Raw genomic sequence first — 43981 nt, forward strand, 5'->3', positions numbered from 1 at the left:
CCGACCCCCGACCCCCGACCTGACCTCGGACTCGGACTCGGACTCGGACTCGGACTCGGACTCGGACTCGGACCCACCCAACCGCACGCCCACACGCCCCACCCACCCCGACAGGCACTCGCGGGACCCCTCACGTGCGCGCTCACTCCAGTAGCGTCGGGACCATGGAATTCAGGTACCTGGGCAACTCCGGACTCAAGATCTCCGAGATCACCTACGGCAACTGGCTGACGCACGGCTCGCAGGTCGAGAACGACGTCGCCACCCAGTGCGTGCGGGCAGCGCTCGACGCCGGCATCACCACGTTCGACACCGCGGACACGTACGCCAACACCGCCGCCGAGACCGTCCTCGGCGAGGCGCTCAAGGGCGAGCGGCGCCAGTCCCTCGAGGTCTTCACGAAGGTCTACTGGCCGACCGGCCCGAAGGGGCACAACGACGTCGGCCTCAGCCGCAAGCACATCATGGAGTCGATCGACGGCTCGCTCGAGCGACTGCAGACCGACTACGTCGACCTCTACCAGGCACACCGCTACGACTACGAGACCCCCCTCGAAGAGACGATGCAGGCCTTCGCCGACGTCGTCCGCCAGGGCAAGGCGCTCTACATCGGCGTCAGCGAGTGGTCCGCCGAGCAGATCCGCGCCGGTGCCGCACTCGCCAAGGAGCTCGGCTTCCAGCTCATCTCGAACCAGCCGCAGTACTCGATGCTGTGGCGGGTCATCGAGGGCGAGGTCGTCCCCGCCTCGAAGCAGCTCGGCCTGTCGCAGATCGTCTGGTCGCCCATCGCGCAGGGCGTCCTGACCGGCAAGTACAAGCCGGGTCAGCCCCTGCCCGAGGGTTCGCGTGCCACGGACGAGAAGGGCGGCGCGGACATGATCAAGCGGTTCATGCGCGACGAGGTCCTCGAAGCCGTGCAGCGCCTGCAGCCCGTCGCCGACCAGGCCGGCCTCACGCTCGCGCAGCTCGCGATCGCGTGGACCCTGCAGAACGAGAACGTCGCGAGCGCCATCGTCGGCGCCTCGCGTCCGCAGCAGGTCACCGACAACGTCAAGGCCGCCGGCGTCAAGCTCGACGCGGACGCCCTCGCGGCGATCGACGAGGCACTCGGCGACATCCCGGAACGGGACGCGTCCAAGAACGTGTCCCCGTCGTCGCGCCCCGCGTAGACGCAACCGACCGACGGACGGGAGGCCCGGTGCCAGCTGGCACCGGGCCTCCCGTCCGTCGTCCGTGCGCCCCGACCACCGCAGCTGACGGATCGTCAAGATGAACGGCATGTGTCGCGCATCTGGCAGAGGCCTGGCAAGTCGCGTACCCCGCCCAAACCACCCAGCCACGCCCCCCGAATCGGGGGCATGACCCGAACTCGTACCCCCGTTCTGGTGTCACCCGACACCGGTGCGGTGCGGACCGTGCGCCCTGGCACGGTCCCGCGCCTGCTCGCCACCGCGAGGCAACTCGCGTCGTTCGGCACCATCGGTGCCGTCTGCTTCGTCATCGACCTGGGTGTCTACAACCTGCTCCGCGCCACCGTCATGTCGGACGGTCCCATCGCCGCGAAGATCGTGTCGGCCATCGTGGCAACCTCGGTCGCGTGGCTCGGCAACCGCTTCATCACCTTCCGTTCCCAGCGCCAGACCGGCCGCCGCGAGACCGTCCGCGAGGGGTTGCTCTTCGCTGCCACGAACCTCGTCGGTCTCGGCATCGCCGCTGCCTGCCTGTTCGTCTCGCACTACGTCCTCGGCTTCACGTCCACCCTCGCCGACAACGTCGCCGGCAACGGCATCGGCCTCGTCCTCGGCACCGCGTTCCGGTTCGCCGCGTACAAGGCCCTCGTCTTCCGGTCCACCGACACACGTCCGAAGGGGTTCCCCGAATGACCATCTCAGCCGTGTTGCTGACGGCCGCAGGGCCGCTGCTCCAGCCCGACGAACGCCCCGGCACGACCGGGGACGTCCCGAACCGCGGGACCACGGACGTGCCGACGGGAGGCTCGGGGCAGCTCCCACAGGCCGCCTGGTCGCTGGGCGAGTGGCTCGGCTACTCGACCCTCATCGCCCTCTCCGTGCTGCTCACGATCATCGCGTTGACCACCCTCTGGTGGATGCTGCACGCCTGGCGGTCCCGGGACGCGCTGAAGTCCACCAGCTTCAGCCAGACCCCGCGGCCGGCGGCACACCGGTTCACGCTCCTGGTGCCCGGTCGGCACGAGCAGGACGTGATGGGGCAGACGCTCGACATGCTCGCGACCCAGGACCACCCCGACTTCGAGATCATCGCGATCGTCGGGGAGGACGACCCGGAGACCGACGCCGTCGTGCGTGCTGCGGCGGCTCGGCACCCCTCCCTGATCAGGGTCGTGGTGGACGACACCCTGCCGAAGAACAAGCCGAAGGCGATGAACCTGGCGCTCCAGCACGCGACGGGCGACATCGTCGGGGTGTTCGACGCCGAGGACGAGGTCTACCCGCGGCTGCTCTCCCTCGTCGACTCGCGGTTCCAGGAGACCGACGCCGACGTGGTGCAGGGCGGCGTCCAGCTGATGAACTTCACGTCGAGCTGGTGGTCGCTCCGGAACGTCCTGGAGTACTACTTCTGGTTCCGCTCGCGCCTGCACTTCCACGCCGGGTCCAAGTTCATCCCGCTCGGGGGCAACACCGTCTTCGTGACGCGCTCCCGCCTGGAGTGGTCGAACGGCTGGGACGCGCACTGCCTCGCCGAGGACTGCGAGCTCGGCGTGCGGCTCTCCGCCGACGGCGCGAAGGTCGTCGTCGCCTACAGCCCCGAGGCCGTCACCCGCGAGGAGACCCCGCCGACCTTCGCCTCGCTGCTCAAGCAGCGCACGCGGTGGAACCAGGGCTTCCTGCAGGTGCTGGGCAAGGGGGAGTGGAAGAAGCTGCCGTCCTTCCGGCAGCGGTTCTTCGCCCGCTACATGCTCACGATGCCGTTCATCCAGGCGGCCACCGGGCTGCTCATCCCGCTGAGCGTCCTGATGATCCTGTTCGTCAAGGTGCCGACGGCGATCGCCCTGGTGTCGTTCATCCCGGTCGCTCCGACGCTCATGCTGCTGGCCGTCGAGATCGTCGGGCTGAACGAGTTCGGCCGACTGTACGGCGAGAAGGTCCGGCTCCGCGACTACGTGCGGCTCGTGCTCGGCCTGGTGCCCTACCAGGTGTTCCTCGCCGCCGCGGCGGTCCGGGCAGTCGTCCGGCACGCCAAGGGCCAGAACGGGTGGGAGAAGACCGAGCACACCGGCCAGCACCGCAACGGACAGGTGGTCGGCTTCGCCTCGGACCTCGACGGATCGGGCGCAGCGTCGTCCGCGGGCGCAGCGTCGTCCGATCATGCGTTCGCCGGCACCACCACGGGAGGCACCCGATGACCGCCAGCATCACCGACACCACGGGCATCCCGATCCGTGGTGGCTCCACCGCCCACCGCACCGGCATCGGGGCGTGGTTCCGCCGGCACGCAGCCAGCCTGACGTGGTTGCTGCCCGTCGTCGCGGTGACCGTGCTCGTCCAGGCCTGGAACATGTCGGGCACACCGCAGCGCATCGACGACGAGGGGACGTACACCGCCCAAGCGTGGGCGATCACGAACCTCGGCGAGCTCACCCACTACACGTACTGGTACGACCACCCGCCGCTCGGATGGATCCAGATCGCCGGGTACACCGGGCTGACCGGGGCGTTCGCGCGGTACCCCTTCGCGGTGGAGGCCGGGCGCGAGGCCATGGTGTTCTTCTCCGCCGTCTCGAGCATCCTGCTGTTCGTCCTGGCCCGGCGGCTCGGTGCCGGACGGATCACGGCGGCCGTGGCCGGACTCGTCTTCGCGCTGTCACCGCTCGCGCTCCAGTACCACCGCACCGTGTACATCGACAACGTCGCGACGCCCTGGCTGCTCGCCGCGTTCGTCCTCGTGCTGAGCCGTCGCCAGCAGCTCGCCGGGTTCGCCGGTGCCGCTGCCTGCCTCGGCATCGCCGTGCTGTCCAAGGAGACCTACCTGCTCGCGCTGCCGTTCCTCATCTGGATGGCCGTGCGTCGCGCCGACAAGAGCACCCGCCGGTACACGCTCAGCGTCGCCGGGGCCGTGCTCGTGCTGATCGGCGGCGGGTACCTGCTGCTCGCCGCGGTGAAGGGCGAACTCGTGCCGGGTGCCGGGCGGGTCAGCCTGTGGGAGGGCGTCACCTACCAGCTCGGTTCGCGGACCGCTTCCGGATCGGTGTTCGACGGGGGCAGCCTGGCGAACGAGGCCGCCGCGCAGTGGTGGGCCCTCGACCCGGTGTTCATCGTGCTCGGCTCGGTCGCCGCAGTCGTCGGGCTGTTCCTGCGCCGGGTCCGACCGATCGCCGCGATGCTCGTGTTCCTGCTCGCGGTGATGTTCCGGCCGAACGGGTACCTGCCGGTGCCGTACGTCATCATGCTCATCCCGTTCGCGGCGCTCCTCGTCGCGTACACCGCCGAGCGTGCCGTCCTGACGATCGCCGGTCGGGTCCACACCCGGAGCCGGTTCGGCCCGAGAGCACGGCGCGGCCTCGGCATCACCTGGGCCGTCGTCACGGCTGCGGCGCTCGTCGTCGCGGTGCCGCTGTGGGGGACCCAGCTGCGCGGGTTCCTGCTCGGCAACCTCGACCTGCCCATGCAGCAGGCCGAGCAGTGGGTGGGCGACAACGTGCCGAAGTCCTCGCGTCTGCTGGTCGACGACGCCATGTGGGTCGACCTGGTGGACGACGGCTTCGCCCGGAACAACGTCGTCTGGTACTACAAGCTCGACACCGACGGAGCGGTGGAACGGCAGTCCCCGAACGGCTGGAAGGACTCGGACTACGTCATCACGACGGACTCCATGCGCACCGGCGGCAACTCGTCCACCGACGTGCGGCAGGCGATCGAGAACTCCACGGCCGTCGCGACCTTCGGCACCGGTGACCAGCAGGTCGAGGTCCGCCGGATCCACGCCGAGGGAGCCGGTGCCGCCGAGACCGCGATCACCCGGGCCACCGACGTCCGGAAGACGCTGGGGACCGAGCTCGCCTCGAACCCGGCCCTGCGTGCGGACGACGGCACGAAGTCGCAGTTCCGCGCCGGACAGGTCGACTCGCGGGCGATGATCGCGCTCGGTCAGGTGCTCGCCGACCAGGATGTGCGGGTCGACCGGTTCACCCCGCGCACCGGGGAGACCGGCCAGCCGTTCCGCACCGTCGTCCTGCACACGAGCGACGACGCCTCGGCCGCCCGGGTCCTCCGGACCTTCGACGCCATGTCCCAGGCGTTCCGGCCGGACTCGGTCGAGCGTGAGGGAGCACGGCTCACGGTGACGTACGCCCCGGCCGACCCGACGACGACCGCGACGAGCGCCTCGTGACCCCCGATCGCTCGGCCGAGCGGGAGCTTGCCGAGCTGGCGTCCCGCGAGCGGGCGTTCCGCGAGCTGGCGTCCCGCGAGCGGGCGAAATGCCCGGAGGGCTCCGGCGCGGACCCCGGCATTCCGCCCGCTCGCCGGGGCGGCCGCGGAACCGTTCCCCGCGAACACGTCGGGGCGGAACGCCCGCTGGACGAGCGGGCGAATTGCCCGGAGGGCTCCGGCGCGGACCCCGGCATTCCGCCCGCTCGCTCGGGGGCCCACACGAACCGCACGGCCCGCACCTCGACACGACACCCGCACGCCAACCGCACCTCGACCCGAAGGAGCACCATCATGACCGCACGCACCACGAACCGCCGCCGCACCGTCGTCGTCGGAGCGCTCGCCGCCACCGTCGTCGCCGCGACGGTCGGGCTCGCCGCCCCGCAGACCGCCTCCGCCGCGACGGCCGACCAGGGCTGGCTCCGCGTCGGACACCTGTCGCCGGACACGAAGGGCGTCGACGTCGAACTGTCCAGCCTCGCCGGGGGCAAGACCGTCTTCGAACTCGACGACGTCACCTACGGCCAGGTCAGCCCGTACGAGAAGCTGCCGGTCGGCACCTACGTCCTGTCGATGCGCGCCGCCGACGCCCCGCGTTCCACCCCCGTCATCTCCACCGACGTCACCGTGCAGAAGGGCGACGCCAGCACCGTCGTCGCCTACGGCAAGAACGACGGGCTGAAGACGACCGCGTTCACCGACGACCTGCAGCAGCCCGGCGACGGCAAGGCGAAGCTCCGGCTCGTCCAGGCCGCCACCACCGCGAAGCGCGTCGACGTGCAGACCTCCGACGGCACCCCCATCGCCGAGGACGCCACCTTCGGCAGCGCCACCAAGTACGCAACGGTCGACGCCGGCAAGTGGTCGCTCGACGTCTCCGGCAGCGGCCAGCGGGGCACCGCCGAGGTCGACCTCGCCGGCAACACGGTCTCGACCCTGTTCGTCCTCGACGACAGCAAGGGCAACCTGACGGTCGTGCCCGTGACGGACGCCGCGGCGACCGCCGCCACCCCGTCCGGCGGTGTGCAGACCGGCGGTGGCGGCGCAGCCGCCGACCGACCGGTGACCGAGGCGGTCCACGCGGCCGTCGCGATGCTCCGTTCGCTGTTCCGCTGACGCCCCGGACTGGAGGCGCGGATCACGTGCGCTGAACGACCCACGTGATCCGCGCCTCCCCTTCGACCCCCCACCATCCCCGGAGAGGCAGGCCAGCATGACCCGCAGGACCTGGATACCGGTCGTCGCAGTGGCGGCGGTCCTCGTCGCCGTCGTCGTCGCGATCGTCGCCGTCCGCCCCTGGTCGTCGAGCACCACGACCGCCGCACGCGGCACGGCGACCCCGACCTCGACCACCGCGCCCGACGGGGCGCGCTCACCGCAGCAGCTGCGGTCGGCGTTCCTGGACCGCTACGTCGAGGGCGGTCGCGTCGTCCGCACCGACCAGGGCGGTGACACCGTCAGCGAGGGGCAGGCGTACGGCTTGCTCATCGCCTACGCGAACGACGACCGTGCACGCTTCGACGCGATCTGGGAGTGGACGAAGGACCACCTGCTCACCGGCGACGACCTGCTGGCGTGGCGGTGGACGTCCGACGAGGGCGTCGCCGACGAGCAGTCCGCGAGCGACGCCGACCTCGACGCAGCCCGGGCGCTCGTGCTCGCGGGGAAGGCCTGGGACGACGACCGGTACACCGCCGCCGGCGAGCGCATCGCGGCGGCGATCCTCCAGCACGAGACGGCCCGGACGGACCTCGGCACGATCCTGCTGCCCGGACCGTGGGCGGATCGGGAGCCCTACAGCTACAACACGTCGTACGCGTCGCCCGCGGCCTTCTCGGTGCTGGCGGACGCCACCGGGGACGACCGCTGGAACGCGCTGAACCGGGGTTCCCGCGCCGTGACGGCCGCCGTGCTGGATGCCTCCGACCTGCCCAGCGACTGGTCCCAGGTGCACGCCGACGGATCGGTGGACCCGATGCCGGCCGCCGGTGGCGACGGGCGCGTGCTCTACGGCTACGACGCGATGCGGACGCCGCTCCGGTACGCCGAGGCGTGTTCGGCACCCGACCGGGAGCTCGCGGCGGCGCTCGCGCCCACGCTCGGACAGACGACGCGGCTCGCCTCGCAGCTCGACCTCGGCGGCACCCCGGTGACGCAGGACACGAACGCGCTGGCCTACACCGCGCGGGCCGCGGCCGAGCAGGCCGCCGGTTCCTCCCGTGCGGCTGCCGCCGACCTCGAGCGGGCCGACCGCACGGCGGCGAACACACCGACCTACTACGGAGACGCCTGGTTGGCCATCGGTTCGACCATGCTGACCTCCGACGTGCTCGGGGGATGCGCCAGCGACGTGGGAGGCGGCTCGTGAGCGGCCGTCGGAGCGCCGGGCGCGTCTCGGCCGTCCGGCGCCGAGGCGTGGTGATCGGTGCCGTGGTCGCCGCCGTCGTGGTGGTCGGGGGCGTGGCCGGGGTGGCGGTCGCGTCGACCGTCGGCGGTGGCGCGTCGTCCCCGCCGCAGTCCTCGTCGTCTCCGTCGCAGTCGCAGTCGTCGTCCTCGTCGTCGTCTTCGTCCTCGGGCTCCGGCACCGACGGGTTCCAGGACCCGGCCGCACCCGAGGCCCGCTCGACGGCCACCCCGGTCAGCGTGTCGATCCCGGCCATCGGCGTGCGGTCCTCGCTCGAGGACCTGCACCGCGGTGCTGCCGGAGAACTCGACCCGCCCGTCGACTGGGACAGCGCGGGCTGGTTCAGCGACGGGATCGTCCCCGGCGAGGTCGGCCCCGCCGTCATCGCCGGTCACGTCGACAGCCCGACGAGCGCCGCGGTGTTCTTCCGGCTCGACGAACTGGTCGCCGGCGACGAGGTCCACGTCCGGATGTCCGACGGCACCACCCGCACCTTCACCGTCGACCGTTCCGAACGCGCCGCCAAGTCGGCGTTCCCGACGAGCGACGTCTACGGCCCCACCCCCACCCCGCAACTCCGACTCATCACCTGCGACGGCACGTTCGACACCGCCACCGGGCACTACACGGACAATCTGATCGTGTTCGCAGACCTCTCGTCGGATTGACCCACCAAGCCAGCGATACATTCGACTGCGAGCACGAGGAGCACCATGAGCGAGACCCTGGTCATCATCCCGACCTACGACGAAGCCGAGAACGTCCGGCCGATCGTCGAGCGCACGTTGGCCGCGACCGACGACTCCGTGCACGTGCTCGTCGTCGACGACAACTCACCGGACGGCACCGGCGACATCGCGGACGCCATCGCCCGCGAGACCGATCGGGTGCACGTCATGCACCGCACCGTCAAGGACGGCCTGGGCGGCGCGTACCTGTCCGGCTTCGCGTGGGGCCTGGAACACGGCTACGCCAAGCTCGTCGAGATGGACGCCGACGGCTCTCACCACCCCGAGTACCTGCCCTGGATGCTCGAGCTCGCCGACTCGAACGACCTGGTGCTCGGCTCCCGGTGGATCAAGGGCGGCAAGGTCGAGAACTGGCCCTGGTACCGGCTCCTGCTCTCCCGCGGGGGCAACCTGTACACCCGCCTCGCCCTGGGCATCGCGGTGCGCGATGCGACCGGCGGGTTCCGGGTGTTCACCTCGCGGGCGTTCGAGCGGATCGACCTCGCCGGTGTGGCGTCGAAGGGGTACTGCTTCCAGGTGGACCTGTGCTGGCGTGCCCTCGAGGCGGGTCTGCGGGTCGTGGAGACCCCGATCACGTTCACCGAGCGGGAGTTCGGCGTCTCGAAGATGAGCGGCAACATCGTGCGCGAGAGCCTGGCACTCGTGACGAAGTGGGGCATCGACCGCCGGATCCGCGAGACCCGCTCCCTGGTGAAGGACCACCGCAAGCTGCCGTCCGTGCGGAAGAACGCGCACGCGGTGGCCGACCACGCGGGCTGACGCCGGGGACACGCGAGCGCCTGAACGCACGAACGGCGACGGACCCAGGGGGTTCGTCGCCGTTCGTGTGTGCAGCCAGCGGGTGGCTCGCGCAGCCAGCGGGTGGCTCGCGCAGCCCGCGGGTGGCTCGCGCAGCCCGCGGTCGGCTAGCGCAGCACGACCACGCCGCGGCCGCGGAACCGGACGACGCCGGCATCGACCTCGGTCGCGCCGAAGCCGTAGAGCTCCTCGCCCACGGCGTCGGGCACCGGGACCTCGGCTGCGTCGTCCGCGAAGTTCACCACGACGTGCACCGGTGCCACGTCGGGGCCGAGCAGCCCGCGGGTGAGCACCAGCCAGCGGCGGTCCTCGCTGAAGCGGACGGCGTTCGCCTCGTAGCGGTGGTCGACGAACGCCTGGTCGGTGCGCCGCAGGGCGATGAGCACCCGGTAGGCACGCAGGATCGCCGCGCCGCGCTCCGAGCTGACGTCGGCCCAGTCGAGCTTGGAGTTGGTGAACGTCGTCGGGTCCTGCGGGTCCGGCACCGCTGACTCGTCCCACCCGTGCTCGGCGAACTCCGCGATGCGCCCCTCGGCGGTGGCCTTGCCGAGCTCGGGCTCCGGGTGCGAGGTGAAGAACTGCCACGGCGTCGAGGCCGCGAACTCCTCGCCCATGAACAGCATCGGCGTGAACGGCCCGAGCAGCGTCAGGGCCGCGGCGATCACGAGCCCCTCGTCGTCGAGCGTCGCGGCGAGCCGGTCGCCGGCTGCGCGGTTGCCGATCTGGTCGTGGTTCTGGTTCGCGACGACCAGGGCCGTCACGGGGGAGGTCCCGCGGTCGATCGGCCGGCCGTGCCGCTTGCCGCGGAACGACGACCACGTGCCGTCGTGGAAGAAGCCGTCCTCGAGCACCTTCGCCAGCGCCGACAGCGGAGCGAAGTCGGCGTAGTAGCCGTTCGTCTCGCCGGTGAGCGCCACGTGCACGGCGTGGTGGAAGTCGTCCGACCACTGCCCGGCGAGGCCGTACCCGGCGGCCTCGCGCGGCCGGAACATCACCGGGTCGTTGAGGTCGGACTCCGCGATGAGCGACAGCGGACGACCGATGAAGGACGAGTAGGCGTCGGTCTCGTCGGCCATCGACGCCAACACGTGCGGGCGGGTGGTGTCGCGGATCGCGTGCACGGCGTCGAGCCGGAGCCCGTCGACGTGGTGGTCGCGGAACCACATGCGCACGTTGTCGAGCACGTACCGGCGGACCTCGGGGTGCTCGACGTTCACCGAGTCACCCCAGGTGTTGCCGAGCCCGGCCAGCAGGTACGGGCCGTACAGCGGCAGGTAGTTGCCGCTCGGTCCGAGGTGGTTGTAGACGACGTCCTGGATGACCCCGAGCCCCAGCGCGTGCGCCGTGTCGACGAACCGGTCGTAGGCGTCCGGGCCGCCGTACGGGGCGTGCACGGAGAACCAGCCGACACCGTCGTAGCCCCAGTTCCACTCGCCGTTGACGGCGTTGACGGGGAGCAGCTCGACGAACTCGACCCCGAGCTCGACCAGGTGGTCCAGCTTCTGCGCGGCGGCGTCGAGCGTGCCCTCGGGCGTGTAGGTGCCGATGTGCATTTCGTAGATCACGGCGCCGCGGGCCGGACGTCCGGTCCACGACTCGTCGGTCCACGCGAACCGTGCGGGGTCGACGACCTCGGACGGGCCGTGCACGCCCTCGGGCTGGTAGCGGCTGCGCGGGTCCGGTCGGACCGCGTCGTCGTCGCCGATGCGGAACCCGTAGCGTGCGCCGACGACCGGCATCACCTCGTCGGTGGACCACCAGTCGTCGTCGCCCTTGGTGAGCGGGAACTCGGCGTCGTCGACGACGAGCCGGACCCGGTCCGGCTCGGGTGCCCAGACGGCGTAACGGTCAGGTGCGGTCATGCGTGACCCTCCAGGATGTCGATCTCGGCCTGCGCGTCGGTCTCGGTGGCGTCCGTCGTGCGGTCGGCGGCGGGCCGGGAGGCACCGCTCGCGTCGGACACGGCGGTCACCGCGTCGGCGTGGCCGGCTGCACCGACCGCGTCGGCGGGCACGAGCAGCGCGACCGGGTAGGTGGTGAGCAGGTCGGCCAGCGGGATCCCGCGGTCGGCGGGGACGTGTCGGCCGGTGAGCAGGTCGATGCGCTCGACGGGGACGGCGTGCACCAGCGTGTCGCCCCAGCCGCCGACCCGGTCGAGGCCGATCGGCAGACGCGTCGCGATCGTCACGGCACCGCCGCGGTCGAACGCGATGACGTGGTCGGCCGCGCTGCCGGTGGCCTCGAGCTCCAGGTACCGGGTGAACAGCTCCGGGTGGTCCCGACGGATGCGCAGTGCACGGGTCGTGACCAGGAGCTTCGCGGCACCGTCGATGCCGATGGCCGGCAGGTCCTCGGGGCCGTCGTCGTCCGGGCCGTCGAGCTCGGCGAGCACGTGACGCCGCTCCGCGTAGTCGACCGGACGACGGTTGTCGGGGTCGACGAGCGAGCGGTCCCAGAACTCGGTGCCCTGGTAGACGTCGGGGACACCCGGGGCGGTGAGCTGGACGAGTTTCTGGGCGAGACCGTTCGACCACCCGGCGGCGTCGATCTGCTCGTCGAGGGCGTCGAGCACGGCGACCACGTCCGGGTTGTCGAACGCGGCGTCGACGATCGCGTGCATCTGCTGCTCGAACGCCTCGTCGGGCTCGGTCCAGGTGGTGCTGTCACCGGCTTCGCGGGAGGCCTTCTCGGCGTACGCGTGCAGACGCTCCCGGCTGGCGGGCCGGGCGCCGACGATCGCCTGCCAGAGCAGGTCGGCGAACACGCGGTCCTGCAACGGCACGAGCGACTGTAGACGCTCGAGGGTGGCGGCCCACTCGTCGCCGAGCTCGGCCAGCACGGCGATGCGGGCGCGGGTGTCCTCGCTGCGCTTCGTGTCGTGCGTGGTGAGCGTCGTCATGGTGTGCGGCCAGCTGCCGAGCCGTTCGCGCTGGGCCCGGTGGAAGTCCGCCACCGAGACGGCGAAGACGCTCGGGTCGCCGCCGACCTCGCTCAGGGACGACAGGCGCGAGGTGCGGTAGAACGCCGTGTCCTCGACGCCCTTCGCCATCACCATGCCGCTGGTCTGCTGCAGTCGGACCGCCGCGGCGTTCGTCGGGTCGACGAGTGCCGGTGCGATCCGGTCGATGACGTCGTCGAGGTCCGGGCGGGCCTCGGCGGCGCGCTCGAGCGCGGTGATGAGGTGGTGGGCGCCCTCGGGCAGGTACGTGCGGTACACGTCGAACGAGGCCACGATCTCGGCGACCGCGTCGACGATCCGCTCGTGCGTGATCGTCTCCGTCGCGGCGCCCGGAGCGAGCAGGCGTGCGAGCCGCTCGACCTCGCTGCCGAGGATGCCGTCCGCGATGCCCCGTCGGGTGTCGTGCGTGAGCTGCTGCCAGTCGGTCGGCTCGGCGCCCGACGCCGCGGTCAGCGCCTGCTCGCCCGCGGGGTCGACGAACACGCGGTCGAGCACCCCGAGGGCATCGTAGCCGGTGGTGCCGTCGACCGGCCACGAGCTCGGCAGCTGCTCGCCGGGCTCGAGGATCTTCTCGACGAGGGTGTAGGCCCCGCCGGTCAGCTCCGTCAGGTCCTGCAGGTAGCCCGCCGGGTCGTACAGCCCGTCCGGGTGGTCGATGCGCAGGCCGTCGACGAGTCCGTCGCGGAACCAGCCGCCGATGACCCCGTGCGAGGCCGCGAAGACCTCGGGCTCCTCGACGCGGATCGCCGCGAGGGTGTTCACCGCGAAGAACCGGCGGTAGTTCAGGTCGTGGTCGGCGCGCTTCCAGTGCACGAATGCGTAGTACTGGCGGTCGTGGACGGTCTCGACGGTGTCGCCGTCGTGCACCGTTCCGGGTGCGGTGGGGTAGGCCGTCTCGCCGACGCGGAGCACCGGACGCTCGGCGTCGGACGTGTCGAGCGTGACCGCCTCGAGCAGCCGGTCGTCGAGCACGGGGACGCGGAGCTTGCCGTCGCCGGCTTCCCAGTCCACGTCGAAGGCCCACGCCACGGGGGAGCCCTGCCCGAGTTCGAGCAGGGACCACCACCACGGGTTCGACTCGGGGGTCGCGACGCCCACGTGGTTCGGCACCACGTCGACGATGACCCCGAGGCCGACGGCGTGCGCGGCCTCGGCCAACGCCCGCATCGCCTGGTCGCCACCACGGTCGGTGTCGACCCGCGTGTGGTCGACCACGTCGTAGCCGTGGTTCGACCCGGACTCGGCCTGCAGCACCGGCGACAGGTACAGCCAATCGGCGCCGAGGTCGTGCACGTAGTCGACCAGGTCGCGTGCAGCGTCGAGGTCGAAGTCGGCCGAGACCTGCAGCCGGTACGTCGACGCGGGGACGCGGTTCGCGGCGCCGGGCGTTCCGGCGGTCATCGGGCGGTTCCGCTCGGTGCGGTGGAACCGGCCGGGTTCACCGGGGTGACGGCGTCCTGCGGGGCGTCCGGTTCGGGGGCGCCGTCCTGCTCGGCGTCGACCGGGGTGCTCGTGACCTCGTGGTCGGGCTCGGCACGCAGCACGATCATCGACCGGGCGGGGACGTCGAGCGGGGTACCCGCGTCGAGCACCTCGTCGCGGGCACCGGGGTCGGCGGTGTCGATCCGGACGGTCCAGCCGGGGGAGTACTCCTCGGGTGGGAGCGTGAAGGTCACGACGTCGTCGTGGGCGTTGAAGTACGTGATGAAGCCGACGTCGGTGACGCGCTCACCACGGGCATCGCGTCCGCGGATGCCCTCGCCGTTCAGGTACATGCCGACGCTCTTGCCGAAGCCGGAGTCCCAGTCCTCGGGGTCCATGGCGTCACCCGAGGGGGTCAGCCACACCACGTCGGGCAGCGGCTCGCCCTCTCCACGACGGACGGGACGGCCGTTGAAGTACCGGGTCCGGCGGAACGTGGGGTGGTCGTGCCGCAGCTTCACCACGTCGGCGGTGAACTGGATGAGGTCTTCGTCCGCGCTGTCCCAGTCGATCCAGCTGAGCTCGGAGTCCTGCGCGTAGACGTTGTTGTTGCCGGACTGCGACCGGCCGAGCTCGTCGCCGTGCGCGATCATCGGGACACCCTGGCTCAGGAGCAGGGTCGCCAGGAAGTTCCGGCGACGCTGCAGCCGCAGGGCGTTCACGGCCTCGTCGTCGGTCGGGCCCTCGGCCCCGGAGTTCCACGACCGGTTGTGGCTCTCGCCGTCGTTGTTGTCCTCGCCGTTGGCCTCGTTGTGCTTCTCGTTGTAGGCCACCAGGTCGTACAGCGTGAAGCCGTCGTGCGCGGTGATGAAGTTGATGCTCGCCTTGGGCGTGCGGCCGTCGTGCTCGTACAGGTCGGCCGAGCCGGAGATCCGCGAGGCGAACTCACCGAGCGTCGACGACTCACCACGCCAGAAGTCACGGACGGTGTCGCGGTACTTGCCGTTCCACTCGGACCACTGGGGCGGGAAGTTGCCGACCTGGTAGCCACCGGGGCCGACGTCCCACGGCTCGGCGATCAGCTTGACCTGCGACACGATCGGGTCCTGCTGCACCAGTTCGAAGAAGGCCGACAGCCGGTCGACCTCGTAGAACTCGCGGGCCAGTGCCGAGGCGAGGTCGAAGCGGAACCCGTCGACGTGCATCTCGGTCACCCAGTAGCGGAGCGAGTCGAGGATGAGCTGCAGCGAGTGCGGGTGCCCGACGTTGAGCGAGTTCCCCGTGCCCGTGTAGTCCATGTAGAACTTCTTGTCGTCATCGACCAGGCGGTAGTAGGCCGCGTTGTCGATGCCGCGGAACGACAGCGTCGGGCCGAGGTGGTTGCCCTCGGCGGTGTGGTTGTAGACGACGTCGAGGACGACCTCGATGCCGGCGCGGTGCAGCTCGCGCACCATCGTCTTGAACTCCTGGACCTGCTGGCCCTGGTCGCCCGACGACGAGTACGCCGAGTGCGGCGCGAAGAAACCGATGGTGTTGTAGCCCCAGTAGTTCGACAGCCCCTTGTCCTGCAGGGTCGAGTCATTCACGAACTGGTGCACCGGCATGAGCTCGAGCGTGGTGATGCCGAGGCGCTGCAGGTGCTCGATGACCGCGGGGTGGGCGACGCCGGCGTAGGTGCCGCGCTGCTCTTCCGGCACGTCCGGGTGGGTCTCCGTGAGCCCCTTGACGTGCGCTTCGTAGATGACGGTCTCGCCGTACGGCGTGCGCGGCGGGCGATCACCCTGCCAGTCGAAGAAGGGGTTGATCACGACGCCCTTCATCATGTGCGACGCGGAGTCCTCGTCGTTGGTCGAGTCCGGGTCGCCGAACGTGTACGAGAAGAGCGACTGGTCCCAGTCGATCTCGCCGCTCGTCGCCTTGGCGTACGGGTCGAGCAGGAGCTTCGACGGGTTGCAGCGCGCGCCGGAGTCCGGGTCGTACGGGCCGTGCACGCGGAAGCCGTACTCCTGCCCGGGGCCGATGTTGGGGAGGTACGCGTGCCAGACGTAGGCGTCCACCTCGAGCAGGCGGACGCATTCTTCGTTGCCGTCGGAATCGAACAGACAGAGTTCGACGCGCTCGGCGACCTCGGAGAACAGCGCGAAGTTCGTGCCGCTCCCGTCGTAGGTCGCCCCGAGCGGGTACGGGTTTCCGGGCCAGGTGTGCAAACGGTCCTCCAGGTGTGGGTGCGGCCAACATATCGGCGGCGCTCGTCCGCGTCCGCAGACAAGCCCCAGCTGTGGATGCGTGATGCGCCCCGCGGCCTGTGGAGGAACGGACGAGTAGCGTCGCGCGCATGGCCAACATCGTCTCGAAGATCGCAGACCAGGTCCGCCCGCTCGGGGTCTCCACGAACTACGGAGAACCCGTCGAGGTCGGCGACCAGACCCTCATCCCCGTGTCCGTCAGCTGGTTCGGCTTCGGCGGCGGCGGAGACGACGAGAACGGTGGCGGCGGTGGCGGCGGCCTGTCGGCCCCCGTCGGCGCCTACGTCCGCCGCCCGGGCAAGGACCTGGAGTTCGAGCCGAACCTGATCTCCCTGATGGTCGTGAGCATCCCACTGGTCTGGGTGACCGGGCGTGTCGTCCGCAAGCTGGTGCGCGCGCTCAAGAAGTGACCACCTGACGGACGGGAGGCCCGTGGCGACGCCGCCACGGGCCTCCCGTCCGTTCTGCCGTCACGCGGTCCCGACCGCGTCTAGACTGCTGGCACACACACGGGAGTCCGGGACCGCCGGGCTGAGAGGGAGCGATCGGCGCTCCGACCGTCGAACCTGATCCGGATCATGCCGGCGCAGGGAGGAGTCAGCAGCATGCCTTCAGGCACGTCCACAACCGTCACCACCGCTCCGCGGCGATCGCTGCGTTGGCGGGTCGTCGACATCGTCGTCGCGAGTGTCCTCGCGGTGGCCCTCGGAGTCGTCTTCCGGCTCTGGGAGTTCGGCTACGAACCCATCAGCGCCGTCATGGACCTCGTGCTTCCCGGCACCAAGGCCCTGTTCGGCGGGGTCTGGCTGCTCGCCGGCCCGATCGTCGCGATCGTCGTCCGCAAGCCCGGCGCCGCGCTCTACGGCGAGATGGTCGCTGCCTCGGTCGAGGCGTTGTTCGGTACCCAGTGGGGATGGCTCACGCTCGAGGCCGGACTCGTCCAGGGCCTCGGCGCGGAGATCGTCCTCGCGCTGTTCCTGTACCGCGTCTACCGCTTGCCGGTCGTCGTGCTCGCCGGTGCCGCGGCCGGACTCGCGCTCGGCATCAACGACACCGTCCTCTGGTACCCGGGGCTCGACGTCGCCTTCAAGGTCGTGTACGTGATCTGTGCGGTCATCTCCGGTGCCGTGATCGCGGGGGCGGGCTCGTGGCTCATCGTCCGGGCACTCGCCCGCACCGGGGTGCTGTCGTCCTTCGCGGCCGGCCGCGAGCACAGCCGTCGCGAACCCCGCGCCCTGGTGTGACCGTGCCCGCTCCGTCGGCGACGTCCCCTTCCGCCGGCGGCGACGCCGGCGCAGGTGCCGGCGTCCGCGGGGCGCGCATCGTGTTCCGTGGCTGGGGCTGGCGGTACCCGGAGCGCGACGCCTGGGCCGTCCGTGACGTCGACCTGACCGTCGAGCCGGGGGAGCGGGTCGCCGTCGTCGGGCCGTCCGGTGCCGGCAAGTCGACGCTCCTGCGGGCGGTCGCCGGCGTGCTGCCCGACGAGCCCGACGCCACCGACGACACCGCTGCTTCGGTGCAGGGGACACTCCTGGTCGACGAGGCCGACCCCCGCGCGGTCCGCGGGCGTGTCGGTCTCGTCATGCAGGACCCCGAGGCACACACGGTGATGTCCCGAGTCGGCGACGACGTGGCCTTCGGCTGCGAGAACGCCGGCGTCCCCCGCGACGAGACCTGGGACCGGGTGCGGACGGCGCTCGACGTCGTCGGCCTCGATCTGCCGCTCGACCGCTCCACCGCGCAGCTGTCCGGTGGGCAGCGGCAGCGGTTGGCGCTCGCGGGCGTGCTCGCGATGCGGCCGGGTGCGCTCGTGCTCGACGAACCCTGCGCGAACCTCGACCCGGACGGCGTGGCGCAGGTGCACGACGCCGTCCGGGCGCTGCTCGACGAGACCGGGGCGACGCTGCTCGTGGTCGAGCACCGGATCGGCACCTGGCTGGACCTGGTCGATCGGCTCGTGCTGCTCGAACCGGGCGGCGGCGTGGTGGCGGACGGTCCGCCGGCCCGGGTGCTGGCGGACCACGGCGAGGCGCTCACGGCGGCCGGGGTCTGGGTGCCCGGTGTCGCGCCGGCGCGTGGTTCTGCCCGGCGGCTGCGGCGTGCGCGCGGACGAGCGGGCGAAATGCCCGGGGCGTCCGGCGGAGCGACCGCGGCATTCTGCCCGCTCGGCGAGGGGGTGCTCGGCGAGCAGGCGCGTGAAGGAACGTCGGCGGGACGAGCGGGCGAAATGCCCGGGGCGTCCGGTGGGGCGACCGCGGCATTCCGCCCGCTCGGCGACGGGGAACCTGGCGAGGAGGGCAGCGCGGGGGAGCGTGACCAGGGGGCAGCGGTACTGCTCGACGCCCGGGGGCTCGGCACGGCACGGGGGAAGCAACCGGTCGGGAACGGCATCGACCTCGGGCTCCGGGCCGGGCAGGTCCTCGCCGTCACCGGACCGAACGGCGTCGGCAAGTCGACGCTCGGGCTGACCCTCGCGGGCTTGCTCCCACCGGCCGCCGGCGAGCTCGACGCCACGGACGCCCTCGCCGACGGCATCGGCACAGCGCCGCATGCCTGGACGAGCCGGGAACTCGCCGCCCGGATCGGCACGGTGTTCCAGGACCCCGAGCACCAGTTCGTCGCCCGCTCCGTCCGCGAGGAGATCGAGGCCGGACCCCGAGCACTCGACGCGCCGGACGCCGCCGAACGAGCCACCGCGCTGCTCGACGAGTTCGGGCTCGCACACTTGGCCGACGCCAACCCCTTCACCCTGTCCGGGGGCGAACAACGACGACTCGCGATCGCCTCGGTCATCGCGGCCAGGCCGCCGGTCGTCGTGCTCGACGAGCCGACCTCCGGGCAGGACCGTGCCACGTGGCAGTCCGTCGTCGGTCGGCTCGGGGCCCTGGCCGACGCCGGCACCGCGGTGGTGGCGGTCACCCACGACCGCGATCTCGTCCGGGCACTCGACGCCGACGAGGTCGTGCTCGGGCCGGACGGTGCCCGGTCCGTCGGGCGCGACCAGGGGCCTTCGGTCGCAACCGCCCCGGAGACGGGGCCGACAGTCGGACGCCACCCCGGGCCTCCAGACCGGACCGGCACGGCCGACCACACGGCTGACCGGACGGACACGGCGGACACGGCGGACGCGGCGGACGCGGTGGACGGAACCGACGCGACGAACCCCGTGCGACGACCGCTGCCGGCCCGCGCGACCGGCATCCCCGGCGTCCAGCCGGTCGCCTCGCTGATCGGTGTGCTCGCCCTCGGCGTCTGCCTCGTGCTCAGCCTCGACGTCGTCTCCGCCGCCGTCGCCCTGGCGCTCGAACTCGCACTCCTGCCGCTCCTGCGCCTGCCGGTCCGGACCCTGCTGCTCCGACTCGCACCGGTGCTCCTCGCGGTCCCGCTGACGGCGGTGAGCATCGCGCTGTACGGCAGACCCTCGGGTCGGGAGTGGTTCGACCTCGGGTTCGCGCACGTCACCGACGGGTCACTGACGCTCGCGTTGGCGACGGCGCTCCGGGTCCTCGCGGTGGGGGTGCCGGCCATCGCGCTCTTCGTGCGGGTCGACCCGACCGACCTGGCCGACGGGCTCTCGCAGGTGCTCCGGCTGCCCGCGCGCTTCGTGCTCGGCGCGCTCGCCGCCGTCCGGATGATGACCTTGCTCGTCGACGACTGGCGACAGCTCGCGATGGCGCGACGCGCGCGAGGACTGGCCGACTCCGGACGGCTGCGACGCGGGGCGACGATGGCGTTCGCGCTGCTCGTGCTCGCGCTGCGGCGGGCGACGACGTTGGCGGTGGCGATGGAGTCGCGGGGGTTCGGTGCTCCCAGACGGCGGACCTGGGCGCGGGTCGCACGGTTCGCCGGGCCGGAGTGGGCGATGGTGGCGGTGCTGGTCGGCATCGGCGTGGTGTCGATCGCGGTCGCGGTGAGCGTGGGGACGTGGCGTGCCTGACGCGGAGCGCGCAGCCGGCACGACCTCCACTGACCGGCAGACGCAGACGCCTGCCGGCGACGGCGCGACGGCCGGCGACGGCGCGACGGCCGCGACGGCCGCGACGGGCGCGACGGGCGCGACGGGCACCGCCGCCGGTGACCTCGCCCCCGGCCTGGCCGCTGCTGCTGCCGGTGTCGCCGCTGCCACGGGCCGGCGCGCCGTCGTGCTCATCGACGGCCGGTCCGGCACGGGCAAGACCACCCTCGGAGCACAGGTCGCGGAGCAGCTCGGCGCGCAGCTCGTGCACCTGGACGACCTGTACCCGGGGTGGGACGGCCTGCGTGCGGCTGCCGATGCCGTGGTGACGGACGTCCTCGGAGCGCCGAGCGGGTACCGACGCTGGGACTGGGCGGCCGATGCGCCCGCGGGCTGGGCGTCGGTGGACCCCGACCAGCCGATCGTGGTCGAGGGGTGCGGTGCGTTGTCGCGGGCGTCGGCACCGCTGGCGTCGTTGCGGGTGTGGCTCGACGCCGACGACGCCGTGCGCTGGGACCGGGCGATCGGACGCGACGGCGAGGTCTTCGCGCGCGAGTGGGACCGCTGGGCCGCGCAGGAACAGGCCTTCATCGCCGCCGAGGACCCGGCCGCCCTGGCCGACGTGGTCCTGCGGACGTAGCGCGCCGCTGGCCCGCGGCGCTACGCGGCGGCACGTGGCGGCACCGAGGATTCGCGCTGAGCGACACCTCACGGCCTCGGGAAGGCGAGAATTGTCGCCCAGCGCGAAACCTCAGCCCGCCGCGCCCGCGCCCGCGCCCGCCGCGCCCGCGCCCGCCCCCGCGCCCGCCCGCGCCTCCCGCCGCGCCACCGCCCGCGGATCCACCGCGAACACCGCCGCCACGATCGTCAGCACCGCGTACACCCCGAGGTACCCGCACAGGATCCACGGCGAGCCACCCCCGAGCTGCACGAACACCGCGGCCAGCAGCGGCGTCAGCCCCACCGAGAAGATCGACCCGATCTGGTACCCGAGCGACATCCCCGAGTACCGCCGCCCGGTCGGGAACTGCTCCGCGAACCACGCCGCCTGCGGCCCGTAGATGCTGTCGTGGAACACGCACATCCCGATCAGCGCCACGAGCGGCAGGAGCACGAGCGGCCCGGCGTCGAGGAACGCGAAGAACGGCCAGATGAGCACCGCGATGCCCACCGCCGACCAGATCGTCAGCACCCGCCGCCCGACCCGGTCGGACAGCCACCCCCAGAACGGCGTCGACACGAGCGACACCGCCGAGATCACGAGCACGGCCTGCAGCCCCGCGTCCGACCCCGATGGCCCCCGGACGTTGCCGAGGTAGGTCAGCGAGTACGTCGTCAGGATCGAGTACAGCGCCGGCTGCACGAGGCGCAGGCCCGCCGTCACCAGGATCGACCGCGGGTGCTGCCGGATCGCCTGCCACACCGGGAACCGTTCGACCCCACCGGAGGCGCGCAGCTCCTGGAACACCGGGGCGTCCTGCACACCGAGCCGGATGACGAGCCCGACCGCCACGATCACCGCCGAGAACAGGAACGGCAGCCGCCATCCCCAGGCCAGGAACGCCTCGGTGCCGAGCAGCGACCGCACGAGCGTGAAGACCCCGGTCGCCAGGAGCATCCCACCGGCCGACCCCATCTGCGTGAACGCCCCGAACAGCCCCCGGTGCCGCTCCGGCGCGTGCTCGACGGACAGCAGCGCCGAGCCGCCCCACTCCGCACCGGCCGCGACGCCCTGCAGCAGCCGCAGGAACACGAGCGCCACGACGGCGCCGACCCCGATTGTCGCGGCCGACGGGATCACCCCGATCAACGTGGACGCGATGCCCATCAGCACCAGCGACGCGACGAGCAGCTTCTTCCGCCCGATCCGGTCACCCAGGTGGCCGGCGATCACCCCGCCGAGCGGCCGCGCCACGAACCCGACGCCGTAGGTCGCGAACGACGCGATGACCCCGACGGCCGGCGTCACGGACGGGAAGAACGTCGGTGCGAACACCAGCGCCGAGGCCGTCGCGTAGAGGTAGAAGTCGTAGTACTCGACGGTCGTCCCGACGAACGACGCGAGGGCGACCCGACGACGGGTCGCGGTGGTCGACGGTGCAGCGGGACGGCCTGGAGGCGCGGTGACGGTGGTCTGGCTCGGCATGCCTCAGGAGCATGGTCGCGTCCAGGGCCGCGGGGAACACCGCGCGTAACGGGAGGTCACGTCGCTGTCGTCGGGCGGTGCCCGCCGACCACCATGGGACGCATGAGCGATGCACCGAACCGCCCGCTGCGCTTCGCGGCCTTCGTCATGAACACGACCTCGCACATCCAGCACGGCCTGTGGCGGCACCCCGACGCCCGGCAGGCGGACTTCGACGACGTGACGCTGTGGACCGACCTGGCGAGGACCCTCGAGCGCGGCAAGTTCGACGCGATGTTCTTCGCCGACGTCGTCGGGACCTACGGCCCCGGGCGCGGCGACTACTCGACCAACCTGCGCGAGGGGCTGCAGATCCCCTCGAACGACCCCTCCGTGCTGCTCTCCGCGCTCGCCGTGTCGACCGAGCACCTCGGGCTCGCGTTCACCTCGAGCGTCATCCAGGCGCACCCGTTCGACTTCGCCCGCAAGGTCTCCACGCTCGACCACATCACCCGGGGCCGCATCGGCTGGAACGTCGTCACGAGCGCCCTCGACAGCGCCGCCCGGAACTTCGGCGCCGACCGGCTCGAGGAGCACGACGAGCGCTACGTCTGGGCCGAGGAGTACCTGGAGGTCTGCGCGAAGCTCTGGGAGGGCTCGTGGGAGGACGGCGCCGTCCTGAAGGACCCCGTCCGTGGCTACGCCGACCCCGACAAGGTGCACCGCATCGACCACCACGGCAAGCGCTACGACGTGCAGGGCCCGCACCTGTCGGCACCGTCGCCGCAGCGGACCCCGGTGCTGTTCCAGGCCGGGTCGTCGCCGGCCGGCCGTGCCTTCGCCGCGCGGAACGCCGAGGCACAGTTCATCCTGACCTCGAACCGGGACGCCACCGAACAGCTCATCCGCGAGACCCGCGACCTGGCCGAGGCCGCCGGCCGCCAGCGGGACGACATCGCGTTCTTCCTCGGCCTGACCTTCGTCACCGGCTCCACCGAGGCCGAGGCGAAGGCCAAGGAAGCGGAGATCGACGAGTACCTGGCCGCCGACGGGTTCCTGGTGCACTCGAACCTCGGCTTCGACCCCGACACCGGCGAGCCCCTCGACCCGGACACCCCGCTGTCCGAGGTCCGCACCCACGCCGGACAGTCGCACCTGCAGTGGCTCCGCGAGGCCGCCGGGGACCGCGAACCGACCATCGCCGACCTCGCCCGGCTGTCCGCGAAGCTCCGCGCCCGGGTCGTCGGCACGCCGGAGCAGATCGCCGACGAGCTCGCCGACTGGCAGCGGGTGGGCGTCGACGGCGTGAACGTCATCAACTGGACGCTGCCCGGCTCGTACGAGGAGTTCGTCGACCACATCGCGCCGACCCTGCAGGAACGCGGACTGATGCAGTCCGAGTACCGCGAGGGGACCCTGCGCGAGAAGCTCTTCGGGCACGCACAGTTGCCGGACTCGCACCCCGCCCGGCAGTGGCGCGGGGCGTTCTCGGGCGGTGCCGGCGCGACCGAGGCGCGCGACGCGGTGGAGGTGCCCGCATGACGGACGCGACGACGATCGACGGACGCGTGACGGGCCTCCCGGCCGACCGTCTGGCGACCCTGCGCGAACGCTTCGCGCCCGTGTTCGCGACCATCCGCGACGGCGCGGTCGAGCGTGAGCTCGCGTCCGGGAGGCCCGGCGACCGGCCGCTGCCGCACGCCGAGGTCCGGGCGCTCGCCGACGCGGGGTTCGGGCGGCTGCGCGTGCCGGAGGACCGCGGCGGCTTCGGCGTGACGCTGGTCGAACTCGCGCACCTGGTGGCGGACCTGGCGGCGGCGGACTCGAACATCGCGCACCTGTGGCGGGGGCACTTCGGGTACACCGAGCTGGTGCTGCTGCGGCCGTCGTCCGCCGGCCGGGACGAGTGGCTCCAGCGCATCGTCGACGGAGCGATCATCGGGAACGCGACCTCGGAGCGGACCGGGACGACCCTGGCCGACATCTCGACGACGGTGACGCCGGCTGGTGATTCCCTCCGCCTCGACGGGCGGAAGTTCTACTCGACCGGCACGCTCTACGCGGACTGGATCTACCTGGCGGCCGACCGTGACGGGGAGCGCGTGACGTTCGCCGTCGACGCCTCCGCGCCGGGCGTGACGAGCATCGACGACTGGGATGGCTTCGGGCAGCGGTTGACCGCGTCCGGCACCACCGTGTTCGACGGGGTGTCGGTCGACCCGTCGGTGGTGTCGGCGTACCGGGACGCCCCGCTGTCGCACATCCAGGCCTTCTACCAGCTGTACCTGCTGGCGGTCCTCGCCGGGATCGGGCAGGCCGTGTCGGACGATGCCGTGGCCTTCGTGCGACCCCGGACCCGCACGTACATCCACGCCAACGCGGCCGTGCCGGGGGAGGACCCGCAGGTGCTCTCGGTGCTCGGGCGACTGTCGGCCGGGGCGTTCACCGCCCGATCGCTCGTCGCCGCCGCCGCGGGGCTGCTCGACGGGGTCGTCGCGACGAACGAGCCCGGGGTCGGCGTCGACCGCGTGCTGCTCGACGCGGCCGAGAACGCCGTGTACCAGGCGCAGGTCGAGATCGGGCCGCGGGTGCTGCGGTCGGCGTCCGAGTTGTTCGAGGTCGGTGGGGCGTCCGCGGCCGACCGGACGCGTGGGCTGGACCGGCACTGGCGGAACGCCCGGGTGGTGGCGTCGCACAACCCGGCCGTCTACAAGGAGCGGCTGGTGGGGGAGTACGCGCTGCACGGGCGGGGGCCGGTGGGGGCGTGGGAGAAGTACCACGAGGTGGGGCCGACGCGGTTCTGAGGTGCGTGGGCTGCCGGGGCTGCGGGGCGACTTTTCGCGGTGAGCGACAGTTCTCGCGCTCGTGGGCCCGAGGAATGTCGCTGAGCCCGAAACCCGAAACCCGGGCGCCGGGCGCCGGGGCCGCGGCGCGCCGGCTGGCCGCTACGCCCAGCCGAGCTCGTGCAGCCGCTCGTCGTCGATGCCGTAGAAGTGGCCGATCTCGTGCACGAGGGTGGTGTGCACCTCGTCCTTGAGCTCCTCGACGGTGTCGCACTCGGCCAGGTGCTGCTTCCGGAACACCACGATGCGGTCGGGCAGCTCGCCGAAGCCGTACTGCCCGCGCTCGGTGGCTGCGATGCCGTCGTACACGCCGAAGAGCTCTTCGCCGTTCTCCGGTTCGTCCTCGACGACGAACACCACGTTGTCGAGCCCGTCGACCATCTCGTCGGGCAGCAGGTCGAGTTCGTCGGTCACGAGGTGCTCGAACGCGTCGGCGGACATCTCCATCACGGGGTCGATGGTCGCACACCGGGCAGGATGTCCTCCTTCCGGAGCAGGTCGAGCAGTGCCGGCGCGGACGCCTGCGAAGCCTCCGGTGTGACGTGCACCGGATCGAAGCGGGTGAGGACGTTCCCGATGAGCAGCGGGCAGGTACCGAACGAGCACCAGAGCGGGGTCGTGTCGAGCACCGTGGTCGCCTCGACGTCATCGAGCAGGGCGCTCAGGGAACGCATCTGGGCGCGGGCTGTCGCATCGCCTTCTCGGCAGTCCTGCGGCCCCCGGGTCCCGGCGACACAGCCCGTTGGCGCGTACCCCGGCGGAGTAGCGGGGGCGATGACGACGCGGCCGACGTGGGGTCGGGCAGCCTCGATGATCCCCTTGACACCGGACTCGTAGGACTCTCGGGTGATCCCGTCGAGGCTCGGGTCCTCCTTGTCCCAGAACCGGTTCGTCACGACCAGGACGTCCGGGGTCGTCCGTTCGAGTTCGGCCAGCACCTCCGCGTTGTGGGCGGCGCAGGTGTCGACGTCCGAGGTGAGCGCCGTCGTGGAGAAGGGGCAGCCGATCTGCGCGCCGTTGCGGACCTGCACACCGGCGTCGGGGTCTTCTGCGAGCGCTCGCCACCCCGGCGCCGAGAACGCACCGGTGGAGTCGCCAGTGAGCATGACTGACGTCCCCGAGGCGGCGCCCCACGTGCACGAGTCCGCGCGCCAATCGGCACCGATCACCGAGCACCCGAGTGTGGGCGCCCAACTCGAGGTCTTCGTCAGGGAGTCTGCGTAGCCAGGGGCGCTGATCGCCTCGGCACTCGGCGACAGGTCGTCCGGCCACGATCGTGCGCTCAGGCCTGCTGCGATGTCGTCGGCGCGGGCCTGCAGAGCCGGGAACGAGCTGTCGTCGGTGGGGTCGGCGTCCTCAGCGGTGGCGGGTGCGGCAGCGGGAACAGGTGGGAGCGGCCGGAGTCGCTCGGCGGTTCCGGACACGGTGACGAGGGTGAGCACGGTCAGTGCGGCCAGCGCGCCGACCTGCAGGCGCAACCGGTTCTCGTGCAGCGTCGCGCGGAGGCCGCGCTGCCGGAACGCGGTCTCCACCGTTGCGTAGCTCGCGATCGACGTCAGCAGTGCGAGGACGACCACGACACCCACGGGGAGTGACGTGAAGAGTGGCAGCAGGACGATGAACGGCCAGTGCCAGAGGTAGAGCGAGTAGCTCACCGTTCCCAGCCCGACCAGGGGACGCCAGCGGAGCGGCGCGGCCGCCCAGGTCGTGCGGGTCGAGCGGGAGCCGGAGCCGGCTCCGGCTCCGGCCACCAGGATGAGCGCGGTACCGAGCGTCGGGACGAGTCCGAGCGGAGCTGGCATGCCGAACGTCTCCCGCCCGATCAGGACGGACGCGGCGATCGCGCCGAGTCCGATGACGACCATGCACTCCGCGACCCACGGGCGGAGCGACGTGGCGCGGTGCACCGCGATCGCGGCGAGGACACCCACGCCGAGCTCCCACGCACGCGTCGCCGTCGAGAAGTACGCCGATGCAGGGTCGACCGCGGCAGCGGCGAAGGCCCACGCGAGAGAGCACACCGTGAGGCCACCGATGACGATGGCTGCACGTGCCGAGCGCCCGACTGTTCGATCGTCTCGGCGGGTGCGACGCCCGAGCAGGAGCAGCAGGAGGACCGGGAGCACCAGGTAGAACTGTTCCTCGACCGCGAGTGACCAGAAGTGCTGGAACGGCGAGGCGGCTGCCGTCGCCGCGAAGTAGTCGGTGCCCGCTGCTGCCAACCGCCAGTTCTGCACCGCGAGCACGGAGGCAACGGCATCGGCGGCGACCGAAGCGAACCGGCTCGTGGGCAGGAGGACCCAGGCCGCTGCGGTGGTCACGAGGATGACGAGGAATGAAGCCGGGGCGAGCCTGCGCACGCGGCGGCCGGCGAAGGCTCGGAGGCGGATCCGCCCGGTTCGTCCGTGCTCACGCAACAGCCCAGCAGTGATGACGAACCCGGAGATCACGAAGAACACGTCGACGCCGAGGAATCCACCACTCGGCCAACGGAAAGCGTGGTCGAGCACGACCACGGCGACGGCGATCCCGCGGAGGCCCTGGATGTCTGGTCGGAAGGATCGGGTCTGCACTGATCCACGATATACAGAAGTACATATTTTACACAAGACCCGGAAGTGTTCGCCAGCACGACGAAGGCCCCGGTCCAACGGACCGGGGCCTTCCTTGTTCTTCAGTACTGGGGTGAATAACGGGTCTCGAACCCGCGACCTCCTAGACCACAACCAGGCGCTCTACCAACTGAGCTATATCCACCATGTTCGAACCGGCGGACCGGCGCGACCACTCAATAGTAGTACATGCGGGACGGGGTGCGGACCACCCGTGTCGCTACTCGGCCGCGGGCTGCGCCAGCCGTGACTCCCACTTCGCCACGACGTCGGCCTGCACGGCACGCACGTCGTCCGTGCTCGGGCCGGGCTCGGCGACGAAGCCGGCGCGGCGGTAGTACTCGAGCTCGCGGATCGACTCGAGGATGTCCGCGAGGGCCCGGTGCCCACCGTGCTTCTCCGGCGCGTTGAAGTACACGCGGGGGAACCAGCGGCGGCAGAGCTCCTTGATGCTCGACACGTCGACGCTGCGGTAATGCAGGTGCCCGTCGACCCGCGGCATGTACTTCGACAGGAACGCACGGTCGGTGCCGATGGTGTTGCCGGCCAGGGGTGCGGAGCCCTCGGCGGGAACGTGCTGGAGGATGTACTCGAGCACCTGGTACTCGGCGTCCGCCAGGCTCACGCCGTTCGGGATCTCGTCGATGAGCCCCGAGGTGACGTGCATGTTCGTCACGAACTCGTTCATGTTGTCGAGCGCCGACTGGTCCGGCTTGATGACGATGTCGAACCCGGGGTGCACGGGCTCGAGGTCGAAGTCGGTGATGACCACGGCCACCTCGACGAGTTCGTCGACCTCGAGGTCGAGGCCGGTCATCTCGCAGTCGATCCAGACGAGGCGGTCATTCGCGGTTGCCATGTCCTCGATCCTATTCCCGCCCTGCGTGCCTCCCGTACGTGGTGCTGCGCCCGTTCCGCGAGCGGGCGAAATGCCGCGGTCGCCCTGCAGACGCACCCGGATGTTTCGCCCGCTCGTCCGCGACGCGAGCCGCGAGCATTGCAGGTGACCGCTTGGAGGCCCGTGGCGACCCCGGCAGGCCGCCCCGCGCCTCCAGGCGGTCGCCCTCCACCCCGCCTGCCGCACGGTTCAGGCCAGCCCCGCGCGAACGGGCGAAATGCCGGAGTCGCTCTGCGGTCGAGGCCGGGCATTTCGCCCGCTCGCGGGTGGAGCGTGCAACAGGGGGCGAGCGAGCCCCCGCGCGGACGCACGAACGGGCGAAATGCCGGGGTGCCCACGGGGGACACTCCGGCATTTCGCCCGTTCGTGGAGAAGTGGGGAAGGGGGGGAAGGGGGAAGGGGGGAAGGCCCCCACCGCGCGCCTCGGCGACTAGGCCATGTCGCCGGCGGTGATGGCCTCGGCCTCGATGCGCTCCGGCTCGGGACCGTCGTCGACGCGGCGCAGGACCCTGGTGGTGCAGAGGATCACGACGAAGGCGACCGCGACGGATGCACCCGCGAAGACGTAGGCGGCCGAGGGGGAGTACGCGTCGGCGAGCAGGGTCGCGACGGGCGGGGCGATGGCGCCGCCGATGAAGCGGACGGCGGAGTAGGCGCTCGAGGCGACGGAGCGGGGGAGGTCGGTGGCCTCCATGACGCACTCGGTGAGCACGGTGTTCAGGACACCGAGCACGAGGCCGCCGATGACGACGCAGATGATCAGGCCGACCTGGGACCGCACGACGAGGGCCGCGGCGAACAGGTCGAGCGCGAGCAGGGGCAGTGCGATCTTCAACACCGTCGTCCTCCGCATCCGGGCGGTGAGCATCGGGGCGACCCACACGGACGTGATCGCGAGACCGACACCCCAGCCGAAGAAGGTGAACCCGATGCCGAGCGCGCCGAAGCCGAGCGGGAACGGCGTGTACGCCAGCAGGACGAAGAAGCCGATGTTGTAGAACAGCGCGGTCGCGGCGAGGGCGGCGAGTGCCGGACGGGTCAGGGCGCGGAAGGGTGCGGAGAGCTTCGTCGGCGTGGGCTTCTCGAGGCTGCCGGTCTTCAGCAGGGCGACGATGGCGATGAACGCGACGGCCATCAGGGTCGTGACGCCGAAGAACGGGCCGCGCCAGCTCACCGAGCCGAGCAGACCTCCGACGAGGGGACCGACGGCGATGCCGAGGCCGAGCGCTGCCTCGTACAGGATGATCGCCGAGGCGGTGCCGCCGGACGCTGCCCCGACGATGGTCGCGAGCGCGGTGGAGATGAAGAGCGCGTTGCCGAGGCCCCAGCCGGCACGGAAGTCGATGATGCTCCACACGCTGTTCGACGTCGCGGCGAGCACCGAGAAGAGCACGATCAGGGCGAGTCCGATGAGCAGGGTGCGCTTCGCGCCGATGCGGCTGGAGACCCAGCTGGTGAAGAACATCGCGACGCCAGTGACGGCGAGGTAGCTCGTGAAGAGCAGCTCGGTCTGCGCGGGGGTCGCCTTGAGGGACGCCGCGATCGCCGGGAGGATCGGGTCGACGAGGCCGATGCCCATGAACGCGACGACGCAGGCGAAGGCGATCGCCCAGACCGCGGACGACTGCTTGAGGATGGAGCCGGACTGGCCGGCGGGTGCGTGGGCGTTCACGCGAGGATCTCCGTTCCGTTGGGGGTTGTCCGGGTGCGCTGGGCGATCAGGTTCGCCGCGTGGTGCAGGACGTCCCAGTCGTCGTCGGTCAGGTCGGCGAACAACGGACCGACCGTGCTGGTGAGGCTGGAGCGCCAGGAGGCGAGCCGTTCGCGTCCGGCCTCGGTGAGTTCGATGAGCTGCCCGCGGGAGTCGTCCGGGTCGACGCTGCGGCTGACCAGGCCGGCGGCGAGCATGCCGGCGACGAGTCGGGTCATCGTGGGCTGCGCCACGCGGGAGGCGGTGGCCAGTTCTCCGAGTCGCAGGGGTTCGTCGGTCTCGAGGATGCCGAGCGTGCGCCAGACCGCGGTGGACGTGGTGTTGCCCGTCGACTGGACGGCGCTGCGGATCAGGCGGTTGACGGAGACGAGGAGGGTCTCGATCGTCTGCTCACGCGGTGTTTCCATAGCTGAACTATATAGCCATGCTATGCATAGCGCAACGACGGGCTGGACAGACTGCACCAGCCGCCGCCTGGTAGAAGGGAGGCATGAGCGACATCACCATCCACGAAGGCGACGAGTACACCGCGATCTTCCACGGCGGCCCCTTCGACGGCACGACCGACACCCGCACCGCCACGAGCGACGCGCTGGACGACGAGGTCACGGTGTTCGCCGACGTCGAGGGCCTGCAAACGGCCTTCACCTACCGCGCCACCAAGTCCCGCCAGGTCCTCGACCAGATCTCGGTGGAGTTCACCTACGAGCCCGGCGAGTCCGACCCGGTCGACGACCTGCAGGACCGCGGCGACCGCAGCGGCGAGTTCGACCGGGAGTAGAACCCCCACCCGCCGCGTTGCAGGACCACATGCAGCTCGACCTCTGGACGTCCGCCTTCTGTGCGCCGTGTGCCGCCGCCCGCCGGGTGTCGGCCGAGGCGTCGGCGCTCGTCCCCGGGCTCACCGTGACAGAACGCGACGTGGCGGCGCACCCCGACGACGCGGAAGACCTCGGTATCCGGTCCACGCCCACGATCATCGTGCGGCAGGACGACGGCACCGAGGTCTTCCGTTCACCCGGCGTCCCGACCCGCGACCAACTCCTGCTCGCGGTGGCCAAGGCGCTCTGAACGAGCCGCCGCCGCGGCCGGGGCGGCCGCCGCCGTGGCCGTCCCAGCGGTGGCCCCCAGCACGGGCACAGCGGCCCGCGTCCCCGCACGCTGCGACGTCGGCGCCGCCACCACGACGGGCTCCGGCGGATCGACCAGCGCACGCACGCGTCGCGCCAGTCGCTTCGCGCCCCGGATCGGCGCCCCGATGCCCAGTGCCACCAGTCCGAGCGGGCTGCGATCGGCCCCACCGAGGGCGTTCTTCCGCTCCCACGCACGGCGCAGCACGCCACCGCGACTCCGCCGAGCCGGTGCCCGGTCCACCAGCGTGCCGGCGTCCCGTCGGGCCATGAGCTCCACGAGCCGGTGCTGCCAGTCGTCCTCCGAGGCCGGGTGGAAGTAGTTGTCCCGCATCCACTCCGGCCGGACGACGCCGAACCGTCCGTCGACCAGGTCGACGGCGTCACCCTCGAGGCCGCTCCCCACGAACACCTCGTTGATCAGGTGCCGGCCGATCCCGAAGTCGGTCAGCGTGAGCGCGGGCACGCCTCGCGCCGCCGCCTCGAGCACCGCGGTCGAGCTGATCGTCACGAGCGCCACCGCACGGTCGAGGTGCTCGGCCATCGGCCCGCTCTCCACCACGAGGTTGGTCGGCGCGTCCGCGGGCACCAGGTCCGGGTACGGGTGCTCCTCGCGGTGCGTCTGGTGCTCGCCGGCCGCGGCGCGCGTCTTGATGACGACGCGCCACTCCGGGTGCGCCCGCGCTGTGTCCACGAGCCACCGCACGACGAGGGCCCGGTCGGCCTGCTCGAACGGCACACTCGGCTGCGCAGCGAAGACGACGGAGTCACGGCCCGTCGAGTCCGCACCATCGCTTGCGCCGGCACCGCTGGTCGCGCCGGCACCCCGCGCGAAGGGCAGCGTGGCGAGCGCGAAGTGCGGCTCGACGCCGCCCTGGCGCGCCATCTCCTCGTACGCGCGGACCTCACGGTGGCTGTGCAGCACGAACAGGTCGGCCCGGGCGCGGAAGAAGATGCCCTTCCACTTCGACGGGAACGAGATCCCCGGCAGCCCCGAGACCAGCACCGGCCGGTCCGGGATCCGCCGGTGCACCTCGTCGATCACGAGCTCGGCCACCGGTCCGATCAACGACACCAGGACGGCGTCCGGCGGGTCCTGTCGGAGCTCCTCGACGACGGCGTCGACGTCCTTCGGCGCGGGCGGTTCGCGGTGCAGGTGGGCGAGGCGCCGGTCCAGCCCGCGGAACGCCGACCGCAGCTGCTTCGGGCTCGCCGACCGCGGGGTCGCCACGGTGCGCAGCTCCAGGTCCCAGTCCGCCGGGGCGCTCGCCAGCAGGTGGGCGCCCCACTTCGCGAACGAGTCGGTGTCGACCAGGCCGACCACGCGTCGGACGCGTGGTGACGCGTCGGACGGGAGGCGCGCCTCCAGTCCGCCCGTCGACCCACTGCCGTCAGCCGGCACGTCCAAGGCGCGGGTCCCGTCGACCGGGCCGGTCACGTGTGCGCCGCCCACGCCCGCTCCGCTCACGCGCCGACGCGACGCAGCTTCGCGAGCGGTGCCTGCTCGCCGGCGGTCGGATGGGGACTGCATCCGCTCACGCGCCGACGCGACGCAGCTTCGCGAGCGGTGCCTGCTCGCCGGGGAAGATCCTCTTGACGCCGTCGCCGAGGGCGGTCTCGATGATGCGGATGTCGCGGGCGAGCGTCTTCAGGCCGTGCGGCTCGAGCGATGCAGCGTGGTCGGAGCCCCACATCGTGCGGTCGAGCGTGATGTGGCGCTCGACGGCCGTGGCACCGAGGGCGACCGCGGCGATGGAGATCTGCAGGCCGGGCTCGTGGCCGGAGTACCCGACGGGGACGCCCGCGTAGCGGTGGGCGAGGGTGTCGATCATGCGGAGGTTCGCCTCCTCGGCCGGCAGCGGGTAGGTCGACGTCGCGTGCATGAGGACGAGGCGGTCGGTGCCGAGGGCCTCGACGGCGGCGTCGATCTGCTCGAGCGTGGACATGCCGGTCGACAGGATGACGGGCTTGCCGGTCGCGGCGACGGCGGCGAGCATGCCGAGGTCGGTGACGGACGCCGAGGCGATCTTGTAGGCAACGACGTTGAGGTCCTCGAGGAAGTCGACCGACGGCTCGTCCCACGGCGACGCGAACCAGTCGAGCCCGCGGAGGGTCGCGTGGTCACCGATCTCGATGTACTGGTCGCGGTCGAACTCGACTCGGTAGCGGTACTCCAGGTAGGTCATGTCGCCCCACGGGGTGCTGCGCGGGGTGTTCTTCATGTGCTCCGGCGTGGAGATCGCGGGGGTGCGCTTCTGGAACTTCACGGCCTGCAGGCCCGCGTCGGCGGCGACGTCGATGAGCTGCTTCGCGATGTCGACGTCGCCGTTGTGGTTGAGGCCGATCTCGCCGATGAGGTACGCGGGGTGGCCCGCGCCGATCGTGGACGTACCGATGGTGACGGTCATGGTGCTCCGTTCGGTGCGGGGGTGGCCCGCGTCGGGGATGGGTCTCGGGTCGTGGTGGGTGCTGGGGCCGGGTCGCCGACGCGTGCGTCGGTCAGCGCGCCGGGCGCGCCCGGCGCTTCGGCGAGGGCTTCGGCGAGGGCCAGGTCGGCCTCGTCGTCGATGTCGATCGCGCCGGCACCGTCGACGACGGCCAGCTCGACGCGGCCGTGGAACCGGTGCCGGTTCTCGAGGAACCCCGCCGTCCGCATCACGTAGAAGGCGCCGGTCTCGCGGTACTCGGGCTCGCGGTCCTGGCGGCGGGGCCTGGTCGCAGCGTCGTGGTTCACCGCGACCGCGGTGCCGTCCGGGGCGGTCCGCCACAGGAACGCGTGCGAGGGCGCGGCGGCGAACACCGCGTCGGCGTGCCCGTCGACCACGCGCGCGACGGCGGCGTCGAGGTCGGCCGGGTCGATGAACGGCGAGGTCGCCTGCAGGAAGACGAGGACCTCGGGCAGCGGCGTGCTGATCGCGTCGAGGACGTGCAGCAGGGCGGACTCCGAGGACGCCTCGTCACCGGCGAGCTCGGCCGGACGGCGGACCACGGCGGCACCGGCCGCGACGGCCTCGGCAGCGATGGCGTCGCCGTCGGTCGTGACGACCACCTGGTCGATGCGCGTGGCACGTCGTGCCGAGTCGACCGCTCGCCGGACCAGCGAACGGCCCGCGACCGTGCGGAGGTTCTTGCCGGGGATCCCCTTCGACCCGGCACGTGCGGGCACGACGGCGAGGACGGAACCGGTGGTGCGCATGCTCCGGACGCTACGAAGCGCGGGTGTCGCGGAGGGGAACGGGCGGCAGACGGCGGCCGACCGTTGGGCGACCGCCGGGTCCTGTCACGGAGACGCGGCGGGGCGCGCATCGAGCGTCCGGTGGCCGCTCGCCGCTACAATCGACGCTGCTCGCCTCCGTAGCTCAGTGGATAGAGCAGGTGGTTTCTACCCACCGTGCCGCGGGTTCGATTCCTGCCGGGGGCGCCGAAGACGAACAGGGCCGCCATCCTCTCCGGATGGCGGCCCTGTTCTCGACGTGGGGGGGTTACTCGTCGTCGTCCGCGGCGCGGCGTCGGAGTTCGGCGGCGCTGATCGGCTGCGTGTACGGCGCCTCCGACGTCTCGTTCGCGTCCGCGGGCTCGGCCGGGGCCTGGTTCAGACGCGTCGGGACGGACGTGGTGTTCGTCGCGCCGGGGGTGTCGACCCGGGGTGCCGATGCGGGCGGGACGTCGTTCGCGGGCGCCCGGTTGACGTGGGCGTCGGCCGCGGTGGGCGTCGCGACGGGGCGGTCGGACGAGGACGGACGGTCGTTCCGCGGTGCACGGTCGGTGTCGCCGAAGGCGCGGGTGGCGCCGGCGTCGCCGGGTGCCCGCGTGGCGCTCGCGTCGCCGAAGGCCCGCGTGGCGCTGTCGTCGTCCACGACCTCGGTGTCGTCCGTGCCGCGGCCCTGGACGGAGCGGGCGGGCGAGGTCGGGGTGCCGAGTGCCGGACGGACCGGGGGTGCAGTCTCGTCGTCGCCGTAGACGCGGGTGGTGTTGTCACCGAAGGAGCGCGTGGCGTTCTGGTCGGCGCTGCCGCGGTTCGGGTTCGTGGCGGCACCACGGTTCACCGAGAACGACGGGGTCGTCCCGCCGGCGGCACCGGCAGACGCAGCGGGCGCGGCAGCACCGGCTGTGGCAGCTGCAGCGGTCGGCGCCGGAGGAGTCGAGGGTGCGGACGCGGGGCGCTGGGCCGGACGCAGCGAGGTCGTCGTCGGGGTGGGGCGCTCGGCGGGAGCAGCCGGAGCCGGAGCCGCCGCCGGGGCCTGTGCCTGCGTGCGCGGGGGCTCGGCCTGGTCGGCGTTCCAGTCCTGCTGGCGCTTGATCAGGTCGGCGTCGGGGTCCGGGGACTCGAACTTCCAGCGCTCGAGGTCGGCCTTGAAGAGCTTGCGCGCACGGCTCGGTCGCGCCTGCCAGTCGAGCAGGCGGTCACGGAACTCGGCGAGGGACTGGTCGGCCTGGAAGCTGAACGTCGACGAGTTCTTCTTGATGTCGGCGATCTCGTGCTGGGCCCAGTTGGCGGCCAGCGGCGCACCCTGCACGGGGAGCAGGCGCAGCCGGATGTCGGCGTCCTCGGCGAGGTGGTCCGCGTACGCACGCTCGTCGTGTCCGAGCGATCCCCACGCCGCTGCCTTGCGCGCAGCCGTCAGGATCGCGGCGACGGCCGCGTTCTTCGATTCCCGCTCCTGGAGCGCCACGACCCGCTTGGTCGCGCTGCGCCCGATGAGCGCCGCGATCACGCCCGCCACGACGATGGCGACGAAGGGGATCACAGCGCCCGAGAGCACCCGCCAACCCGTGTCGGACGAAGTCCAGTCGGTCAGGTCGTTCCACCAGTCCATGCGCGCACCATACCCACGGAACGGTCAGGCGTCGGGGAGGCCGGACGGCGTTCCGTGCATCCCGGTGCAGATGATTCCAATGTGGAACATCATGACCAGCGCAGGGTGTCCACGGCGTCGTCGGCGGACCACACGCTCGGCAGCTCGACGAACCGGCGCTCGGTCGCGACGTACCGGCGGGCACGGTAGGCGGTGTCGCCGGCGACGTCGATGCGGTCGACGTACCCGACGATCTCTCCGTTGGCCCGGGTGACCCGGCTCAGGTCGTCGCGGACGTCGAGGATGCGGTAGTCGCCCCGGGCGCGGGCCAGCGGGACGGTGCGGATCCGCAGTGCGGGTTCGGTGATGGTCTGCATCGCTGGCCTCCTGGTCGGTGTGGTGCCGACGCTACGGGGGACCACCGACACGCCGAGGAGTGCCGTCCGATCTGGGGAACAGGGTCCCCGCGCACACTGTTGTGGAGGAACGACGGGGCTGCACGGGCAGCCCGGAGAGAGGTTGTGCCCATGACCACGTTCGTGCTCGCAGGTGGATGTTTCTGGTGTCTCGACGCCGTGTACCGCACGCTCCAGGGTGTGCAGGACGTGGTGTCCGGCTACGTCGGCGGACAGGTCGAGGAGCCCTCGTACGAACTGGTGTGCACCGGGACGACGGGCCACGCCGAGGCGGTCGCGGTGACGTTCGACGAGTCGGTGATCCCGGCTGACGTGATCCTCGACGTCTTCTTCACGCTGCACGACCCCCGGCAGCTGAACCGCCAGGGGGCCGACGTCGGCACGCAGTACCGCTCGGCGATGTTCCCGGCCGACGACACGCAGCGCGAGCTGTTCGAGCGCGCCATCGAGCGGGCGTCGGACATCTGGGACGGCGGCATCGTCACCACCATCGAGCCGCTCTCGACGTTCTACACGGCAGAGGAGTACCACCAGGACTTCTTCGCGAAGAACCCCGGACAGGGCTACTGCCTCGCAGTCGCGCTGCCCAAGGTGAACAAGGTCCGGAAGGCCTACAGTCAGTACATCCTGGCGTCCTGACCCCGGGGCGGCAGGGCCACGAGGAGGTGGTTCGAACATGACGGACAACACGGGAACCTGGGTCGCGATCGGTCCGGCCGGAGCGGTGGGCAGCATCCACCGCGCGGCGGACGGGTTCCAGGTCGAGCTCTACGGGCGACGACGGGCGGGCGGGCCGTACCCGTCCCTCGAGTCCGCGAAGGGCGCGGTCCACGCCGCGCTCGGACCGTTGGCCGCCCGGCCCGAGTTCCGAGCGCACTGACCGGGCCCGGACTGGAGGCCCGGGGGACTCGTCCTCCACAGGTCGCCTGATCGGGTCCACACGCCACAGATCGAGCCCGGGGTCGCTGACGCGACCCCGGGCTCCGTGACGATCGACGCATGAACGACATCATCACCGTCTGCGGAATCGTCGCCACCGAGCCCCGGCACCTCGTCACCGAGACCGGCATCGCCATCACGAGTCTCCGACTCGCCTCACCCTCGCGCCGCTGGGACCGGGCCACCGCCGCCTGGGTCAACGGCGCCACCAACTGGTACACCGTCACCGCGTTCCGGTCGCTCGCGTCGAACGTGTACAAGTCCCTGAAGAAGGGCGACCGGATCGTCGTCGCCGGACGTGTCCGCATCCGCACGTGGGAACGCGACGGTCGCGGCGGGACCTCGGTCGAGATCGACGCCGACGGAATCGGCCACGACCTGGCGTGGGGGATCAGCAACTGGCTGCGGGTGCCGCGGCAGGTCGGCGACGGCACCTCTGGGCAGGGGGGCCTGCGCGGGGTGGACCCCCGCACCGGCGAGGTCCGCGAGCCCGCGGGGAACGGCACCGGTCACGGGTCCGACCACGGGGCGGAGCCGGACGATTCGCACGACCACGCACCGGCGACCGACCACGGTCCGGACGGTGACGGCGACGTCGACGGTGTCCACGAGGCACCGCCGCTCGGCGCCGGCGACGGCGAGGAGCCCGCGAGGCCGTCCGAGCACGTCCTCGAACAGGACGCCGCACCCTGGGACCCCGCGCCGCCCCTCGACGACCACGCCCACGACGCCGAAGCGGCCTGACCCGCACGCCGACCGGAGTCGGGGTGCGGGTCAGGCCGCCGGGGACGCGTGCGGTTCACCGCGTCGCGTCGGTCACCACTTCTGGGCGATCATCCCGATGCCGGAGACCTGGGCGGTGTCCCAGTTGCCGCCACGGGGCAGCCCGGTCACGCGACCGTCGATCGTGAAGCTGGCGCCCTGCACCCGTGGGCTGTTCGTCTGCTTCGCCTTCAGTCCGTGGAACGAGAAGCTCGTGTCCCACTTGCCGTTCAGGCCGGTGTTCGACTTGCGGTCGCCGACCGTGATGCGGGTGTTCTGCACCGTCGAGTGCACGACGTCACCGTTCAGGCGGGCGTTGGCCTCGGCGTTGAAGAACAGGCGACCGTCGAGGTTGAGCTTGAGGGTGCCGATCGTCTTGTGGTTCACGATCATCGTCGCGACGTCGTTCTTGTACCAGCGCATGCCGATGGGCGTGAGCTTGTTGGTGGCCAGGCCCAGGTAGCCGTAGGTGAACTTGCCGTTCTGCACGCGCTCCCAGATGTAGCGCGGCTTGCCCTTGCTCTGCGGGGAGCCCTTGTCCGACTGGATCCCGAACGAGTAGGCGTTGTTGTGGGCGTCGTGCACGTTGATGTACGACGAGTAGCCGGTGCCCGTGCCGTTGGCGCTGATGCTCGCCGTGTACAGCAGGTACGGGCTGCCCTTCGGCACGGCACCGGCGGCCGATGCCGGCGACACCGGGGCGATGAGCGCGACGGTGAGTGCGATCGCTCCGACGAAGGGGAGTGCGAGGCGGCGGAGCCGCGACGGGGTCGTGGTCGTGTGCGTGGTCATGGTCCTCGTCCTGTCCGTGGTCCTGATCCTGGTCCTCGTCGTGGTGAGCGACGGGCCCCCGAGGTTGCGGGGCGAGGAGAGGTTACGTCGAGACGTGCGTTGCGCAACAGGGCTGTTCGTACAGGTGCGGGAAGCGGCGATCCGGCGTCGGGCGAGCGGTGCTCCGACGGTGTCACTACACTTGGGGCCGATATGGCTGAGTACATCTACCAGATGGTCCGCGCCCGCAAGGCGGTCGGCGACAAGCTGATCCTCGACGACGTCACGATGTCGTTCCTCCCCGGTGCCAAGATCGGCGTCGTCGGACCGAACGGTGCGGGCAAGTCGACGATCCTGAAGATCATGGCGGGTCTCGACCAGCCGTCCAACGGCGAGGCGAAGCTCACGCCGGGCTTCAGCGTCGGCATCCTCATGCAGGAGCCGGAGCTCGACGAGAGCAAGACCGTGCTCGAGAACGTGCAGGAAGGCGTGGGCGAGATCCACGGCAAGCTCGCACGCTTCAACGAGATCTCCGCACTCATGGCCGAGCCGGACGCCGACTTCGACGCGCTCCTGGCCGAGATGGGCACCCTGCAGGAGGACATCGACGCCGCCGACGCGTGGGACCTCGACTCCCAGCTCGAGCAGGCCATGGCCGCGCTGCAGTGCCCCCCGGGGGACGAACTCGTCACCCACCTGTCCGGTGGTGAGAAGCGCCGCGTCGCGCTCTGCAAGCTGCTGCTCCAGAAGCCCGACCTGCTCCTCCTCGACGAGCCCACCAACCACCTCGACGCCGAGAGCGTGCTCTGGCTCGAGCAGCACCTGCAGCAGTACCACGGTGCCGTCCTCGCCGTGACCCACGACCGGTACTTCCTGGACCACGTCGCCCAGTGGATCGCCGAGGTCGACCGCGGCCGCCTGTACCCGTACGAGGGCAACTACTCGACCTACCTCGAGAAGAAGCGCGCTCGCCTCGAGGTCCAGGGCAAGAAGGACGCCAAGCTCGCGAAGCGCCTGTCGTCCGAGCTCGACTGGGTCCGGAGCAACACCAAGGGCCGTCAGGCGAAATCGAAGGCCCGTCTCGCCCGCTACGAGGAGATGGTCACCGAGGCCGAGCGCACCCGCAAGCTCGACTTCGAGGAGATCGTGATCCCGGTCGGCCCGCGTCTGGGTTCGCAGGTCATCGACGCCGAGCACCTGCGCAAGCAGTTCGGTGAGCGCGTCATCATCGGCGACCTGTCGTTCACGCTGCCCCGCAACGGCATCGTCGGCGTCATCGGCCCGAACGGCGTCGGCAAGACCACGCTCTTCAAGACGATCGTCGGCCTCGAGCCCCTCGACGGCGGCACGCTGAAGATCGGCGACACCGTCCAGATCTCCTACGTCGACCAGACCCGCGGCGGTATCGACCCGAACAAGAACCTGTGGGAGGTCGTGTCCGACGGACTCGACTACATCCAGGTCGGCAAGACCGAGATCCCGTCCCGCGCCTACGTGTCGCAGTTCGGCTTCAAGGGCCCGGACCAGCAGAAGCGCGCCGGCATCCTGTCCGGTGGTGAGCGCAACCGTCTGAACCTGGCGCTGACGCTCAAGCAGGGCGGCAACCTGCTGCTCCTCGACGAGCCGACCAACGACCTGGACGTCGAGACGCTCGGCAGCCTCGAGAACGCCCTGCTCGAGTACCCCGGTTGCGCCGTGGTCATCACCCACGACCGGTGGTTCCTCGACCGCATCGCTACGCACATCCTGGCGTGGGAGGGCCTCAACGAGGACGGCACGCCGAACTGGTACTGGTTCGAGGGCAACTTCGAGGCCTACGAGGAGAACAAGATCGAGCGCCTCGGTGCCGATGCCGCGAAGCCCGGTCGCGCGACGTACCGCAAGCTCACCCGCGACTGATCCTCGTGGCGAGACTGCACGCTCCCATCCGCATGCGGTGGAGCGACATCGACGCCTACGGTCACGTCAACAACTCCGCGATGCTGCGCCTCCTCGAAGAGGCGCGCATCGTGGGGTTCTGGGGTGCCGACCCCGGTGAGGACCCCGACGGCGACCTGCCCGAGCCGATCATCGACGGCCGGCCGGGTTCCGGCACCATGACCGTGATCGCCGGCCAGCGCCTGGAGTACCTGGCGTCGATCCCGTACCTCCGCCAACCGCTCGACATCCAGATGTGGATCGGGCGGCTCGGGGGCGCGAGCATCGACGTCTCGTACGAGGTCTGGTCGCCGGTGGGGCAGCACCCCGCCGTCCTGTACACCCGGGCGACGACGGCACTTGTGATGGTCGACGCGGCGACGAACCGTCCGCGTCGGCTGACCGACACCGAGCGTGCCGCGTGCGAGCGCTACCTCGAGGAACCTGTGCAGTTCAGCCGGCCGTAGGCACCCGCATCATGCCCTCCTGGGCGACGGTGGCCAGCAGCTGACCGTCACGGGAGAACATCCGGCCGAACGCAAGTCCCCGTCCGCCCTGTGCACTCGGGGACTCCTGCGTGTACAGGATCCAGTCGTCGGCGCGACCGTTGCGGTGCCACCACATGGCGTGGTCGAGGCTCGCGCTCTTGACCCCCGGGGTGCCCCAGGCGACGCCGTGCCGCCGCATGATCGGCTCGAGGATCGACAGGTCACTCGCGTACCCGAGCACCGCACGGTGGAGCGCCGGGTCGTCCGGCAGGTCGCCCTGCACCCGGAACCAGACCGCCTGGTGCGGCACGTGCTCGCCCTGCACGTCGACGAACACCGGGCCCTCGACGTGTCGCAGGTCGATGGACCGCGCGGCCCAGGCGCGTGCGACCGGGTGGTCGATCGCGGACAGGATCGACGCGGCCGACGGCAGGGACTCCGGGTTCGGGGTGTCCACCGGGTACGGGTCCTGGTGCTCGATGCCGGTGTCCGGCACCTGGAACGACGCGATCATCGAGAAGATCGGGACACCGCGCTGGTAGGCCTGCACGCGACGGGCCGCGAACGACCGGCCGTCGTGGATGCGCTCGACGCCGAAGGTGATCGGCACGTCGATGTCGCCGGGACGCAGGAAGTAGCCGTGCATCGAGTGGACGTCGCGTCCCTCGATCGTGAGCTGCGCGGCGACGATGCACTGCGCCAGCACCTGCCCGCCGAACACCCGTCCGCCGGGGGACCAGTGGCTGGCACCGGTCAGGATCGTCTCGCCCGTGCTCGCGCCGGTGTCCTCGAGTCGCAGGGTCCGCAGGAAGTCGGGTTCGCCGTTCACGCTGTGCAGTCTACGAACGCCCGCTCGCCGCCGTCGCAGGTCGTCGCGCCCAGGCTGCGCTGCGCCGATGGCCGGTAGGATCGGGGACGACATGGGCAACTCGTTCACGCTTCCCGACGCCGCCTCACTCGGTGACCTCCGCACGTACCTCGGACGTGCCGCTCGGATCGAGGACGGCTCGGTCCGGCTCATCGCCGACTCCGGCGTCCTGGCCGTCTACACGGCGATCCTCTACCCGCTCGGGCTGCTCGACGAACTGCCGACGGTGCTCGGCCTCCGCACGTTCTCGCTCACCGAACCCGCGTCGATCGACACCGTGGTCCCGCTGCAGTCGCTCCTCGAGCGCCTCCGCCTGCTGGCCGAGGCGCAGGACGCCGAACACGCCGAGGGCGCCGACCCGACGCGGGCCACCCCGATCGAGGTCGAGCTGCCGCACGAGGTGCACACCGTGACGTGGGCGGCCATCTCCCCGCCCCGCGGGGGCTGGGTCCCGCTGCCGGACGTCTCACCGGAACTCCTCCGCCGCGCCACCCGCGACGGCATCGCCGAGGTCGCCGACGCCGTGCCGTCCAACGCCGGCGAGGCCATCGTCCGACGGATCCGTGCCGAGGTCTGGGGCCGACCGGTCCCTGGCGTCGAGCACCTGCCCGCCGGTGCGGGCTTCGCGGGCGAGAGCCTCGGGTTCCTCGGGCACGACCCGGTCCGGCTGTTCGAGACGGGCCCGTGGAGCCGACTCACGACCTCGCGCGGCCACGTGCTCGTGAAGCGCCGCGCCTGGACCCTGAGCTCCTAGCGACGACGACCGTGACGCCGCGGTCGACGAAGACGCCGACCGCCGCCGACCGCCGCCGACCACGCCGCCCGGCCGCCGTGGTTGGCTGGCCGCATGCACGTCTTCCTCACCGGTGCGTCCGGGTACATCGGCTCCTCCGTCCTCCGCTCCCTCGTGGCCCACGGCGACGAGGTCACCGCGCTCGTCCGGTCCGACGAGAAGGCCCAGCACGTCCGTGACGCCGGTGGCCGGGCCCTGGTCGGCGACGTCACCGACACCGACGTCGTCGAACGCCTGCTGCACGAGAGCGACGGCGTCGTCCACACGGCATCGGCTCCGGGCGTCGACCCGGACTTCATCCGCACCGCGATCGGTGCCCTGGCCGGCACACCGAAGCCGTTCGTGCACACCGGCGGCATCTTCACCTTCGGTGACTCGACGGACATCTCCGAGCAGTCGCCGATCGACCCGCCGGCGTTGACCGCCTGGCGCGGACCGAACGAGGCGCTGCTCCGGGCGAGCGACGTGCGGAGCACCATCGTCGCCCCCGGCATCGTGTACGGGCGCGGCGCCGGCATCCCGGCGATGTTCGTCAGCGACGGCGAGCAGCCGGTGCGGCTGGTGGGCGACGGCTCGCAGCGCTGGACGACGGTGCACGTCGACGACCTCGGTGAGCTCTACGTCCTCGCGCTGCACCGCGGCGAGCCCGACGGGTACATCGTCGCCGCGACCGGCGACAACCCGACCGTCCGGCAGATCGCCGAGGCCGGGGCCCACGGAGCACCGGTCGTCGCCGAGAGCGTCGACGCGAGCCGCGAACGGCTCGGGCGGGACTTCGCCGACGCCCTGCTGCTGCACCAGGAGGCGTCCGGCGCACACGCCCGGTCGGCCTTCGGCTGGCGGCCGTCGCGGCCGTCCCTGGTCGAGGACCTCACCTCCGGCTCGTCCGTGCGCTGACCCGCGCTGCCCGAACACGCCGGCGTCTCGCGCGCACGAGAACGCGGGAACCGGCGGACGGGAGGCCCGTG

38 protein-coding genes, 2 tRNA genes, 2 pseudogenes and 1 riboswitch are annotated in these 43981 nt (G+C 71.6%); of the genes and pseudogenes, 25 read left to right on the forward strand and 17 right to left on the reverse strand.

Annotated features, from left to right (window positions below; genetic code table 11):
* The first annotated feature begins 164 nt into the window (after positions 1 to 164).
* From BIU91_RS11055 to BIU91_RS11090, 8 genes are all read left to right on the forward strand, one after another.
* On the forward strand, positions 165 to 1169 hold the full coding sequence (locus BIU91_RS11055; protein ID WP_071405490.1) for an aldo/keto reductase family protein: 1005 nt from the start codon (positions 165 to 167) through the stop codon (positions 1167 to 1169).
* A 189-nt stretch (positions 1170 to 1358) separates the two neighbouring features.
* On the forward strand, positions 1359 to 1883 hold the full coding sequence (locus BIU91_RS11060) for a GtrA family protein (protein WP_084741125.1): 525 nt from the start codon (positions 1359 to 1361) through the stop codon (positions 1881 to 1883).
* Positions 1880 to 3385, forward strand: a complete 1506-nt coding sequence (locus tag BIU91_RS11065) for a glycosyltransferase (protein ID WP_084741128.1) — start codon at positions 1880 to 1882, stop codon at positions 3383 to 3385. Before BIU91_RS11060 ends, BIU91_RS11065 begins: the two co-directional genes overlap by 4 nt.
* Positions 3382 to 5370, forward strand: coding sequence for a glycosyltransferase family 39 protein (locus tag BIU91_RS11070; protein WP_071405491.1), 1989 nt, complete (start codon positions 3382 to 3384; stop codon positions 5368 to 5370). The genes BIU91_RS11065 and BIU91_RS11070 overlap by 4 nt, the downstream gene beginning before the upstream one ends.
* 332 nt (positions 5371 to 5702) lie before the next feature.
* On the forward strand, positions 5703 to 6527 hold the full coding sequence (locus BIU91_RS11075) for a DUF4397 domain-containing protein (RefSeq protein ID WP_071405492.1): 825 nt from the start codon (positions 5703 to 5705) through the stop codon (positions 6525 to 6527).
* A gap of 97 nt (positions 6528 to 6624) precedes the next feature.
* Entirely contained in the window at positions 6625 to 7779 is a 1155-nt protein-coding gene (locus tag BIU91_RS11080; protein WP_084741133.1) for a glycosyl hydrolase family 8, read from the forward strand.
* A complete protein-coding gene (locus BIU91_RS11085; RefSeq protein ID WP_139196576.1) occupies positions 7776 to 8483 on the forward strand; it encodes a class F sortase in 708 nt (235 codons plus the stop codon). Before BIU91_RS11080 ends, BIU91_RS11085 begins: the two co-directional genes overlap by 4 nt.
* A gap of 45 nt (positions 8484 to 8528) precedes the next feature.
* Positions 8529 to 9323: a polyprenol monophosphomannose synthase gene (locus BIU91_RS11090; protein ID WP_071405494.1), complete on the forward strand. Its 795-nt coding sequence runs from the start codon at positions 8529 to 8531 to the stop codon at positions 9321 to 9323.
* 146 nt (positions 9324 to 9469) lie between these two features.
* Here BIU91_RS11090 and treZ read toward each other — a convergent pair whose 3' ends face one another.
* Genes treZ through glgX form a run of 3 tightly spaced genes read right to left on the reverse strand, consistent with a single transcriptional unit; the run spans position 9470 to position 15950 of the window.
* A complete protein-coding gene (gene treZ / locus BIU91_RS11095) occupies positions 9470 to 11224 on the reverse strand; it encodes a malto-oligosyltrehalose trehalohydrolase (protein ID WP_071405495.1) in 1755 nt (584 codons plus the stop codon).
* The gene (gene treY, locus BIU91_RS11100; protein WP_071405496.1) at positions 11221 to 13722 is read right to left on the reverse strand and encodes a malto-oligosyltrehalose synthase; all 2502 of its coding nucleotides are present in this window, start codon (positions 13720 to 13722) and stop codon (positions 11221 to 11223) included. Before treY ends, treZ begins: the two co-directional genes overlap by 4 nt.
* A complete protein-coding gene (gene glgX, locus BIU91_RS11105; protein ID WP_071405497.1) occupies positions 13719 to 15950 on the reverse strand; it encodes a glycogen debranching protein GlgX in 2232 nt (743 codons plus the stop codon). The genes treY and glgX overlap by 4 nt, the downstream gene beginning before the upstream one ends.
* A gap of 128 nt (positions 15951 to 16078) precedes the next feature.
* Here glgX and BIU91_RS11110 point away from each other — a divergent pair, with 128 nt between their 5' ends.
* From BIU91_RS11110 to BIU91_RS11125, 5 genes and pseudogenes are all read left to right on the forward strand, one after another.
* The gene (locus BIU91_RS11110) at positions 16079 to 16399 is read left to right on the forward strand and encodes a hypothetical protein (protein ID WP_071405498.1); all 321 of its coding nucleotides are present in this window, start codon (positions 16079 to 16081) and stop codon (positions 16397 to 16399) included.
* A gap of 89 nt (positions 16400 to 16488) precedes the next feature.
* Positions 16489 to 16600: riboswitch (TPP riboswitch) on the forward strand.
* Positions 16595 to 17233 (forward strand): ECF transporter S component, encoded by a 639-nt coding sequence (locus BIU91_RS11115; protein ID WP_027464637.1) that lies wholly within the window; start codon positions 16595 to 16597, stop codon positions 17231 to 17233. It overlaps the preceding riboswitch by 6 nt.
* Positions 17234 to 17310: 77 nt before the next feature.
* Positions 17311 to 18942: pseudogene (locus BIU91_RS19360) on the forward strand (ABC transporter ATP-binding protein); the annotation flags it as partial.
* A 270-nt stretch (positions 18943 to 19212) separates the two neighbouring features.
* Positions 19213 to 19926: pseudogene (locus BIU91_RS19365) on the forward strand (energy-coupling factor transporter transmembrane component T); the annotation flags it as partial.
* Positions 19919 to 20584 carry an ATP-binding protein gene (locus BIU91_RS11125; RefSeq protein WP_171907821.1) on the forward strand — a complete coding sequence of 222 codons (666 nt, stop codon included), beginning with the start codon at positions 19919 to 19921 and terminating at the stop codon, positions 20582 to 20584. The pseudogene BIU91_RS19365 and the gene BIU91_RS11125, both read left to right, overlap by 8 nt.
* A 111-nt stretch (positions 20585 to 20695) precedes the next feature.
* Here the strand turns inward: BIU91_RS11125 and BIU91_RS11130 are convergent, their stop codons facing one another.
* Complete coding sequence (locus BIU91_RS11130; protein WP_071405500.1) at positions 20696 to 22090, reverse strand: MFS transporter; 1395 nt, start codon at positions 22088 to 22090, stop codon at positions 20696 to 20698.
* 102 nt (positions 22091 to 22192) lie between these two features.
* On the opposite strand from BIU91_RS11130, the gene BIU91_RS11135 reads away from it, so the two are divergent.
* Both BIU91_RS11135 and BIU91_RS11140 read left to right on the forward strand, forming a co-directional pair.
* Positions 22193 to 23611: an LLM class flavin-dependent oxidoreductase gene (locus BIU91_RS11135; protein WP_071405501.1), complete on the forward strand. Its 1419-nt coding sequence runs from the start codon at positions 22193 to 22195 to the stop codon at positions 23609 to 23611.
* Positions 23608 to 24873: an acyl-CoA dehydrogenase family protein gene (locus BIU91_RS11140; RefSeq protein WP_071405502.1), complete on the forward strand. Its 1266-nt coding sequence runs from the start codon at positions 23608 to 23610 to the stop codon at positions 24871 to 24873. Before BIU91_RS11135 ends, BIU91_RS11140 begins: the two co-directional genes overlap by 4 nt.
* Positions 24874 to 25014: 141 nt before the next feature.
* On the opposite strand, the gene BIU91_RS11145 is transcribed toward BIU91_RS11140, so the two are convergent.
* From BIU91_RS11145 to BIU91_RS11170, 6 genes are all read right to left on the reverse strand, one after another.
* A complete protein-coding gene (locus BIU91_RS11145) occupies positions 25015 to 25359 on the reverse strand; it encodes a metallopeptidase family protein (protein WP_071405503.1) in 345 nt (114 codons plus the stop codon).
* Complete coding sequence (locus tag BIU91_RS11150) at positions 25359 to 27485, reverse strand: acyltransferase family protein (protein ID WP_071405504.1); 2127 nt, start codon at positions 27483 to 27485, stop codon at positions 25359 to 25361. The genes BIU91_RS11145 and BIU91_RS11150 overlap by 1 nt, the downstream gene beginning before the upstream one ends.
* A gap of 108 nt (positions 27486 to 27593) precedes the next feature.
* Positions 27594 to 27669, reverse strand: a tRNA-His gene (locus BIU91_RS11155).
* A gap of 75 nt (positions 27670 to 27744) precedes the next feature.
* Positions 27745 to 28383, reverse strand: coding sequence for an oligoribonuclease (gene orn, locus BIU91_RS11160; protein ID WP_071405505.1), 639 nt, complete (start codon positions 28381 to 28383; stop codon positions 27745 to 27747).
* Between the two features lie 469 nt (positions 28384 to 28852).
* Positions 28853 to 30094: an MFS transporter gene (locus tag BIU91_RS11165; RefSeq protein ID WP_071405506.1), complete on the reverse strand. Its 1242-nt coding sequence runs from the start codon at positions 30092 to 30094 to the stop codon at positions 28853 to 28855.
* Positions 30091 to 30540: a MarR family transcriptional regulator gene (locus tag BIU91_RS11170; protein ID WP_071405507.1), complete on the reverse strand. Its 450-nt coding sequence runs from the start codon at positions 30538 to 30540 to the stop codon at positions 30091 to 30093. Before BIU91_RS11170 ends, BIU91_RS11165 begins: the two co-directional genes overlap by 4 nt.
* A gap of 83 nt (positions 30541 to 30623) precedes the next feature.
* Here BIU91_RS11170 and BIU91_RS11175 point away from each other — a divergent pair, with 83 nt between their 5' ends.
* On the forward strand, positions 30624 to 30914 hold the full coding sequence (locus tag BIU91_RS11175) for a hypothetical protein (RefSeq protein WP_071405508.1): 291 nt from the start codon (positions 30624 to 30626) through the stop codon (positions 30912 to 30914).
* A 29-nt stretch (positions 30915 to 30943) separates the two neighbouring features.
* Positions 30944 to 31204 (forward strand): thioredoxin family protein, encoded by a 261-nt coding sequence (locus BIU91_RS11180; RefSeq protein ID WP_027464648.1) that lies wholly within the window; start codon positions 30944 to 30946, stop codon positions 31202 to 31204.
* Here the strand turns inward: BIU91_RS11180 and BIU91_RS11185 are convergent.
* From BIU91_RS11185 to BIU91_RS11195, 3 genes are all read right to left on the reverse strand, one after another.
* The gene (locus BIU91_RS11185; protein WP_139196577.1) at positions 31148 to 32731 is read right to left on the reverse strand and encodes a DUF6716 putative glycosyltransferase; all 1584 of its coding nucleotides are present in this window, start codon (positions 32729 to 32731) and stop codon (positions 31148 to 31150) included. The two genes, BIU91_RS11180 and BIU91_RS11185, sit on opposite strands and share 57 nt — an antisense overlap.
* Positions 32732 to 32798: 67 nt before the next feature.
* On the reverse strand, positions 32799 to 33671 hold the full coding sequence (locus BIU91_RS11190) for an N-acetylneuraminate synthase family protein (protein ID WP_071405510.1): 873 nt from the start codon (positions 33669 to 33671) through the stop codon (positions 32799 to 32801).
* On the reverse strand, positions 33668 to 34459 hold the full coding sequence (locus BIU91_RS11195) for an acylneuraminate cytidylyltransferase family protein (protein ID WP_071405511.1): 792 nt from the start codon (positions 34457 to 34459) through the stop codon (positions 33668 to 33670). The genes BIU91_RS11190 and BIU91_RS11195 overlap by 4 nt, the downstream gene beginning before the upstream one ends.
* 152 nt (positions 34460 to 34611) lie before the next feature.
* Between BIU91_RS11195 and BIU91_RS11200 the strand changes: the two genes are divergently transcribed.
* A tRNA-Arg gene (locus tag BIU91_RS11200) sits at positions 34612 to 34684 on the forward strand.
* A 61-nt stretch (positions 34685 to 34745) separates the two neighbouring features.
* On the opposite strand, the gene BIU91_RS18920 is transcribed toward BIU91_RS11200, so the two are convergent.
* Both BIU91_RS18920 and BIU91_RS11210 read right to left on the reverse strand, forming a co-directional pair.
* On the reverse strand, positions 34746 to 36080 hold the full coding sequence (locus tag BIU91_RS18920; RefSeq protein WP_071405512.1) for a hypothetical protein: 1335 nt from the start codon (positions 36078 to 36080) through the stop codon (positions 34746 to 34748).
* An 89-nt stretch (positions 36081 to 36169) separates the two neighbouring features.
* Positions 36170 to 36436: a hypothetical protein gene (locus tag BIU91_RS11210; protein ID WP_017886047.1), complete on the reverse strand. Its 267-nt coding sequence runs from the start codon at positions 36434 to 36436 to the stop codon at positions 36170 to 36172.
* Positions 36437 to 36586: 150 nt separating this feature from the next.
* Between BIU91_RS11210 and msrA the strand changes: the two genes are divergently transcribed.
* From msrA to BIU91_RS11225, 3 genes are all read left to right on the forward strand, one after another.
* On the forward strand, positions 36587 to 37114 hold the full coding sequence (gene msrA, locus BIU91_RS11215; RefSeq protein WP_071405513.1) for a peptide-methionine (S)-S-oxide reductase MsrA: 528 nt from the start codon (positions 36587 to 36589) through the stop codon (positions 37112 to 37114).
* Between the two features lie 37 nt (positions 37115 to 37151).
* Positions 37152 to 37355, forward strand: a complete 204-nt coding sequence (locus tag BIU91_RS11220) for a hypothetical protein (RefSeq protein WP_027464651.1) — start codon at positions 37152 to 37154, stop codon at positions 37353 to 37355.
* Between the two features lie 119 nt (positions 37356 to 37474).
* Positions 37475 to 38158 carry a single-stranded DNA-binding protein gene (locus BIU91_RS11225; protein WP_071405514.1) on the forward strand — a complete coding sequence of 228 codons (684 nt, stop codon included), beginning with the start codon at positions 37475 to 37477 and terminating at the stop codon, positions 38156 to 38158.
* 72 nt (positions 38159 to 38230) lie between these two features.
* Here the strand turns inward: BIU91_RS11225 and BIU91_RS11230 are convergent, their stop codons facing one another.
* Positions 38231 to 38968 carry a hypothetical protein gene (locus tag BIU91_RS11230; RefSeq protein ID WP_071405515.1) on the reverse strand — a complete coding sequence of 246 codons (738 nt, stop codon included), beginning with the start codon at positions 38966 to 38968 and terminating at the stop codon, positions 38231 to 38233.
* A gap of 192 nt (positions 38969 to 39160) precedes the next feature.
* Between BIU91_RS11230 and ettA the strand changes: the two genes are divergently transcribed.
* Positions 39161 to 40846: an energy-dependent translational throttle protein EttA gene (ettA, locus tag BIU91_RS11235; protein WP_071405516.1), complete on the forward strand. Its 1686-nt coding sequence runs from the start codon at positions 39161 to 39163 to the stop codon at positions 40844 to 40846.
* Between the two features lie 32 nt (positions 40847 to 40878).
* Positions 40879 to 41331 (forward strand): thioesterase family protein, encoded by a 453-nt coding sequence (locus BIU91_RS11240; RefSeq protein WP_071405517.1) that lies wholly within the window; start codon positions 40879 to 40881, stop codon positions 41329 to 41331.
* Here BIU91_RS11240 and BIU91_RS11245 read toward each other — a convergent pair.
* Positions 41318 to 42181, reverse strand: coding sequence for an acyl-CoA thioesterase II (locus BIU91_RS11245; RefSeq protein ID WP_084741139.1), 864 nt, complete (start codon positions 42179 to 42181; stop codon positions 41318 to 41320). The two genes, BIU91_RS11240 and BIU91_RS11245, sit on opposite strands and share 14 nt — an antisense overlap.
* Before the next feature lie 91 nt (positions 42182 to 42272).
* Here BIU91_RS11245 and BIU91_RS11250 point away from each other — a divergent pair, with 91 nt between their 5' ends.
* A complete protein-coding gene (locus tag BIU91_RS11250) occupies positions 42273 to 42974 on the forward strand; it encodes a hypothetical protein (RefSeq protein WP_071405518.1) in 702 nt (233 codons plus the stop codon).
* A 93-nt stretch (positions 42975 to 43067) separates the two neighbouring features.
* Entirely contained in the window at positions 43068 to 43910 is an 843-nt protein-coding gene (locus tag BIU91_RS11255; RefSeq protein ID WP_071405519.1) for an NAD(P)H-binding protein, read from the forward strand.
* The last annotated feature ends 71 nt before the right edge of the window (positions 43911 to 43981 follow it).

The sequence above is a fragment of the Curtobacterium sp. MMLR14_002 genome (genome assembly GCF_001864975.1).
Lineage (GTDB): Bacteria > Actinomycetota > Actinomycetes > Actinomycetales > Microbacteriaceae > Curtobacterium > Curtobacterium flaccumfaciens.

What these genes read in the sequence shown, in the direction of transcription:
- BIU91_RS11055 (WP_071405490.1), top strand. Translation starts at nt 165, where the DNA reads ATGGAATTCAGGTACCTGGGCAACTCCGGACTCAAGATCTCCGAGATC.
- BIU91_RS11060 (WP_084741125.1), top strand. Translation starts at nt 1,359, where the DNA reads ATGACCCGAACTCGTACCCCCGTTCTGGTGTCACCCGACACCGGTGCG.
- BIU91_RS11065 (WP_084741128.1), top strand. Translation starts at nt 1,880, where the DNA reads ATGACCATCTCAGCCGTGTTGCTGACGGCCGCAGGGCCGCTGCTCCAG.
- BIU91_RS11070 (WP_071405491.1), top strand. Translation starts at nt 3,382, where the DNA reads ATGACCGCCAGCATCACCGACACCACGGGCATCCCGATCCGTGGTGGC.
- BIU91_RS11075 (WP_071405492.1), top strand. Translation starts at nt 5,703, where the DNA reads ATGACCGCACGCACCACGAACCGCCGCCGCACCGTCGTCGTCGGAGCG.
- BIU91_RS11080 (WP_084741133.1), top strand. Translation starts at nt 6,625, where the DNA reads ATGACCCGCAGGACCTGGATACCGGTCGTCGCAGTGGCGGCGGTCCTC.
- BIU91_RS11090 (WP_071405494.1), top strand. Translation starts at nt 8,529, where the DNA reads ATGAGCGAGACCCTGGTCATCATCCCGACCTACGACGAAGCCGAGAAC.
- treZ (WP_071405495.1), bottom strand. Translation starts at nt 11,224, where the DNA reads ATGACCGCACCTGACCGTTACGCCGTCTGGGCACCCGAGCCGGACCGG.
- treY (WP_071405496.1), bottom strand. Translation starts at nt 13,722, where the DNA reads ATGACCGCCGGAACGCCCGGCGCCGCGAACCGCGTCCCCGCGTCGACG.
- BIU91_RS11110 (WP_071405498.1), top strand. Translation starts at nt 16,079, where the DNA reads ATGGCCAACATCGTCTCGAAGATCGCAGACCAGGTCCGCCCGCTCGGG.
- BIU91_RS11115 (WP_027464637.1), top strand. Translation starts at nt 16,595, where the DNA reads ATGCCTTCAGGCACGTCCACAACCGTCACCACCGCTCCGCGGCGATCG.
- BIU91_RS11130 (WP_071405500.1), bottom strand. Translation starts at nt 22,090, where the DNA reads ATGCCGAGCCAGACCACCGTCACCGCGCCTCCAGGCCGTCCCGCTGCA.
- BIU91_RS11135 (WP_071405501.1), top strand. Translation starts at nt 22,193, where the DNA reads ATGAGCGATGCACCGAACCGCCCGCTGCGCTTCGCGGCCTTCGTCATG.
- BIU91_RS11140 (WP_071405502.1), top strand. Translation starts at nt 23,608, where the DNA reads ATGACGGACGCGACGACGATCGACGGACGCGTGACGGGCCTCCCGGCC.
- BIU91_RS11145 (WP_071405503.1), bottom strand. Translation starts at nt 25,359, where the DNA reads ATGGAGATGTCCGCCGACGCGTTCGAGCACCTCGTGACCGACGAACTC.
- orn (WP_071405505.1), bottom strand. Translation starts at nt 28,383, where the DNA reads ATGGCAACCGCGAATGACCGCCTCGTCTGGATCGACTGCGAGATGACC.
- BIU91_RS11170 (WP_071405507.1), bottom strand. Translation starts at nt 30,540, where the DNA reads ATGGAAACACCGCGTGAGCAGACGATCGAGACCCTCCTCGTCTCCGTC.
- BIU91_RS11175 (WP_071405508.1), top strand. Translation starts at nt 30,624, where the DNA reads ATGAGCGACATCACCATCCACGAAGGCGACGAGTACACCGCGATCTTC.
- BIU91_RS11180 (WP_027464648.1), top strand. Translation starts at nt 30,944, where the DNA reads ATGCAGCTCGACCTCTGGACGTCCGCCTTCTGTGCGCCGTGTGCCGCC.
- BIU91_RS11190 (WP_071405510.1), bottom strand. Translation starts at nt 33,671, where the DNA reads ATGACCGTCACCATCGGTACGTCCACGATCGGCGCGGGCCACCCCGCG.
- BIU91_RS11195 (WP_071405511.1), bottom strand. Translation starts at nt 34,459, where the DNA reads ATGCGCACCACCGGTTCCGTCCTCGCCGTCGTGCCCGCACGTGCCGGG.
- BIU91_RS18920 (WP_071405512.1), bottom strand. Translation starts at nt 36,080, where the DNA reads ATGGACTGGTGGAACGACCTGACCGACTGGACTTCGTCCGACACGGGT.
- BIU91_RS11210 (WP_017886047.1), bottom strand. Translation starts at nt 36,436, where the DNA reads ATGCAGACCATCACCGAACCCGCACTGCGGATCCGCACCGTCCCGCTG.
- msrA (WP_071405513.1), top strand. Translation starts at nt 36,587, where the DNA reads ATGACCACGTTCGTGCTCGCAGGTGGATGTTTCTGGTGTCTCGACGCC.
- BIU91_RS11220 (WP_027464651.1), top strand. Translation starts at nt 37,152, where the DNA reads ATGACGGACAACACGGGAACCTGGGTCGCGATCGGTCCGGCCGGAGCG.
- BIU91_RS11225 (WP_071405514.1), top strand. Translation starts at nt 37,475, where the DNA reads ATGAACGACATCATCACCGTCTGCGGAATCGTCGCCACCGAGCCCCGG.
- BIU91_RS11230 (WP_071405515.1), bottom strand. Translation starts at nt 38,968, where the DNA reads ATGACCACGCACACGACCACGACCCCGTCGCGGCTCCGCCGCCTCGCA.
- ettA (WP_071405516.1), top strand. Translation starts at nt 39,161, where the DNA reads ATGGCTGAGTACATCTACCAGATGGTCCGCGCCCGCAAGGCGGTCGGC.
- BIU91_RS11240 (WP_071405517.1), top strand. Translation starts at nt 40,879, where the DNA reads ATGCGGTGGAGCGACATCGACGCCTACGGTCACGTCAACAACTCCGCG.
- BIU91_RS11250 (WP_071405518.1), top strand. Translation starts at nt 42,273, where the DNA reads ATGGGCAACTCGTTCACGCTTCCCGACGCCGCCTCACTCGGTGACCTC.
- BIU91_RS11255 (WP_071405519.1), top strand. Translation starts at nt 43,068, where the DNA reads ATGCACGTCTTCCTCACCGGTGCGTCCGGGTACATCGGCTCCTCCGTC.